52 protein-coding genes, 1 tRNA gene, 1 other RNA gene, 1 pseudogene and 2 riboswitches (1 of these 57 cut by a window edge) are annotated in these 55,741 nt (G+C 68.3%); of the genes and pseudogenes, 24 read left to right on the top strand and 31 right to left on the bottom strand.

Going from position 1 to position 55,741, the window contains the following annotated elements; genetic code table 11:
• Positions 1-1,694: the 5' portion of an acetate--CoA ligase gene (acs, locus tag AC1DBE_RS14110; protein ID WP_476903549.1), read on the bottom strand. It extends 352 nt beyond the left edge of the window; only the first 1,694 of its 2,046 coding nucleotides appear in the window; its start codon is at positions 1,692-1,694; its stop codon lies beyond the left edge, outside the window.
• Between the two features lie 7 nt (positions 1,695-1,701).
• A riboswitch (SAM riboswitch) is annotated at positions 1,702-1,791 on the bottom strand.
• 142 nt (positions 1,792-1,933) lie between these two features.
• Between acs and AC1DBE_RS14105 the strand changes: the two genes are divergently transcribed.
• The 9 genes from AC1DBE_RS14105 (at position 1,934) to AC1DBE_RS14065 (ending at position 9,154) form a co-directional block, all read left to right on the top strand.
• Positions 1,934-2,359, top strand: a complete 426-nt coding sequence (locus AC1DBE_RS14105) for a CoA-binding protein (protein ID WP_476880309.1) — start codon at positions 1,934-1,936, stop codon at positions 2,357-2,359.
• A 98-nt stretch (positions 2,360-2,457) separates the two neighbouring features.
• Positions 2,458-2,547: riboswitch (SAM riboswitch) on the top strand.
• An 86-nt stretch (positions 2,548-2,633) separates the two neighbouring features.
• On the top strand, positions 2,634-3,995 hold the full coding sequence (locus AC1DBE_RS14100; RefSeq protein WP_476903550.1) for an MFS transporter: 1,362 nt from the start codon (positions 2,634-2,636) through the stop codon (positions 3,993-3,995).
• A 55-nt stretch (positions 3,996-4,050) separates the two neighbouring features.
• Complete coding sequence (locus tag AC1DBE_RS14095) at positions 4,051-5,493, top strand: LLM class flavin-dependent oxidoreductase (RefSeq protein ID WP_476970916.1); 1,443 nt, start codon at positions 4,051-4,053, stop codon at positions 5,491-5,493.
• Entirely contained in the window at positions 5,490-6,749 is a 1,260-nt protein-coding gene (locus tag AC1DBE_RS14090; protein ID WP_476970915.1) for an acyl-CoA dehydrogenase family protein, read from the top strand. The genes AC1DBE_RS14095 and AC1DBE_RS14090 overlap by 4 nt, the downstream gene beginning before the upstream one ends.
• 29 nt (positions 6,750-6,778) lie before the next feature.
• Positions 6,779-7,189, top strand: a complete 411-nt coding sequence (locus tag AC1DBE_RS14085; protein WP_476970914.1) for an MmcQ/YjbR family DNA-binding protein — start codon at positions 6,779-6,781, stop codon at positions 7,187-7,189.
• On the top strand, positions 7,186-7,743 hold the full coding sequence (locus AC1DBE_RS14080; RefSeq protein WP_476970913.1) for a DUF1990 family protein: 558 nt from the start codon (positions 7,186-7,188) through the stop codon (positions 7,741-7,743). The genes AC1DBE_RS14085 and AC1DBE_RS14080 overlap by 4 nt, the downstream gene beginning before the upstream one ends.
• Before the next feature lie 14 nt (positions 7,744-7,757).
• Complete coding sequence (locus AC1DBE_RS14075) at positions 7,758-8,360, top strand: hypothetical protein (protein WP_476970912.1); 603 nt, start codon at positions 7,758-7,760, stop codon at positions 8,358-8,360.
• Positions 8,361-8,413: 53 nt separating this feature from the next.
• Positions 8,414-8,731 carry a putative quinol monooxygenase gene (locus tag AC1DBE_RS14070; RefSeq protein ID WP_476970911.1) on the top strand — a complete coding sequence of 106 codons (318 nt, stop codon included), beginning with the start codon at positions 8,414-8,416 and terminating at the stop codon, positions 8,729-8,731.
• A gap of 129 nt (positions 8,732-8,860) precedes the next feature.
• Positions 8,861-9,154 (top strand): DUF503 domain-containing protein, encoded by a 294-nt coding sequence (locus AC1DBE_RS14065; RefSeq protein ID WP_476970910.1) that lies wholly within the window; start codon positions 8,861-8,863, stop codon positions 9,152-9,154.
• A gap of 80 nt (positions 9,155-9,234) precedes the next feature.
• On the opposite strand, the gene purL is transcribed toward AC1DBE_RS14065, so the two are convergent.
• The 3 genes from purL to purS are packed head-to-tail and all read right to left on the bottom strand — an operon-like array spanning position 9,235 to position 12,585.
• Positions 9,235-11,565 carry a phosphoribosylformylglycinamidine synthase subunit PurL gene (gene purL / locus AC1DBE_RS14060; RefSeq protein WP_476970909.1) on the bottom strand — a complete coding sequence of 777 codons (2,331 nt, stop codon included), beginning with the start codon at positions 11,563-11,565 and terminating at the stop codon, positions 9,235-9,237.
• Positions 11,562-12,332: a phosphoribosylformylglycinamidine synthase subunit PurQ gene (purQ, locus tag AC1DBE_RS14055; RefSeq protein ID WP_476879779.1), complete on the bottom strand. Its 771-nt coding sequence runs from the start codon at positions 12,330-12,332 to the stop codon at positions 11,562-11,564. The genes purL and purQ overlap by 4 nt, the downstream gene beginning before the upstream one ends.
• Before the next feature lies 1 nt (position 12,333).
• A complete protein-coding gene (purS, locus tag AC1DBE_RS14050) occupies positions 12,334-12,585 on the bottom strand; it encodes a phosphoribosylformylglycinamidine synthase subunit PurS (RefSeq protein WP_011690410.1) in 252 nt (83 codons plus the stop codon).
• 212 nt (positions 12,586-12,797) lie between these two features.
• On the opposite strand from purS, the gene AC1DBE_RS14045 reads away from it, so the two are divergent.
• Both AC1DBE_RS14045 and AC1DBE_RS14040 read left to right on the top strand, forming a co-directional pair.
• Positions 12,798-12,983, top strand: coding sequence for a hypothetical protein (locus AC1DBE_RS14045; protein WP_476970908.1), 186 nt, complete (start codon positions 12,798-12,800; stop codon positions 12,981-12,983).
• A gap of 295 nt (positions 12,984-13,278) precedes the next feature.
• A complete protein-coding gene (locus AC1DBE_RS14040; protein ID WP_476970907.1) occupies positions 13,279-16,536 on the top strand; it encodes a S8 family peptidase in 3,258 nt (1,085 codons plus the stop codon).
• A 70-nt stretch (positions 16,537-16,606) separates the two neighbouring features.
• Here AC1DBE_RS14040 and AC1DBE_RS14035 read toward each other — a convergent pair whose 3' ends face one another.
• From AC1DBE_RS14035 to AC1DBE_RS14020, 4 genes are all read right to left on the bottom strand, one after another.
• The gene (locus tag AC1DBE_RS14035; RefSeq protein ID WP_476970906.1) at positions 16,607-16,987 is read right to left on the bottom strand and encodes a serine protease inhibitor; all 381 of its coding nucleotides are present in this window, start codon (positions 16,985-16,987) and stop codon (positions 16,607-16,609) included.
• Entirely contained in the window at positions 16,984-17,979 is a 996-nt protein-coding gene (locus AC1DBE_RS14030) for a 3-methyladenine DNA glycosylase (RefSeq protein ID WP_476970905.1), read from the bottom strand. The genes AC1DBE_RS14035 and AC1DBE_RS14030 overlap by 4 nt, the downstream gene beginning before the upstream one ends.
• Positions 17,936-18,493, bottom strand: a complete 558-nt coding sequence (locus tag AC1DBE_RS14025) for an SSI family serine proteinase inhibitor (protein ID WP_476970904.1) — start codon at positions 18,491-18,493, stop codon at positions 17,936-17,938. Before AC1DBE_RS14025 ends, AC1DBE_RS14030 begins: the two co-directional genes overlap by 44 nt.
• A gap of 71 nt (positions 18,494-18,564) precedes the next feature.
• Positions 18,565-19,053 (bottom strand): MarR family winged helix-turn-helix transcriptional regulator, encoded by a 489-nt coding sequence (locus tag AC1DBE_RS14020; protein WP_476970903.1) that lies wholly within the window; start codon positions 19,051-19,053, stop codon positions 18,565-18,567.
• A gap of 80 nt (positions 19,054-19,133) precedes the next feature.
• Between AC1DBE_RS14020 and AC1DBE_RS14015 the strand changes: the two genes are divergently transcribed.
• On the top strand, positions 19,134-19,358 hold the full coding sequence (locus AC1DBE_RS14015; RefSeq protein ID WP_476970902.1) for a hypothetical protein: 225 nt from the start codon (positions 19,134-19,136) through the stop codon (positions 19,356-19,358).
• Positions 19,359-19,576: 218 nt separating this feature from the next.
• A complete protein-coding gene (locus tag AC1DBE_RS14010; protein ID WP_476903569.1) occupies positions 19,577-19,792 on the top strand; it encodes a hypothetical protein in 216 nt (71 codons plus the stop codon).
• Between the two features lie 94 nt (positions 19,793-19,886).
• Here AC1DBE_RS14010 and AC1DBE_RS14005 read toward each other — a convergent pair whose 3' ends face one another.
• The 5 genes from AC1DBE_RS14005 to ffs all read right to left on the bottom strand — a co-directional run bounded on the left by AC1DBE_RS14005 (position 19,887) and on the right by ffs (position 26,197).
• Entirely contained in the window at positions 19,887-21,245 is a 1,359-nt protein-coding gene (locus tag AC1DBE_RS14005; protein WP_476970901.1) for an aspartate kinase, read from the bottom strand.
• Between the two features lie 471 nt (positions 21,246-21,716).
• The gene (locus AC1DBE_RS14000; RefSeq protein WP_476879076.1) at positions 21,717-22,295 is read right to left on the bottom strand and encodes a GNAT family N-acetyltransferase; all 579 of its coding nucleotides are present in this window, start codon (positions 22,293-22,295) and stop codon (positions 21,717-21,719) included.
• A 7-nt stretch (positions 22,296-22,302) separates the two neighbouring features.
• Complete coding sequence (gene recR, locus AC1DBE_RS13995) at positions 22,303-22,902, bottom strand: recombination mediator RecR (protein ID WP_309975336.1); 600 nt, start codon at positions 22,900-22,902, stop codon at positions 22,303-22,305.
• A gap of 51 nt (positions 22,903-22,953) precedes the next feature.
• Positions 22,954-26,073: a DNA polymerase III subunit gamma and tau gene (locus AC1DBE_RS13990; protein ID WP_476879077.1), complete on the bottom strand. Its 3,120-nt coding sequence runs from the start codon at positions 26,071-26,073 to the stop codon at positions 22,954-22,956.
• A gap of 27 nt (positions 26,074-26,100) precedes the next feature.
• Positions 26,101-26,197: signal recognition particle sRNA small type (gene ffs / locus AC1DBE_RS13985), an RNA gene on the bottom strand.
• Positions 26,198-26,692: 495 nt separating this feature from the next.
• Between ffs and AC1DBE_RS13980 the strand changes: the two genes are divergently transcribed.
• A tRNA-Ser gene (locus AC1DBE_RS13980) sits at positions 26,693-26,777 on the top strand.
• Between the two features lie 66 nt (positions 26,778-26,843).
• Here the strand turns inward: AC1DBE_RS13980 and AC1DBE_RS13975 are convergent.
• Positions 26,844-27,755: an oxygenase MpaB family protein gene (locus tag AC1DBE_RS13975; RefSeq protein WP_476970900.1), complete on the bottom strand. Its 912-nt coding sequence runs from the start codon at positions 27,753-27,755 to the stop codon at positions 26,844-26,846.
• 269 nt (positions 27,756-28,024) lie between these two features.
• On the opposite strand from AC1DBE_RS13975, the gene AC1DBE_RS13970 reads away from it, so the two are divergent.
• The 4 genes from AC1DBE_RS13970 (at position 28,025) to AC1DBE_RS13955 (ending at position 32,503) form a co-directional block, all read left to right on the top strand.
• Positions 28,025-29,287: a M23 family metallopeptidase gene (locus AC1DBE_RS13970; protein ID WP_476970899.1), complete on the top strand. Its 1,263-nt coding sequence runs from the start codon at positions 28,025-28,027 to the stop codon at positions 29,285-29,287.
• Positions 29,288-29,401: 114 nt separating this feature from the next.
• Positions 29,402-29,887 (top strand): glutathione peroxidase, encoded by a 486-nt coding sequence (locus tag AC1DBE_RS13965; protein WP_476879080.1) that lies wholly within the window; start codon positions 29,402-29,404, stop codon positions 29,885-29,887.
• 258 nt (positions 29,888-30,145) lie between these two features.
• Entirely contained in the window at positions 30,146-31,357 is a 1,212-nt protein-coding gene (fdhA, locus tag AC1DBE_RS13960; RefSeq protein WP_476879081.1) for a formaldehyde dehydrogenase, glutathione-independent, read from the top strand.
• A 201-nt stretch (positions 31,358-31,558) separates the two neighbouring features.
• Positions 31,559-32,503 (top strand): phosphodiesterase, encoded by a 945-nt coding sequence (locus AC1DBE_RS13955; RefSeq protein ID WP_476879082.1) that lies wholly within the window; start codon positions 31,559-31,561, stop codon positions 32,501-32,503.
• A gap of 19 nt (positions 32,504-32,522) precedes the next feature.
• Here the strand turns inward: AC1DBE_RS13955 and AC1DBE_RS13950 are convergent, their stop codons facing one another.
• Together AC1DBE_RS13950 and AC1DBE_RS13945 are read right to left on the bottom strand one after the other, a co-directional pair.
• On the bottom strand, positions 32,523-34,175 hold the full coding sequence (locus AC1DBE_RS13950; protein ID WP_476903556.1) for a stealth family protein: 1,653 nt from the start codon (positions 34,173-34,175) through the stop codon (positions 32,523-32,525).
• Positions 34,176-34,212: 37 nt separating this feature from the next.
• A complete protein-coding gene (locus AC1DBE_RS13945; RefSeq protein ID WP_476880391.1) occupies positions 34,213-35,124 on the bottom strand; it encodes a Cof-type HAD-IIB family hydrolase in 912 nt (303 codons plus the stop codon).
• Between the two features lie 146 nt (positions 35,125-35,270).
• Between AC1DBE_RS13945 and AC1DBE_RS13940 the strand changes: the two genes are divergently transcribed.
• Complete coding sequence (locus tag AC1DBE_RS13940) at positions 35,271-35,570, top strand: type II toxin-antitoxin system VapB family antitoxin (protein ID WP_232084840.1); 300 nt, start codon at positions 35,271-35,273, stop codon at positions 35,568-35,570.
• Positions 35,563-36,243, top strand: a complete 681-nt coding sequence (locus AC1DBE_RS13935; protein WP_476880392.1) for a LytR C-terminal domain-containing protein — start codon at positions 35,563-35,565, stop codon at positions 36,241-36,243. Before AC1DBE_RS13940 ends, AC1DBE_RS13935 begins: the two co-directional genes overlap by 8 nt.
• A gap of 70 nt (positions 36,244-36,313) precedes the next feature.
• Here AC1DBE_RS13935 and AC1DBE_RS13930 read toward each other — a convergent pair whose 3' ends face one another.
• Positions 36,314-36,952: a TetR/AcrR family transcriptional regulator gene (locus AC1DBE_RS13930; protein WP_476880393.1), complete on the bottom strand. Its 639-nt coding sequence runs from the start codon at positions 36,950-36,952 to the stop codon at positions 36,314-36,316.
• A 177-nt stretch (positions 36,953-37,129) separates the two neighbouring features.
• Here AC1DBE_RS13930 and AC1DBE_RS13925 point away from each other — a divergent pair, with 177 nt between their 5' ends.
• Both AC1DBE_RS13925 and AC1DBE_RS13920 read left to right on the top strand, forming a co-directional pair.
• The gene (locus AC1DBE_RS13925; protein WP_476903557.1) at positions 37,130-38,755 is read left to right on the top strand and encodes an MDR family MFS transporter; all 1,626 of its coding nucleotides are present in this window, start codon (positions 37,130-37,132) and stop codon (positions 38,753-38,755) included.
• A 130-nt stretch (positions 38,756-38,885) separates the two neighbouring features.
• On the top strand, positions 38,886-39,149 hold the full coding sequence (locus AC1DBE_RS13920; RefSeq protein ID WP_476970898.1) for a hypothetical protein: 264 nt from the start codon (positions 38,886-38,888) through the stop codon (positions 39,147-39,149).
• Positions 39,150-39,188: 39 nt separating this feature from the next.
• On the opposite strand, the gene AC1DBE_RS13915 is transcribed toward AC1DBE_RS13920, so the two are convergent.
• The 12 genes from AC1DBE_RS13915 to AC1DBE_RS13860 all read right to left on the bottom strand — a co-directional run bounded on the left by AC1DBE_RS13915 (position 39,189) and on the right by AC1DBE_RS13860 (position 50,806).
• On the bottom strand, positions 39,189-39,899 hold the full coding sequence (locus AC1DBE_RS13915; protein WP_476970897.1) for a DsbA family oxidoreductase: 711 nt from the start codon (positions 39,897-39,899) through the stop codon (positions 39,189-39,191).
• A 57-nt stretch (positions 39,900-39,956) separates the two neighbouring features.
• Positions 39,957-40,493 (bottom strand): N-acetyltransferase family protein, encoded by a 537-nt coding sequence (locus AC1DBE_RS13910; protein ID WP_476970896.1) that lies wholly within the window; start codon positions 40,491-40,493, stop codon positions 39,957-39,959.
• A 55-nt stretch (positions 40,494-40,548) separates the two neighbouring features.
• The gene (locus tag AC1DBE_RS13905; RefSeq protein WP_476970895.1) at positions 40,549-41,424 is read right to left on the bottom strand and encodes a TolB family protein; all 876 of its coding nucleotides are present in this window, start codon (positions 41,422-41,424) and stop codon (positions 40,549-40,551) included.
• A 13-nt stretch (positions 41,425-41,437) separates the two neighbouring features.
• Positions 41,438-42,433 (bottom strand): sugar phosphate isomerase/epimerase family protein, encoded by a 996-nt coding sequence (locus tag AC1DBE_RS13900; RefSeq protein ID WP_476970894.1) that lies wholly within the window; start codon positions 42,431-42,433, stop codon positions 41,438-41,440.
• 1 nt (position 42,434) lies between these two features.
• Positions 42,435-43,658, bottom strand: coding sequence for a Gfo/Idh/MocA family protein (locus AC1DBE_RS13895; RefSeq protein WP_476970893.1), 1,224 nt, complete (start codon positions 43,656-43,658; stop codon positions 42,435-42,437).
• Between the two features lie 8 nt (positions 43,659-43,666).
• Complete coding sequence (locus AC1DBE_RS13890) at positions 43,667-44,788, bottom strand: Gfo/Idh/MocA family protein (RefSeq protein WP_476878355.1); 1,122 nt, start codon at positions 44,786-44,788, stop codon at positions 43,667-43,669.
• Positions 44,785-45,540, bottom strand: a complete 756-nt coding sequence (locus tag AC1DBE_RS13885) for a sugar phosphate isomerase/epimerase family protein (RefSeq protein ID WP_476903559.1) — start codon at positions 45,538-45,540, stop codon at positions 44,785-44,787. Before AC1DBE_RS13885 ends, AC1DBE_RS13890 begins: the two co-directional genes overlap by 4 nt.
• Before the next feature lie 40 nt (positions 45,541-45,580).
• Complete coding sequence (locus AC1DBE_RS13880) at positions 45,581-46,474, bottom strand: carbohydrate ABC transporter permease (RefSeq protein WP_476970892.1); 894 nt, start codon at positions 46,472-46,474, stop codon at positions 45,581-45,583.
• A complete protein-coding gene (locus AC1DBE_RS13875) occupies positions 46,474-47,439 on the bottom strand; it encodes a carbohydrate ABC transporter permease (RefSeq protein WP_476970891.1) in 966 nt (321 codons plus the stop codon). Before AC1DBE_RS13875 ends, AC1DBE_RS13880 begins: the two co-directional genes overlap by 1 nt.
• Positions 47,440-47,450: 11 nt before the next feature.
• The gene (locus tag AC1DBE_RS13870; protein WP_476878351.1) at positions 47,451-48,770 is read right to left on the bottom strand and encodes an ABC transporter substrate-binding protein; all 1,320 of its coding nucleotides are present in this window, start codon (positions 48,768-48,770) and stop codon (positions 47,451-47,453) included.
• Between the two features lie 102 nt (positions 48,771-48,872).
• Positions 48,873-49,676, bottom strand: a complete 804-nt coding sequence (locus AC1DBE_RS13865; RefSeq protein ID WP_476970890.1) for a hypothetical protein — start codon at positions 49,674-49,676, stop codon at positions 48,873-48,875.
• Positions 49,673-50,806, bottom strand: a complete 1,134-nt coding sequence (locus AC1DBE_RS13860; RefSeq protein WP_476970889.1) for a Gfo/Idh/MocA family protein — start codon at positions 50,804-50,806, stop codon at positions 49,673-49,675. Before AC1DBE_RS13860 ends, AC1DBE_RS13865 begins: the two co-directional genes overlap by 4 nt.
• A 175-nt stretch (positions 50,807-50,981) precedes the next feature.
• Between AC1DBE_RS13860 and AC1DBE_RS13855 the strand changes: the two genes are divergently transcribed.
• Together AC1DBE_RS13855 and AC1DBE_RS13850 are read left to right on the top strand one after the other, a co-directional pair.
• On the top strand, positions 50,982-52,193 hold the full coding sequence (locus tag AC1DBE_RS13855) for an ROK family protein (protein ID WP_476970888.1): 1,212 nt from the start codon (positions 50,982-50,984) through the stop codon (positions 52,191-52,193).
• Positions 52,194-52,392: 199 nt separating this feature from the next.
• A complete protein-coding gene (locus AC1DBE_RS13850) occupies positions 52,393-53,541 on the top strand; it encodes an MFS transporter (RefSeq protein ID WP_476970937.1) in 1,149 nt (382 codons plus the stop codon).
• 226 nt (positions 53,542-53,767) lie between these two features.
• On the opposite strand, the gene aceB is transcribed toward AC1DBE_RS13850, so the two are convergent.
• Both aceB and AC1DBE_RS13840 read right to left on the bottom strand, forming a co-directional pair.
• Complete coding sequence (gene aceB, locus AC1DBE_RS13845; RefSeq protein WP_476970887.1) at positions 53,768-55,432, bottom strand: malate synthase A; 1,665 nt, start codon at positions 55,430-55,432, stop codon at positions 53,768-53,770.
• Between the two features lie 111 nt (positions 55,433-55,543).
• A pseudogene (locus tag AC1DBE_RS13840) lies at positions 55,544-55,741 on the bottom strand (isocitrate lyase); the annotation flags it as partial.

Here is a 55,741-nt window from a genome sequence, read left to right as displayed (position 1 = left end):
ACCGGGCAGACGCCGGCTTCCACCACGTCCGGGTGGGACACGAGGGCCGATTCGATTTCGATGGTGGAGAGCAGATGGCCGGAAACGTTCAGGGTGTCGTCCACCCGCCCGAGGATCCAGATGTCGCCGTCGTCGTCGTACTTGGCACCGTCTCCGGCGAGGAACCAGCCCTGCTGCGCGTACTGGCGCCAGTACGAGTCGTAGTAGCGGGCCGGATTGCCCCACACGGTCCGGGCGATCGCCGGGCCGGGGGAGTCCACCACAATAAAGCCCTGCACGCCCGGCGGAACCGTGGCGCCGGCGTCGTCGACGATCCGGGTGCTCACGCCGGGCAGCGGGCGGGCCGCGCAGCCGGGTTTGAACGAGGAGTCGGTCGGGGCGGGCGAGAGGATGGTGGCGCCGGTCTCGGACTGCCACCAGGTGTCCACCACGGGGGCGGTTCCGGCGCCGATGTTGGCCCGGAACCAGCGCCAAGCCTCGGGGTTTATCGCCTCGCCCACCGTGCCGAGGAGGCGGATCGAGGAGAGGTCGTACGTGTCCGGGACACCCTCGGGGAACCAGCCCATCAGGGACCGGACCAGGGTGGGCGCGGTGTAGTACTGCGTCACCCCGTAGCGTTCGATGATTTCAAAGTGCCGGCCCGGGTGCGGGGTGTTGGGGGTGCCCTCGAAGATCACCTGCGTGGCGCCGTTGGAGAGCGGGCCGTAGAGCTCGTAGGTATGCGCCGTAACCCAGGCCAGGTCCGCCGTGCACCAGTGGACATCCCGGTCGCGGAGGGCAGGGTCCGGGTTGCTGAAGAGGTGCTCGAAACTCCAGGACGCCTGGGTGAGGTAGCCCCCGGAGGTGTGGACCAGGCCCTTCGGCTTCCCGGTGGTCCCCGAGGTGTACATGATGAACAGCGGCGTCTCGGCGTCGAAGGCCTCGGCGGTGTGGGCATCCGACGCGGCGCCGACGGCGTCGTGCCACCAGACGTCGCGGCCCGCGGTCATCGGGACCGTGTCCAGCTCACCGGCCGGGGTGGTCCGGTTGACCACCAGGACGTGTTCGATCGCGTTCGTGCCGGCGACGGCGGCGTCCGCGTTGGCCTTAACCGGGACGGCAGCTCCCCGCCGGAACTGGCCGTCGGTGGTGACCAGCAGCTTGGCGCCGGTGTCCTCCACCCGGAACCTCAGGGCCTCCGCGGAGAACCCGCCGAAGACCAGGGAATGGATGGCACCGATGCGGGCCACTGCCAGGGTGATGATCACGGTCTCGGGGATCACGGGCAGGTAGATGACCACCCGGTCGCCCTTGGCGATGCCGAGGTCCAGCAGGGCATTGGCAGCCTTGGCCACCTCACGCTGCAACTCGGCGTACGTGACAGTGCGGCGGTCGCCGGGCTCGCCCTCAAAGAACAGGGCCACCTTGTCCCCGCGTCCCGCCGCTACATGGCGGTCGACGCAGTTGTAGGCGACGTTGAGCTTGCCGCCGTCGAACCAGCTGATCTCCGGGCCGTGGCCGGCCGCGGGATCGGCCGGGACCCGGCGGTAGGCGGTGTGCCAGGGTTTGGTTTCGCCGGCGGCCGGCTGAGCCCAGTCGAGACGGAGCGCCTGGGTTTCCCAGAACGCCACAGAATCCGGCTCGGGCGTGGCCGCCGCGCCCGCGCCCGGGACCCGGACGGGAGCGGGCAGGGTGGACGTGGTTTCAGGGGTCATGTGCAGCACTCCATCGGTCCTGGCAGTAGCACCCTCGCCGTGGCGGGGGTTGCTGCGGCTTCATAGGTCCAGGTCCCTCAGCCGCTCGGGATGGTCACTACCTACTAGAACCGAGATGCACGATTCTGCAAAATCCAGCCACACGTTGCTGTAATATTCACTGGCGCTCCTGATGTGGTATCAAAATCAGTCATTTATTCGACAATCGTGCGCGCCGGGCGCAGGAGTAGGGTTAATGCATGGTCCACGTTAACGATCCGGCAGTCATTGAGCGCCTTATGCGAACCAAGGGCACGTGGGCGGTGGTGGGCCTGACCACCAATGAATGGCGGTCGGCCTTTGAGGTCTCCTTGTACGTCCGCGACCGTATGGGCATGGACATCATCCCCGTCAACCTCCCGGGCGACGACGTCCACGGGGAAACTGGGTACCGGTCCCTGGCGGAGATCCCCGCCGCGAAACACCCGATCGACGTCGTGGACTGCTTCGTCAACTCCGGGAAGGTGGGCGCCGTCATTGATGAGGCCATCGCCATCGGCGCCAAGGCCGTCTGGCTGCAGCTGGGCGTCTTCGATGACGCCGCGGTTTCACGCGCCACGGCCGCCGGACTGGACGTCGTGGTCAACGAGTGCCCCGCCCGGCTGGGGTGGCGGATAGGCCTCTAGCGGCGCACCCAGCACCTGCCGCACGGCGCAACGGGAGTCGGTTACAAAATGTGACCGACTTTTTCCGTATTCGCCGCCTGCCGTGTGAGATGGACTCGTAACCATCCCGAGCGGCTGAGAGATCTGGCTCTGTGACGCCGCAGCAACCCCCTCATTGAGGACGGTGCTACCGCCAGGACCGATGGAGAAGGCGCCGTCTTCCGCTCGGATTTGCGGCCCACGCGGCTTGAATCCCGGAAGCAGCGCTTTCCCGGCATACGCCAGGAGACCGCATATGAGTACTGAAACCCGCCCGCAGAAAATGACCGGGAAGGTGGCCGTTGCCAGCTTCATCGGCACCACCATCGAGGGGTACGACTTCGTCCTGTACGGCCTGGCCGCAGCGACCGTCTTCGGCCCGCTGTTCTTCGCCCCGGCCGCCCCGCTCGTGGGCACCATCGCAGCCTTCGCCACCTACGCCGTCGGCTTCGTCGCGCGGCCGATCGGCGGCGTGCTGGGCGGGCACTACGGCGACAGGATCGGCCGGAAGAGCGTGCTCGTGGCGTCCCTGCTCCTGACCGGGCTCGCGACCACGGCCATCGGGCTCCTGCCCACCTACGCCCAGCTCGGCTGGGTGGCGCCGGCGCTCCTGCTCCTGCTGCGCGTGGTCCAGGGCATCGGCTACGGGGCCGAATGGGCCGGCGCGGCCCTTATGACCGTCGAGCACGCGGCGCCGAAGAAGCGCGGACTGACCTCCAGCGCCACCCAGCTGGGCCCCACCTCCGGGATGCTCCTGGCCACCGGCGTCCTGCTGGTCCTGGAAAACTCCCTGAGCGACGAGCAGTTCCTGGCGTGGGGCTGGCGCGTCCCGTTCGTCGCGAGCCTCCTGCTGGTGGCCGTGGGCCTGGTCATCCGGCTCTCGGTCGAGGACAGCCCGGAGTTCAAGCACGTCCAGACGGTCCAGACCGTCGCGGCCCGCCCCGTGGTGGAGAGCTTCAAAACCCACCCCCGCCAGATCCTGCTGACCACCGGCCTCCGCATCGCCCAGAACGCGTTCTACTACGTGTACACCGTGTTCATCCTGACGTACCTGACCCAGGTGCCCGGCACGGACCGGAACACCGGCCTGACCGCCGTCCTGGTCGCCTCCGCGCTGGGCCTTGTCACCGTGCCGCTATGGGGCGCCCTGTCCGACCGGTTCGGCCGCCGCTCGGTCTATCTCTTCGGCGCCGTGGCCAGTGCTGCGGCGATCATCCCGTTCTTCTGGCTCCTGGACACCGGCAACATCCTGCTGATCATCCTCGGCGTCGTCGTCGGCCTCAACATCGGCCACGACGCCATGTACGGCCCGCAGGCGGCGTTCTTCTCCGAGCTGTTCAGCACCCGCGTCCGGTTCAGCGGCGTCTCCATCGGCTACCAGATCGGTTCCGTGCTCGGCGGCGGCCTGGCGCCGCTGGTGGCGACGGCCCTGCTGGCGGCCGGCGGCGGAAACCCGGTCTGGGTAGTCGTTTACTTCCTGGCGGTCTCCGCGATCACCATCGTCGCGACCCTGAAATCCCCGGAAACGAAGGACCGCGCCCTCGGAGCGACCGAACTGCCGGCCGAGGCACCCGCCGCCGCCGTACCCGCAGACCGGGAACCCGCCGTCGTGCGCTGACGACAGCCGCCGCGAACCCACATTGCCTGATTCACTTTGCACGGAAAGGGGCCCTATGGCCACCGTCGATACCGCACACTCCGAGGGACGTCCAAGGCTGCTGCTGAGCGCCTTCGTTATGAACACCACCAGCCACATTATGGGCGGCCAATGGCGGCACCCGGCGGCGCAGCAGCACCGCTTCAACGAACTGGAGCTGTGGACCGGCCTGGCCCGGCAGCTGGAGGACGCCAAATTCGACGTGATGTTCTTCGCGGACGTGGTGGGGCTCTACGGCAACGACGACGGCGGCTGGGCCGGGCATTTGCGCCGCGGCATGCAGGTCCCGGCGAACGATCCCCTGATCCTCCTCGGCGCCCTCGCCGCGACCACACGCCACCTCGGCCTGGCCGCGACGTCGTCGGTGGTCCAGAGCCACCCGTTCCAGTTCGCCCGGCAGATCTCCACCCTGGACCACCTTTCCCAGGGCCGTGCGGCGTGGAACATCGTGACCAGCGCGGCCGAAAACGCCCACCGGAACTTCGGCGACGGCCTCGTCGCGCACGATGACCGCTACGCCTGGGCCGACGAATACGTGTCCGCCGCGTACAAACTGTGGGAAGGGTCCTGGGACGACGGCGCGCTGGTGCAGGACAAGGAAAACGGCATCCACGCCGATCCGGACAAGGTCCACAAGATCTACCACCGCGGCGACCGGTACTCGATCGACGGGCCGCACCTGTCCGCGCCGTCGCCGCAGCGCACGCCCGTGCTGTTCCAGGCCGGGAGCTCCGGCCGCGGGCAGCAGTTCTGCGCCGCCCACGCCGAAGCCACGTTTATGCTCTCCCCGAACCCGGCCGCCGCGGCCGAGTACACGGCCTCGGTCCGGCAGCAGGCCGTGGCCGCCGGCCGGCTCGCCGGGGACGTAAAGTTCTTCCAAGGGCTGCACTTCATCGTCGGCAGCACCGAGGCCGAAGCCGCGCGCAAGGCAGCGGACCTGGACGAGTACCTGGATTCCGGCGCGCTGATCGCCCACATCGGTGGCGGGGCCGGCGTGGACCTCGGCGGCCTGGACCTCGACACCCCGCTGGGTGAATTCCACACGGAAGGCACCCAGGGGCACCTGGACAGCCTGCGCAGGTCCGTTCCGGGCGGCAACCCGACGCTGCGGGACGTCGCGAATTTCCGCAGCCGGGCGCACCGGGTCCTCGGCACCCCGGAACAGATCGTGGACCGCCTCGAGGAGTGGCAGGACGCCGGGGTGGACGGGATCAACATCATCAACCAGCTGATTCCTGACTCCTACACCGACTTCATCGAACAGGTCCTGCCGGAGCTGCGCCGCCGCGGCCTCGCCCAGGAGGAGTACGCCGAGGGCACGCTCCGCGAAAAACTGTTCGGTACCGGGGGGAACGGCGCCGCCCTCAACGACCGGCACCCGGCCCGCAGCTACCGCGGTGCCTTCACGGCCAGCTCGGCAACGGCCGAGCAGGCCCAGACCCTGGAGGCCGCACGATGAGCGAGGCACTGACAACCCCCGGCACCTCGGCGGATACCTTTGCAGGCGCTTCTGCCGAGGCCGCATACGAGAAGCTGGCGCAGCGTTTCCGGCCCGTCTTCGCCCGCATCGCAGAGGGCGCCCTGGCCCGGGAGCAGGACCGTGTCCTGCCGTTTGAGCAGGTCCGCTGGCTGAACGCCGAGGGCTTCGGGCGGCTGCGGGTGCCGGTTGAACACGGCGGCGACGGGATCGGCTTTGAGCCGTTCTTCCGGTTGCTCATCGAATTGGCGGAAGCGGATTCCTCCGTGGCCCACCTGTACCGCTCCCACTTCGCGTTCGTCGAGACGGTCGGCCTGGAGTCGGCCGCGTTCCGGGAGCGCTGGTACCCGAAAGTGGTGGCCGGCCAGATCTTCGGGAACGCGGCCACGGAAAAGTCCGGAAACGCCCTGGGGACGACCGGGACCACACTGACGCCGCACGGCGGGGACTGGCTGCTCAACGGCCGGAAGTTCTACACCACGGGGACCATTTTTGCCGAGTGGATTGCCGTTATGGCCAGCACCGAAGGAGTGGAGGGCCGGCAGTACGCCGTAGTCAGCACCACCCAGCCGGGCGTCGAAATCCTGGACGACTGGGACGGGTTCGGCCAACAGCTCACCGGAACCGGCACCACCATCTTCCGGGACGCGCTCGTTCCTGACGCCAACATCATCCGGCGCTCCGAATCCACCACCCACGAGCCCGCCTTCTTCCAACTTGTCCTGCTCGCCGTCATGGCCGGCATCGGCCGGGCGGCGCTGGCGGACGCCCGGGCGCTGGTCCGGGACCGCAAACGCACGTTCAATACCGGCTCCGGAGAGCTCTTCCGCAGCGACCCGCTGATCCTGCAGCTCGTGGGACAGCTCTCCGCCAAGGTCTTCGCCGCCGAATCAGTGGTGCTGGCCGCAGCCCGGGAACTCGACGCCGGCGCCGATCCGGAGCTTGAGCTGACCCCGGACCAGCGCTACGTCCGCGGCGAAATCGCCGTCGAGAAAGCCCAGCTGCTGGTGCCCGAACTGGTCCAGTCCGCGGCCCAGCAGCTCTTCGACGTGACCGGAGCCTCCGCCACGTCGAGGTCGAAGTCGCTGGACCGGCACTGGCGCAACGCCCGGACGGTCGCCACCCACAACCCGGCCGTGTTCAAGGCCCGCACGGTGGGCGACTACGAGGTCAACGGCACCACTCCGGAGGGGCTGCACAGCATCGGCGATGCCCGCACGGCAGGGTCCGGCGGGTAAGGGCCGTACCCGGCGGATAGGCTCGGTGTATGGACGTAGCCACCCTCCGCGGGATCTGTCTGGGGTTTCCCGGCGCCTTTGAGGATTTCCCCTTCGGCCCCGAGACCTCGGTATTCAAGGTGCGGGCCGCGGTGTCCGGCGGCGCCCGGCATGAGGCAAAGATGTTCGCGGCCTCCACCATGGACCCGGACGAGTTCTCCGTGAGCCTCAAATGCGAGCCTGCCCTGGCCGAACAGCTGAGGGCCGCGCACCCGGAGATCACCGGCGCCTGGCACATGAACAAGACACACTGGAACGGGGTCCGGCTCGACGGATCGCTGCCGGATTCGATGGTCCGGGACATGGTGGAGGACTCCTACGACCTCGTGGTGGCCACCCTGAGCCGGCGCCAGCAGGAGCAGCTTGGCTGGGCCCGCCTCTCCCGCGGGGGCGGCGCGTGAGAGGCGAGTCCGCCGGCCGGATCGCGCGGGGAGCGCTGAACTATCCGGGCATAGGCCTCACCGAGCACGGCCAGGCTCCGGACGGGTTCCCGTGCCTGGTCTCCCGGGCCCACCTCGGCGACGGGCCGGACACCTTCCAGCGGGTGGCGCGGGGAATCCTCGCCTGGGAGCTGCAAAAACGGTCCGGGCTGCGCGTCCGTACCGAGACCGACGCCGTCGTGCCCGGAGCGCGGGTGGTGAGCGGATTCGGCGTCGGGCCCTTCCGGATCAACGCGCCATGCGAGGTCGTGTGGGTGCACCCGCCGCAACGCGGCGGCGGCCCGCAAAGCGCGGGGTTCGGGTACGGCACCCTGCCCGGCCATCCGGAGCGCGGCGAGGAAGCATTCGAGGTCGAAATCGATGCCGCCGGGCGGGTATCGCTGAGCATCACGGCCTTCAGCAGGCACGCCAACTGGTTCTACGCCGCCGGCGGCCTCCTGGCCCGGGCGGCGCAGCGGCACGTCACTTCCCGATACATTGAAGGGGCACGTCAACTCGCCGCAGGTGAAAGCTGATCAGGAGAACGTACATGCTGGACCAGACAACCCTTGACCAATTGTGGAACTTCGATGACCCCGCCGGCTCCGAATCCCGCTTCCGGGCCGCCGCAGCCGATGACCGCTACGACACCGACGAACGGGCCGAACTCGCCACCCAGCTGGGCCGGGCCATCGGCCTGCAGGGCCGGTTCGAGGAGGCCGATGCGCTCCTGGACGCCGTCGACGGGGACGAACCCACCGTCGCCGTGCGGGTCCTGCTGGAACGCGGCCGGGTGCTCAACTCCAGCGGCCACCCCCAGATGGCCGTCCCGCTGTTCGAGCAGGCTGCGGAACTCGCGGACCACCTGGGCGAGGAGTTCCTGGCCGTGGACGGGCTGCACATGCTCGCCATCGCGGACTCCGCCCACGCCGAGACGTGGACAAGAAGCGCCCTGGAGTACGCGTCCACGGTCCACGATGCCCGGACCAAACGCTGGATGGTGGCCCTGCACAACAACCTCGGCTGGACCCTGCACGACGCCGGCCGGTGCACGGAGGCGATGGTCGAATTCCAGCTCGCCGAGCAGTGGGCCGAACGGGTCGGCACGCCGCGGCAGCAGGAACTGGCCCGCGAAGCCATCGACGCCTGCTGACCCTTCCCCCGCAAGAACAAACCCCCGATGTACCCACACCGAAAGGCACAGCCGTGATCTTCATTGTCGTCAAATTCAAGGTCAAGCCCGACTGGTCTGAGCGCTGGCTCGGCCTCGTGGACGAGTTCACCCAGGCCACCCGGCAGGAACCCGGCAACCTGTGGTTCGACTGGTCCCGCAGCGTGGAGGACCCGAACGAATTCGTCCTGGTGGAGGCCTTCAAGGACGACGCCGCCGGCGACCACGTCAACAGCGCCCACTTCAAGCAGGCCATGGCCGACATGCCGCAGGCGCTGCAGGAAACGCCCCGGATCATCAGCCGGCAGTTCGACGGCGAGGGCTGGGACCGGATGGGCGAACTCACCATCTAACCTCCATCGACTGCTCCGTAACCGCCCTTTTAAGGGGTCAAAAGGGCAGTGGGCCCACGCCGTCCCGCGTTCCCTGGCCGAGCTTGCGAGGCGAGGGGGTCGGTGGGGAACAATCGATAGGCTGGCGGCATGTGGATCGGATGGATTGAATTCGACATCCTGCTGGGCGATGTCCACAGCCTCAAAGAGAAGCGCGCCGTCATCCGTCCGCTGCTGGCTGAGCTCAAGCGGCGCTTTGATGTTTCCGCGGCCGAGGTCGGCGACCACGACCAGTACCGGCGCACGCAGCTCGGCGCCGGCCTGGTCTCGGCTGACCGGGCGCACGCGGTCGAGGTGCTGGACGCCGTCGAACGCTTCGTCGCCGCCCGGCCCGAGCTCGACCTGCTCAGTGCCCGGCAGCGTGAACTCCGCAGCGACGACTAACCCCCATCGGTTGCTCCGTAACGGCCGTCTTGAGGGTCAAGAGGGCAGTTACGGGGGAACCGATGGTGGTGAGGCGGTGGCTAGCCGAAGTACTTCGGCAGGGTCGCCTCGTGGGCCTCGCGGAGGGCGTCCAGGCCCAGGGTGTCGACGCCGTTGATCTGCAGCTCGCGGCTCTCGGCATCCACAACGCCGATCCGGACGTGCGCGAACCCGCGGGCGGTGCACATGTCCTTGAACCGGATCTCCTCCGACCGCGGGACCGCGACAACAGCGCGGGCCTGCGACTCGGAGAACAGCGCGGTGAAGAGGTCCACGCCGTCGCGGTCCATCACGTCCTGGAGGGAGATGCGGGCGCCGACGCCGTAGCGCAACGAGGACTCCACGAGGGCCGCCGCGAGACCACCTTCGGAGAGGTCGTGGGCGGAGTCCACCATGCCGTCGCGGGAGGCGTTGATCAGGATTTCCCCGAGTTCACGCTCCGCGGCGAGGTCCACCTTGGGCGGCAGTCCGCCGAGGTGTCCGCGCAGGTTGGACCATTCGGAGCCGTCCAGTTCCGCCGCCGTCGTGCCCAGCAGGTAGATCGCCTGGCCGTCCTCGCGCCAGCCCGAGGGGGTGCGGCGCTCGACGTCGTCCAGCTTGCCCAGCACCGCAACCACGGGGGAGGGGTGGATCGGGACGGTGCCGGTCTGGTTGTAGAGCGAGACGTTGCCGCCGGTGACCGGGATGCCCAGCTCCATGCAGGCGTCGGAGAGGCCGCGGATGGCCTCGGCCAGCTGCCACATAACGTCCGGGTCCTCGGGCGAACCGAAGTTCAGGCAGTCGCTGACCGCCATCGGAATGGCGCCAGCGGTGGCCACGTTGCGGTACGCCTCGGCCAGGGCCAGCTGCGCGCCGTGGTACGGATCGAGGTAGGTGTAGCGGCCGTTGGCATCGGTGGCCAGGGCGACGCCGAGGCCGGTCTCCTCATCCACGCGGACCACACCGGCGTCGTCCGGGAACGACATGGCGGTGTTGCCGCCCACGTACCGGTCGTACTGGTTGGTGATCCAGGACTTCGAGCACATGTTGGGTGAGGCCACGAGTTCGGTGACCGCGGCAGCCAGCTCAGCCGGTGCTGCCGGCCGGCCGGAGTCCTGCACGGAGCCGCTGAACGAATCCTTCTGGACGGCGTCCTGCCAGTCGGGGCGGGCGAACGGGCGGTCGTACACCGGGCCGTCGTGGGCCACGGTGCGCGGATCGACGTCGACGATCACTTCGCCGTCCCAGGTGATGATGAGGCGGCCGGTGTCGGTCACCTCGCCCAGCCAGGAGTACTCCACGGCCCACTTGTCCATGACAGCCTCGAACGCGGCGATGTTCTCCGGGGTGACAACGGCCATCATGCGTTCCTGCGACTCGGACATCAGGATCTCGCCCGGGGTCAGCGTGGGGTCGCGGAGCAGCACCGAGGTCAACTCCACCTCCATGCCGCCGTCGCCGTTGGAGGCGAGCTCGGACGTCGCGCAGGAGATGCCCGCCGCGCCGAGGTCCTGGATGCCCTCCACGAGGGAACCCTTGAACAGCTCGAGGCAGCACTCGATGAGGACCTTCTCGGCGAACGGGTCACCCACCTGCACGGCGGGCCGCTTGGAGGGCTTGGTGTCGTCGAAGGACTCCGAGGCCAGCACCGACGCGCCGCCGATCCCGTCGCCGCCCGTGCGGGCACCGAACAGGACGACCTTGTTGCCCTTGCCGGAGGCGTTGGCGAGGCGGATGTCTTCGTGCCGCATGACGCCGACGGCGAGGGCGTTGACCAGCGGGTTGCCCTGGTAGACGGAGTCAAAGACCATTTCGCCGCCGATGTTCGGCAGGCCCAGGGAGTTGCCGTAGCCGCCGATGCCAGCCACGGCGCCGTGCATAACGCGGGCGGTGTCGGGGTGGTCGATCGCGCCGAAACGCAGCGGATCCATGACGGCCACGGGACGGGCGCCCATGGAGATGATGTCGCGGACGATGCCGCCGATGCCGGTCGCCGCGCCCTGGTAGGGCTCGACGAACGACGGCGAGTTGTGCGACTCGATCTTGAAGGTCACGGCCCAGCCGTCGCCGAGGTTGGTCACACCGGCGTTTTCACCGATGCCCACGAGCATGTCCTTTTTCATCTCCTCGGTCACCTTTTCGCCGAACTGGCGCAGGTGGTTTTTGGAGGACTTGTAGGAGCAGTGCTCGCTCCACATCACGGAGTACATGGCGAGCTCGGCGCCGGTCGGGCGGCGGCCCAGGACCTTGACGACCTCGTCGAACTCGTTCTGCTTCAGGCCGAGCTCGGCCCAGGGCAGTTCGGTGTCCGGCGTCCGGGCGGCGTGCTCCACGGTGTCGATGTTGAACTTCTTGGTGTTCTCCGCGGGGGCCATTGCGGGTGTCTCCGTCATTTGTTGTCTCCCACGATCTTGTTCAGGACAGAGGTGAAGAAGCCGAGTCCCTCGGTGCCGGTGCCGGTTTCCGGGCCGAACCCGGTTTCGACGGCGTGCTCGGGGTGCGGCATAAGTCCGACGACGTTCCCGGCGGCGTTGGAGATGCCGGCGATGTCGCGGCGGGAGCCGTTCGGGTTCCAGCCGACGTAGCGGAACACCACGCGGCCCTCGGCCTCCAGCGCGTCCAGGGTCTTCTCGTCGGCGATGTACTGACCGTCCTGGTTTTTCAGCGGGACCGTAATTTCCTGGCCCGGCGCGTAGTCGCGGGTCCAGTCGGTGGTGTTGTTCTCGACCCGCAGGACCTGGTCACGGCAGAGGAACTTCAAGTGGTCGTTCTTGATCATCGAGCCGGGCAGCAGGTGCGACTCGGTGAGGATCTGGAAGCCGTTGCAGATACCGAGGACCGGCAGCTTCGCGTCGGAGTTGGCGGCGTCGATGACCTTGGCCATCAGCGGCGCGAACCGGGAGATGGCCCCGGCGCGCAGGTAGTCGCCGTAGGAGAAGCCGCCGGGAATCACAACGGCGTCGACGTCGCCGAGGGTGGTGTCGGCGTGCCACAGCGCCACCGGGGTGGCGCCGGCCAGGCGTACGGCCCGGGCGGCGTCGCGGTCATCGAGGGTGCCGGGGAAGGTGACGACGCCGATCTTCGCGCCGGCGAGCTTGCGAACATCAGAGCCGTGGGCTGCTATGGCGACAGCCTCACCGATCAGGGGAAGTTCAGTCATCTCAGGCCTCGACGACCTCGACGTTGACGACGTCCTCGATGACCGGGTTGGAGAGGAGCGTCTCCGCGGCGTTCCGGGCCTGGGCGAGGATCTCCTCGGTCACCTCGCCGTCGACGGTCAGTTCGAAGCGCTTGCCCTGGCGGACAGAGCTGAAAGCGGTGAAGCCCAGGCGCGGCAGGGCGCCAACAATGGCCTTCCCCTGTGGGTCCAGAATCTCGGGCTTGGGCATGACGTCGACAACGATCCGGGGCATCCGGCAACTCCTGTGCGTGAGCTTGGGTAAGGGCGCAGCGGAGTGGTGCCGTCTCACGCCGATCCGACGTGGTGGGGACAACGTGGTACGGGCGCTCCGCGAGCTTGCACGCCCATTCTACCGGGCGCACCGCGTGCGGGCGCATTCGTGACCGGCAGGCCCCGGCCCAGGCGGCTATGGTCTCCGGAGGTTGCGCTCAGTAGGATGTGCGCATGGCTGAGAAATCCAAGTCCGTGCTCCTTCCCGTTATGGCCGCCGCCGTCTTCGCGGGCCTCGGCCGGATGGTGCTGCAGAAGATCAAGGCCGACCGCGCGGCCCGGGCCAGCAACGTTGCCGGGCCCCTGGATGAGAAGACCAAGGCGTGGATCAGCGAGGTGGTCCGGACGCCCCGGCGGTAGCCCGCACGGCCGCCTTCCAGTCGGCCGCCCGTAGCAGAGATCACCCGTAAAAAGCCGGGGCGGCCCCGCCGCCCCGGCTTTTCGCGCCCTCGGGGAGGAGCCGGTTGTCGTGCGGCATGACAAATTCTTAATGCACTGTTGTGTTCTATGTCATATTGGGCTCTCAGTCTGTACTGTATGAATCGGCTGGTGTCCGCCGGGGTCGAGAGTCAACTCCTGTTCCCGTTACCCGTACCAGACCGTCGTACCCGGCCATGGCGCCGGGATCGTTCCTTCTGAAAGGTTCAAATCACTCGTGAAATCACCAGGAAAGAGCTTCCTTCGAAGCGGGGGACTCCGGAGGGTCGCGGCACTGACCCTGGGCTTGCCGGTTCTCCTTTCAACAGTTGCCATTGCGCCCGCCACCGCGGCGCCGGCGCAAGGTTCCACCATCGCAGGGATCGCGCAGAAGAATCTCGACCCCGCCAGCTACCGCGACGGCCGCTACATCGTGGTCCTCGCCGAAAAGCCGGCAGCTACGTACGACGGCGGAACGCCCGGACTGGCGGCCACTAAGCCGCAGGCGGGCAAGAAGCTGGACACCAAGAAGCCCGCGGTCCGGCAGTACGAGGCCCACCTGGAGAAGAAGCAGGCCGAGGTCGCTGGCCAGCAGAACGTCTCGATGAAGCGGCAGTTCACCTCGGCGGTCAACGGCTTCAGCGCCAACCTGACCTCCGACCAGGCCATCAAGCTCGCGAAGAGCCCGGACGTCCTGGTGGTTGCGCCGGACACGGAAAACGCCCCGGACTACTCCAGCACCGACTTCCTTAAGCTCAGCGGCGCGAACGGCACCTGGAACACCAAGTTCGGCGGCCAGAGCGCAGCCGGCAAGGGCGTCGTCGTCGGTGTTATCGACACCGGCTACACCCCGGGCAGTGCCTTCTTCGCCGGCGACCAGGTCAAGCCGCTCGTCGGCGACCCCGTGGTCGGCGTCCCCTACCGGACCGATGACGGCAAGATCGCCATGCTCAAGTCCGACGGCGACACCTTCGTCGGCGAGTGCCAGAAGGGCGTCGGAACCGGCGCGGACTTCGACGGCTCCGCCTGCAACTCCAAGGTGCTCTCCGCGCACTACTTCGCCGATGACTTCCTGAACTACGTCACGCCGGAGAACAGGTCACCGCTCGAGAAGATCTCCCCGGTCGACGTCGCCAGCCACGGCACGCACACGGCCAGCACGGCCGCCGGTAACGCCAACGTCGAGACGTTCGTTGACGGCCGCAGCTTCGGCCTGACCAGCGGCATGGCCCCTGCCGCCAAGCTCTCCATCTACAAGGTGTGTTGGGAAGACACCAACCCCAACACCGGCGGTTGCTACTCCTCGGCATCCGTCGCCGCCATCGACCAGGCCATTCAGGACGGCGTTGACGTCCTGAACTACTCGATCTCCGGCTCGACGACCACCACCACCGACCCGGTGTCCATGGCCTTCCTGTCCGCCGCATCCGCCGGCATTTTCGTTGCTGCATCGGCCGGCAACTCCGGTCCGACCGCCAGCACCGTCAACCACGGCGCCCCGTGGCTGACGACGGTTGCCGCCAGCAGCTTCTCCCAGGAACTGCAGGGCACCATCGAGTTCGCCGACGGCGCCAAGTACCGCGGCGCCAGCATCATGAACCGTGAAGTGAAGGGGGCCGGCGTCGTGCTGGCTGCCAACGCTGCCGCGACTGCCGGGGACGCCAACGCGGCTCTTTGCGGTCCGGACACCCTGGATCCGGCGAAGGTCTCCGGCAAGGTTGTTGTGTGTGACCGCGGTGTCTTTGACCGTGTTGCCAAGAGTGCAGAGGTCAAGCGCGGCGGCGGCGTCGGCATGATCCTGGTCAACCTGAGCAACTCCTCCCTCGACACGGACAAGCACGCCGTCCCGACCGTGCACGTGAACCCGCCCGCCACCGAGGCCATCAAGGCCAAGGTGACGGCCAACCCGGCCATCACCGTGTCCCTGGTCAACAAGGACACCACCGGCCTGCCGCTGGAAGCCCAGCCGCAGATCGCCGGCTTCTCCTCCCGCGGCCCGCTCCTGGCCACCGGATCCGACCTGCTCAAGCCCGACGTTGCCGCTCCCGGGGTTGCCGTGCTGGCAGGCGTCTCCCCGATCGGCACCGGCGGTGACAACTTCGGCTTCATGTCCGGAACCTCCATGGCCTCCCCGCACGTTGCCGGTTTCGGCGCGCTGATCCTGGGCAAGAACCCGAAGTGGTCCCCGGCCATGGTGAAGTCCGCAATGATGACCACCGCCAGCGACGTTATGCTCGCCGACGGCCGGAAGGACATGGACGTCTTCGCTACCGGCGCCGGCCAGGTCGATCCGGCCCGTGTGCTGGATCCGGGCCTGGTGTACGACGCCAACGAAGAGGACTACCTGAAGTTCATCCAGGGCACCGGTACGGATCTCGGCATGCCGGGCCTCGGCACCACCAAGCCCCGTGACATGAACGTTCCTTCCTTCGCGCTGGGCAACCTCACCGGCAAGATCGAGGTCACCCGCACGCTGACCGCCCTGACCCCGGGAACCTACCGGGTCAAGGTCGACGTTCCCGGCGTGAAGGTCACCGTCACGCCGTCCATCCTGACGTTCGGCTCGGCCGGCACGAAGAAGACCTTCAAGGTCTCCTTCGAGAACCAGAGTGCCGCCCTCGGCAAGTTCGCCATGGGCACGCTCACCTGGCAGGGTGCCAACAAGAACGTTGCCTCCCCGGTTGCGGTCCGCCCGCAGGCGGTTGTGGCCAACAGCGACGTCGCCTTCACCGGCGGCGCGACCGGCTCCGGTGCAATCAACGTCGTCTCGGGCAGCAACAACGCGATCAACATGACCCTTGACGGGCTCTCCAAGGCCGACTCCACCGCAACCGAACTGGTGCCGGGCGATGCCATCCTGGGCGCGAACGATGCGTCCAACTTCGGCAAGTCCGTCCGGGTTCCGGCCGGCAGTCCGCTGGCCAAGTTCTCGGTCCTCTCCTCGGATCCGAACGCGGACTTCGACATGTACGTGGTGAACCCGGCGAACCAGCTGATCCAGGTTGCGACGTCGTCGGCCAGTGAGTCCCTGTCCATCCCCAACCCGGCCGCGGGAACGTACCGGATCTTCGTGAACCTCTACGCCAGCCCGAACGGCCAGGCAACGAAGGCCAGCGTGGATGCGGCCGTCCTGGGCGCCAACGTGGGCAACGCTACGCTGACGCCCAACCCGCTGCGCCTCCCCAACGGAAAGTCCGGCCAGGTCATGCTGAACTGGAAGGGCCTGGCAGTTGGCTCCTACATCGGCCGCGTGACGTTCGCCGGCGCCAGCGACCCGACGTTTGTCAGCGTGCTGGTTACCGCTGACGGCGCCGTGGTAGTTCCGCCGACGTCCGAGGACCAGGACAGCAATGACCTTCCGGGCGACAACGGCGACCAGGGCAACCACAACGGCAAGGACAAGAAGGACAAGAAGGAAAAGGGCAAGAAGGTGAAGAAGGAGAATGGCAAGATCCAGAACGCGGATCTGCTGCAGGCTCCGAACAACGCCATCTAGCCAAATAAGTACCTAGTAACAGCGATGGCCGGCGGTTCACACCGCCGGCCATCGCTGTTTAAGGTGACGGTCAAATGGCCCCGGTTGATCCCGCGGTGCCGCCGAGGAGCGGCGCCATCATGCGCCAGCGGCCGATTTCGCAGCCGTCGGTCCGGCTGAAGGTCGTGTGGACCTCGCGGCCAAGATAGCGCCCGGTCACTTGGGCCACCTGGGGGCCGCCGTATTGCTGGGTGCACATTTTGGGCGGCCCCGGCTGGGGAAAGAAGACCTCCTCGCCGTGCGCCCGCAGGGCTTCCAGGGCCGCAGCGGGATCCGGAAGGGACGACTCCACGGTGCCTCCGCCGCCGTCGGCCATCAGCCGGAAGCTGTATTCCGGCCCGCCGGGGGCTTCCGTCAGGGTGATGTTGAGGTCGACGTCGTGCCTGCTGTCGGGTCCGGTCTGATCGGTCATGGGCGTCCTTCCTGGGTTGCGGGCAGCGGACCCGCCTCCGATGCGGCCGTCAGCAGCGGGGCCAGCTCGGCAAGAAGCCGCCGGCGAAGCTCCTGGGAGGCATCGGCGAAGGTCCGTTGGTGCTCGACGTATTCAGCCTTGCCCTCCGGGACTTCGATGCGGATAGGCGGGTAGCCCCACTCGCTCAGATCATAGGGTGAGGCCTGCATGTCCATGGCGCGGATCCGCCACGAGAGCTCGAAGCAATCCATCACCAGCTCGCTGGGCAGCGCCGGCGCCAGTTTGTAGGCCCATTTGTACAGGTCCATGTTCGCGTGCAGGCAGCCGGGCTGCTCGAGGGTCCGCTGGTTCTCGCGGCTCGGTGCCAGGGTGTTCAGCGGGACCGCGTCCGGGGTATAGAAGCGGAACGCGTCAAAGTGCGAGCAGCGGATGCGGTTCTCTTCGACCACCCGGTCCGTCTGCTCCGACCCCAGCCGCAGCTGCAGGTACTCGTGCCGCAGCTCGAACTTGTCCTGCCGGTAGACCATCGCCCACTCGTGCAGCCCGAAACAGCCGAACTGGGCGGGCCGCGCGGAGGTGCCCGCGAGGATGATGCCGGCGAACTGCAGGGCGTCGCGGCGTTCGCTGAGGAACCGGCCGACGTCGACCGTCACCGCGGCCGTCCCCGGTGCCAGCCCGGCGGCTGCCAGTTCGCCGTCGTCGGGAGCGCGGTAGTACTTCCAGTCAGCGCGCTGCCTGGCCGCCGGCCCGGAGAGCACGACGCCGGCGCCCGGGTGCCAGCGCATCAGCTGTCCGGGCTTTTGCGTGTAGTAGGTGAAGAGGAAGTCCTCCACCGGGTGTTTCCGTCCGGCGGAGCGCCGGGCCAGGTAGGGCTCGGCGTAGGTCCGGACGCGCTGGTGATGGGCTGCTTCCCGCTCCAGCCACTGGTCCTGCGGAAGGTGCAGCAGTTTAGACAGCCCCTCCGGTTGACCCGAGGATCTCCTTGGCGGCATTCCAGGCCGCGATCTCGCAGCCGTCCTTGCGGCTGAAGTTCGATTCGACGGCTTTGCCGTCAACTGAACCAGTCACTGTGGCCTGCTGCGGGCCGCCGTACTGCTGGGTGCAGGCCCGGTCCGTGGGCCGGGGGGCGGTGTTCAGGAGCGCCGCGTTCTTCTTCAGCGCCGCACAGGCTGCGGCGGCGGTGGGGTGCTTGCTCTCGGCGGCGGGGACGCCGTCCTGGCAGACCAGGGTGTAATTGACGGCATTGGCGTTTGCGGAGGCCTTGATCATGATGGCCAGCTCGGCATTGCCCTGCCCGGGACCAGCGGAGGGTGCTTCGGCCGACGGGGACGGCGCGGGGACGGTGGTCTCCGTATCGGCCGAGGGTGTGCTGCCGGGGGACGTGGCGGAGGCGGAGGCCGTGCCGGTGGATGACGGGCTCGGCGCGGGCCCGCCGCCGGGGGAGCAGGCGGCCAGGGTGAGGGCGGTCATCACAACGAGCGCTGTAGGAATCAGGTTCTTGCGCATTGGCTCTTCTCCTCGGTCTCAGCCCCATTCTAGCGCCGGAGCGTGGGCCCGCATCCGGGCCGGAAGTACCCTTAGCCCCCGCCCGGGGCCCCGGCAGACCGGGTGGCCTCGATGAGCCGCATCATGGCTGCGTGCAGTTCACCGACCTGCTCCCGGTTCAGACCCAGCCGGGCCATCATGGTCCCGGGGACCGCCGTGGCCTGCTGCCGGAGCGCTGCGCCGCTGGGGGTCAGGCGGACGGCGAGGCTGCGTTCGTCGCCCTCGGCCCGCTGCCTGGTGAGGTAGCCCGCAGCTTCCAGCCGGCGCAGCAGCGGCGAGATCGTGGCGGGTTCCTGCGCGAGGGCGTCACTGATGTCCCGGACTGAGCGCGGGCTGGATTCCCAGAGGCAGAGCATTACCAAGTACTGGGGATGGGTGAGGCCCAGCTTGTCGAGCACCGGCTTATAAGCGCCCACCACACTGCGGGAGGCAACCGTCAGGGCAAAGCAGAGCTGGTGTTCCAGCAGCAGGTCTTCGTCTTCGGGTGTGGCGGTGGCGACGGTGATCGTGTCGTCAGTCATGCAGGCCTCCTTCAAATGGTTAGTGCACTAATCATTAGCGTACACTGGATGGAACATCCGGTTCGAGGAAGTAGGTAGCGATGGCCAAGGAAAACCGCGCCGAGCGGTTCATGCGGGCAACGGGCAAACTGCGGGCAATTTTCGGTCCCGCCAGCCGAACCTCGCTCGGCCACGAAATGACGGAGCAGAACCGGCTGCTGCTGGCCCAGCGCGAGGCCGAAACCCGGCAGTGGGAAACCGTCCACCGGCCCGACGGCAGCACCTACGTGGTGCCCCGCAACCCGGGCGACAAGTCCTTGCGCTGAGGCCGCACCGGGGCCGGCCACCTGAGCCCGCGCCGGAGCTGGCCTGCGCGGCCGACTGCGCGCGGTTTGCCGCCGCCACCCACGCTGCCATTTGCCGCCGTCGGGCGTAAAATAGGGGCACTGGCGCCGCCCGCGCCACCTTTGTTCCGGAAGGCCTGTCAGCAGGAATTGGCCTGACAGCAGGAAAGGGGGTGGGAAATATGGCACGTGCACTGAGGATGGCTGCACTGAGCCGGCACCTGCACCCTTCGTCCTGGGCGCGGTTCCTGTTTGGCCCCGCCTCGCGGGGGGACTACACCGCACCGATCGTGCACCGGCACGACGACTTCGAGCACGCCTCCGAAACGGACCTCGCGGGTTTTGAGGTCGAGACCGATACGCAGGGGCACCACTACGCCGTCCGCAGGGAGGACCTCCCCAAGGAGCAGGTCTGAGCCGTTGCGGGGCGAAGATACAAGAAGGGAACGGCGTTCGCCGCTCCCTTCTTGTATTGGCTCCGATGCTTTACGGCCCGGCCGGCTGCGAGTGCTAGCGGCCGGTGCCGCCGTAAACGGTGGCCTCGTCGTCGCTGTCCAGGTCGAAGGCCTTGTGGATGGCGCGCACGGCGTCGTCCAGCAGGTCGGCGTGGGTCACCACCGAGATCCGGATCTCCGACGTCGAAATCATGTTGATATTGATCCCGGCTTCGGACAGTGCCGCGAAGAACCGTGCCGAGACGCCGGGGTGGGAACGCATGCCGGCGCCGATGAGGGACAGCTTGCCGATCTTCTCGTTGTATTCGATGTTCTCGAAGCCGATCTCGGCCTGCGCGGCGCGGAGCGCGGCGAGGGCATCGGCGCCCTCGACGATCGGCAGCGTGAAGGAGATGTCCGTCCGGCCGGTGCCGTGGGTGGAGACGTTCTGGACGATCATGTCGATGTTGGAGTGCGCGTCTGCGATGACCTGGAAGATCGCCGCAGCCTTGCCGGGGATATCCGGAACACCCACCACCGTGACCTTGGCTTCGGAACGGTCGTGCGCAACACCGGAGATGATTGGCTGCTCCAAGGCAACTCCCTCTTGAATCGTGATCTTGTCATCGGCGCTGGGCAGGACCCAGGTGCCTTCGTGCTGGCTGAATGAGGAGCGGACGTGCAGCGGTACACCGAAGCGGCGCGCGTATTCCACGCAGCGCAGGTGCAGGATCTTGGCGCCGGACGCCGCCAGTTCCAGCATTTCCTCGCTGGAGATGCTGTCCACTTTCCGGGCCGTCGGAACCACCCGAGGATCGGCGGTGTAGATCCCGTCCACATCGGTGAAGATCTCACACACATCGGCGCTGAGGGCCGCCGCGAGGGCCACCGCCGTCGTGTCCGAACCGCCCCGGCCCAGGGTGGTGATCTCGTTCGTGGTGCGGCTCATGCCCTGGAATCCGGCCACAATGGCGATGTGCCCCTTGTCCAGGGCCGTGCGGATCCGGTGCGGGTCGACGTCGATGATCCGGGCCTTGCCGTGAATGCCGTCGGTGATCATGCCGGCCTGGGAACCGGTGAACGACTGGGCGGAGGCGCCGTACTTGTTGATCGCCATCGCGAGCAGGGCCATGGAAATGCGCTCCCCGGCCGAGAGGAGCATGTCCATTTCSCGGGCSGGSGCSGAGTCKGTCACCTGGSCGGCCAGGTCGAGCAGTTCGTCGGTGGTGTCGCCCATCGCGGAAACCACGACGACGACCTCGTCACCGGCGTTGTGGGCGTCCACCACCCGGCGGGCGACCCGCTTGATGCCTTCCGCGTCCGCGACCGAGGAGCCGCCGAACTTCTTCACAACGAGATGCTTGGTGACGGCAGGAACCGCGGGCAGCTCCTGCGGCTGCGGTCCGGGGTGGACTTCGGTAGTGGGCAAACTCATGCGCGCACCCTCACTGGATCATCGGGGTCTGGGCGAAGCACCACTCCGCGCGGCCAAACGGCGCGACGGCAACTTCTCAGCCCAAGTTTATCGCCGCTCGCGTCCGGGCGTGGAATTGTGACCGAAACCGCACCCGCCCCCGACGGACATGCCCATCGTTGGGTGGCGGGAGTGGGCATGTGCATCGGACCGACGGACATGCCCATCGTTCAGCGTGAGGAGTGGATATGCGCATCGGACCGACGGGCATGCTCGTCGTTCAGCGTCAGGGGTGGACATGCTCAGCGGACCGACGGACATGCCCATCCTTGAGCGTCAGGAGTGGACATATCGCCATTATGTCCATTCCTGATCCGTGCTGATGGGCATGTCCAACCGCGTCCCGGCGGGGCCGCGCCTGTCCCCGCGGGGAGTCAGCAGCGAGCGCTAGTCCAAGCGCCGGCCGGCGGTCGGGCGACCCGGGGCAACAGGTCAGTCGGGGCGGTCGAGCCGGTAGCGCCAGGAGGGGAGGCTCTTTCCGGCAGTATCCTCGGCCGCGGTGAAATGGCGGTCGGGCAGGAAACCGAGGCTTTCCAGCAGCCGCCGCGAGGGCTGGTTGGGTTCGTACACCCCGGCGAACACGGTCCGGCTGCCGCGGGAGGCGAACAGCCACTGCACCAGTGCGGCCGCGGCTTCCCGGCCCAGTCCCTGCCCGTGGTGATCCCGATGCAGGATGTAGCCCAGGCTCGCCGTGTGGGACGGAATCCGGCCGGGCAGGGGAGGGGTCTCGGAGTTCCACGTCCGGCCGTCGCCAATGATGTCGCCGGTCGCCCGGAGTTGGATAACCCAGCCGACGTTGAACCATTCGGTGGTGGACGCGTCAGTTGCCGCGACTATCTTGCGCACCCGGGCCGTGTTCTCCGCCGGGGTGAGGGCCGCGTGGGAGAGGTACCGCACGGCCTCCGGGTCGCCGCGGAAGGTCAGGACGGCGCCGTCGTCGGCCGCAGCGAGGGGCCGCAGCACCAGCCGTTCCGTGTGAAGAGGGGCCGGAATGCCGTCGGCGGTGGTCACTGGACGGTCAGCTCAGCGCGTTGCGGCGGCCTTCGAAGGCGCGGCCCAGCGTGACTTCGTCAGCGTATTCGAGGTCTCCACCCACAGGGAGCCCCGAGGCGAGCCGCGTGACCGCGATGCCGATCGACTTGAGCATCCGGGCGAGGTACGTGGCAGTGGCTTCGCCCTCGAGGTTGGGGTCGGTCGCAATGATGATTTCCTGGATGGCGCCGTCGTTAAGCCGGGTGAGCAGTTCACGGATCCGAAGCTGCTCCGGCCCGACGCCCGCAATCGGATTGATGGCCCCGCCGAGCACGTGATAGCGGCCGCGGAAGGACCGGGTGCGCTCCACGGCCAGCACGTCCTTGGATTCCTCCACGACGCAGATCACTGACGGGTCCCGGCGCGGATCCCGGCAGATGTTGCACAGTTCCTGCTCGGTGACGTTGCCGCACACAGTGCAGAACTTGACCCGTTCCTTGACCGTGGTGATGGCCTCGACCAGGCGTTTCATGTCCTGCGGGTCGGCTTCGAGGATGTGGAAGGCCAGGCGCTGCGCGGATTTGGGCCCAACGCCGGGGAGGCGGCCGAGCTCGTCGATCAGCTCCTGTACTGCACCTTCGTACACAATGTCCTCGTTCGTTGGGGGGAGTAGCGCGCCGCTCGGCCGCCGTGAAAACTAGAAACGCGGCGCCAGTGGGCTTCCGTCGAGGGACCGCTCCTCGAGCAGTTTCCCGCCCAGAATACGCTCGACGGCGGCGCGGCCGAAGACGCCGGACTCCTCGATCGTTTCGTCGTCGGCGCTGGGAATGTCCTGGACGTAGGTGGGGGCGTCGACGGCGGTTCTGGCCGGTGCCTTGGCCCGTCCGGCCTCCGCTTCCGGGCTGTTGGACAACCGCTGGTACAGACTCTGCCGGGCAGCCGCCGGAGGCGCGGCCGCCGGAGCCGTGGCCGCCACCGGGGAGGCCGCTGCCGCGATGACAGCCGGGGCGCCGCCTGCCGGCACAAGCACGGCTTCGGGTGCCGGGGCGTGCTCCGCGACCGGGTGGCCGTAGCCGGACGCGCCTTCCGGAGCCCTGGCGGGCTCAGGAATCTGGGCGGCGGCGGGTTCGTAGCGCGGCGGTTCCGGCTCGGGGTCTGGTTGCGCCGGTACGGCCACGGCGTCGGGTCCCGTGTGGCGTCCGACGTTCAGTTCCGTGCCGACGGTCCAAACGCCCGGTGACTGTTCGACGGCGTGGGCCCACGGGTCCGCCGCAGGATCCTTGGAGGGCGTCTGGTACGGCGCTGAGGCCGGCCCGCCGGTGGGGGCGCTCGCGGGCGAGGCGGAGGCGCTGCCGCCCGAGCGCCGCTGTGTAGGCGGCGGCGTCGGGGCGGACCCTGCAGGGAAAGGCCGGGTGGTTGCCGGGGCAGACGGGCTCCAGTCCAGGGGCGGTTCCTCGTCCAGGGGCGGTGCGTCCTCGTCCCGAGGGGGACCCCAGTCGTCGTCCGAGTAAGCGTAGGAACCTTCCGATTCCGCCGCCGGACCGGCGGGCTGGACGGCTTCGCGGCCAGGCTGGGCGGCAGCTGCGGGAGCCTGCGTGGCGGACTCGGCAGGGGCCTGCGGGGCTTCGTCGCGCTCCGGTGCTGCCTCGGCCGGTGCGGCGGGCGCCGGTGCGGACGCGGTGGCGCGGCTAGTTTCAACGGGGGTCGCCGGCGCAGGTCCTGCGGCGACTGTGGCGCTGGTGCCTGTAGTGGAGGGCGACCCGGACGCGGGTGCTGCAGCGGGTGCGGCGGGTGCGGCGGGTGCCAGACCCCAGGCGACATCCGCTTCCGTCGCTTCCGTGGCCGGGGTGTCCCGGCTAGCGGGTGCTTTTGGGTTTGGCTCAGAGCTCGCTGAGCTGTTGCCGCTGCCTGCCACGGCCGTGATCTGGCAGTCGATCCCGATGGTCTTGTGGATTGCCTGGCGCAGGTTCTCCGCGTGGTCCGCCCGGCCAAAGGCTCCGGCGAGCCCCGACGTCGTGAACGACAGGGTGAGGACCTGGCCCTCGAAGTGCCCTACCTGTGCGTTGGGTTCCACGAGCGCCCAGGTGCTGCGCTTGATCTTGGTCAGGGTCTGCAGGATTTCGGGCCAGGCGCGGCGGAGGACCTCGACGTCGGGCCCGGATCCGGAGCCGGCGGCCGGGGCCGGGACGCCCGCAGCCGGTCGCTCCGGCGCATCCGACCGCGCCGTCTGGGACGGACTGGCCGGTTGGGACGGAGCATCCGGTTGGGGCTGGGCTGCCGGGGCGGCCAGGGCCGGTATGGCAGTTTCAGGTGCCTGGGTACGGACGGCCGGCGCCGGCTCCCGCTCCTGGGCAGGCGCCGGGGCGGTGGCCGGGCGGCCGGCGCCGTTTGCGGCAGCAGGTTCGTCCACGGGCCAGTCGCTGGTGCTGACCCGGGGGGCCGTGAGGGGCGGCCGGTCGGGCTGAGTTTCTGGCTGTGCCTGCGGCGAGGCTGCAGGCGGGGTGGCCGGGGGTGTTGCCGCCGTCCCCGGGCCGGCGGCGGGCGCCGTCTCAGCCGGGCGGTTCGACGCGGGAGCGGCCGGAGCGGCAGCGGGCGCGCGGCCGACGGCCGGCGCGGGAGTGGCGGCGGGAGCTCCGACGTCGTTCCCGGCGTAATTCAGGCGGCGCTCCACACGGTCGATGCGGGCCGCGATGCCGCGCTCGGTCTGCTCGGAGCTGGGCAGCAGGATGCGGGCGCACAGCAGCTCAAGGTGCAGCCTGGGGGAGGTGGCACCGGTCATCTCCGTCAGCGCCGTGTTGGTCACGTCCGCGGCCCGGGAGAGCTCGGCAGCGCCAAGGTTGTGGGCTTGGTTCTGCATCCGGGCGATTTGGTCGGCGGGCATGCCGCGGAGGATCGACTGGGCGCTCTCCGGCATGGCCTGGACAATGATGAGGTCGCGGAAGCGCTCCAGCAGGTCCTCGACGAAGCGGCGGGGATCGTGCCCGGTCTGGATAACGCGGTCGACGGCGCGGAAGACGGTGGCGGCGTCGGAGGCGGCGACGGCCTCGACGACGTCGTCGAGCAGGGATGCGTGGGTGTACCCGAGCAGGGCCACAGCGAGCTCGTAGTCCAGGCCGTTGGGGCCGGCGCCGGCCATCAGCTGGTCGAGCACTGACAGGGAGTCGCGCACCGAGCCGCCGCCGGCGCGGATTACCAGCGAGAGGACGCCCGGGGCCACGGCGACGTTTTCCTGTGTGCAGAGCAGCTCCAGGTACGCCATCAGGGGCTCAGGCGGAACCAGCCGGAACGGGTAGTGGTGGGTGCGGGAGCGGATGGTGCCGATGACCTTGTCCGGCTCCGTGGTGGCGAAGATGAACTTGATGTGTTCCGGCGGCTCTTCAACGATTTTCAGGAGCGCGTTGAAGCCGGCCGAGGTGACCATGTGGGCCTCGTCGATGATGAAGATTTTGTAGCGGTCGCGGACCGGGGCGTAGGTGGCCCGTTCGCGAAGATCGCGAGCGTCATCGACACCGCCGTGGCTCGCGGCGTCAATCTCAATGACGTCGAGCGAACCGGCGCCGCCACGGGCGAGCTCAATGCAGCTGGGGCAGACGCCGCAGGGGGTGTCAGTGGGGCCTTCCGCGCAGTTCAGGCAGCGGGCCAGGATGCGGGCGGAGGTGGTTTTGCCGCAGCCTCGGGGGCCGGAAAAGAGGTAGGCGTGGTTGACGCGGTTCTTCCGCAGCGCCGTCATCAGCGGCTCGGTGACGTGTTCCTGCCCGATAACGTCCGCGAACGAATCGGGCCGGTATCTGCGGTAAAGGGCGGTAGTAACAGTCACAGCTAAACCCTACCAATCGGCTCAGACATAAAAGACCCCCCATGCACCCGCCAGAGCCCATTTACCCTTGCTACCTTCCGGTCCTGGGGGAGTTCAACAGGATGACGCCACATGAGGGGCCGTCAAGTAGTTTACCCGACGATCGGGCGTGCCCCGAATCGGGGTGGGCGGGGTGATTCTTCTCGATGGACATGCCCATTTTTCGGGGCGTGGAGTGGGCAAGCGTGGCACCGGGGGTCGGAGATGGACATGCCCAGTCGTGTGGCCGCCGGGTGGAGATGCCCGTTGCCTCCGGAGCCCAGGGATGAACATGCCCATTTTTCGGGCCGGCGGGTGGGCATATGCCAACTATGTCCATCCGCCGACTCGAGTGATGAATATGTCCATCCGTGGAGTCGGATGATGAACATGTCCGGTGCCCCGGGAGCTATGGGATGGACATGCCCATTTTTAGGGTCACCGGGTGGGCATATACCGACTATGTCCATTGGTGGAGTCGGGCGATGGGCATGTCCGTCGCGGCGGGGCCGGGGGTGGGTTGCGGAGGGGGTGCGGACTCAATTGGGCGAAGCCGCGAAGTTCAGGTAGTCTAGTATCTGCTTTTGATTCAGAAGCAACTGGAGAATTCGCCTAGCGGCCTATGGCGCACGCCTGGAACGCGTGTTGGGTTAACGCCCTCGGGGGTTCAAATCCCCCATTCTCCGCGGTTGGCCCCGGTTCATTGAACCGGGGCCTTTTTGCATCCTGGATCGGTCGGCACTCCGCCCCAACTACTCCGCGTACCCCAGCCGGCGCAGCCGCGTCCGTGCTGCCTGTTCGCTCGGCCCCATCCGGCCCAGGGCGAGATGGACGATCCTGAGCGTGGCTCGCGTTGCCAACTTCACCGGCAGCGGGAAAGGCCCCAGCCTCGCGGTCCGCAGCCCCAGCATGTCCCGGTACTTGGGCTCGAGGCTGGCCACCGCGGCCGCGAACAGCACCCGGTAGCCGGGCCGAAGGACGGGGTGCAGCGGGGGATCGCGGATGAACGCGACCGTCTCGGCGACTTTCGCCCCCGAGGTGAGATCGCCGTCGTCGTACCAGCGGTCCAGCTGCCGGCGCATCCCGGCCTCATCCAGCGGCGGCGATTCGACCCCCATGAGCGTTCCGGCCTGGGCCCACTCGCGGACGTACGCGTCCGGGCCGCCGGGAATGGGCCGGCCCCACAGCTTATGCGCGGACAGGAACGCGTCGGTGAACGCGATGTGGACCCAGCGGAGGAGCTCGGGGTCGTTGGCCGCGTAGGGCCGCTCCACGCCGTGGCCGTCAGTGTAGGTTCCGCGCACAGATTCGTGCAGCCGCAGCACCCAGCCCGAGGCGGCACGGGCGGCCTCCGTCGACCCGTAGGTGACCGTAAAGATCCAGCGGATGGTCCCGGCCAGCCGGCCAAGGGGGTCTTCGCGGAAGCGGGAGTGGTCGTGCACCCCGGCCAGTGCGCCCGGGTGCAGCGCCTGCATCAGCAGCGCGCGGATGCCGGCCACAATGGTCGGCATGTCCCCGTGCACGGCCCAGACAGCGGAACCGGGGCGGTGGAAGCCGGGGTCGCCGCCCTCCTCGAGCCGTCCCACCCAATCGGGCACGGCGTCCCGCGTCCCGGTGAACGTCTGCTTGAGTTCGGCCTGCCATTCCCTGAGGACATTGCGCATACTCCTATTCTTACCCGGCCGGCGCGGGCGGGTACGTGTTTCCTTGGCGGGCACTACTGGGGCGCCACCCCTCTTCCGCGCGGTGGTGCGGATTGGTCCCGGAAGCCCGAAAAACCGGGGTCGTGCGGAGGTTCACAGACCGGATCGATTGTGGTCACATAGGGGAGTGAGTCCGCCGAGATCGGGGTCCGGCGGAAAAACTTCGCAGGAGTCACAACGTGGGAAAACACTGGGGAAACCAAACGCGTGGACAGGCCAGGGCTTCGGGGGTGGCTGCCCGCACTCTTGCGGGAGCCGCCGGCGTCGCCTTTGTCCTGCTCCTCGTTGGGTCCCCGGCTCCCAATAACTCTTCGATGCCGGCGCCCGCCTCCTCATCGGCCGAGGCTATATCCGACGCCGCCTCTGGCACCGTGGGCCCCGGTCTCCTTGACCCCGTCGCTCCCGTGACGGGGGACCCGGGCGGCGCCGGACGGGGCACCGCCGCCCTGACCGCCGACCGGCATGCCCTGGTGTCCTTCGACCGGACCACGGTCCAGACCCGGTCCAAGGACGGCAAGGTGGAACTTCGCGTCGCGTCGGCGGGCTTGGAGCGGCCGCCCAAAGGTTTCCTGATGGCCCCCCTCGAATCCTTGACCGAATCCTCGCCCTTTGGCCTGCGCATCAGTCCGCTCACCGGAACGGCCGGGGAATTCCACTGGGGCCAGGATTTCGCGGCCGCGTGCGGAACCCGGGTGTATTCGGCCGACGCCGGTGTGGTGCGGGCCGTGGGATGGCATCCCTGGGGCGGCGGGAACCGGGTGGAAATCGACCACGGCAACGGCCTGATCACCACCTACAACCACCTTCAGGGGATCGCCGTAAAGAAGGGCGAGTCCGTGGGCGTGGATGAGGTCATCGCCAAGGTGGGGACCACGGGGTCATCCACCGGGTGCCACCTCCATTTCGAGACCATCCTCAACGGCGCGCACGTCAACCCGCTGGACTGGAAATTCCTTCCCACCCGGCAGGTTGATCCGCTCGATGACATCCAGATGACCAGTTACGCCCCGGACGCCGGCAAGCCGGCTGCCGGAAGTTCGAGCACTGACTGGGCCATCCCGGTGGCCGCTGAGCATCCCCGGGAAGTCACCGGCGGAGTCCAGGAGAAACACGTTCCCGCAGTTGAGACCACGACGACGGCGAAGCCCTCACCTACCGCTACGCCGTCCCCGGCCGCGACGACGCCGGCCGCCACCCCGAGCGCGCCGGCCACGCCCTCGGCCCCCGCGGTGACGCCGACGCCGACGCCGACAGCCGCCCCCACCCCGCCGGTCGTGACGCCCACGCCGACGCCGTCGCCGACCCTCCCGGTGGTGACACCCACGCTGCCTTCCGTCACGCCTTCCCCGACACCGGCGGCGACTACCCCGGCCACCCCGGTGGCGCCGGTTCCGACGCCCGCCCCCGGGACGCTCCTGCAGCAGACGCCGTCCACGGAGCCGCCGGCCGGGTTGGCCCCCGCCACGTCCGCCCCCGCGACGCCGGCGCCGTAGCCCAAGCCCGCACCCACCCCACCCCACCCCGTCACGGACCCATACCGGCGTAGCGTGGTGTCGAAGCACAGTTGTGACTTGTTTCTGCCCCCAACCCCGCGAGGACACCACACCATGACCACCCTGCACTCCATCCCGCTGACCCTTAACGACGGCACGGAAACCGACTTCGACCGCTTCCGGGGCCAGGTGGTGCTGGTGGTGAACGTTGCCTCCCAGTGCGGGTTCACGCCCCAGTACACCGGCCTGCAGGCCCTCCATAACAAGTTCGAGGCGGAAGGCTTCACCGTCCTCGGCATCCCCTGCAACCAGTTCGCCGGACAGGAGCCAGCCGGTGACGCGGAAATTGCCGAGTTCTGCGAACGCAACTTCGGCGTGACGTTTCCGCTGACCACCAAGGCCGACGTTCGCGGCAAGAACCAGCACCCGCTTTACGAGCAGCTGACCAAATTCAAGAAGGGCCTGCTGCCCGGGCTCGTGAAATGGAACTTCGAGAAGTTCCTGGTGAACCGCGACGGCGAAGTCGTGGCCCGTTTCGCGCCGACCGTAGAGCCGGATGCTCCGGAGATCATTGAGGCCGTGCGCCGGGCGCTCGACTGAGCCGGCGCGAGGGCGCGACGGCGAGGGCGCGACGGCGGGGACGCTCCGGGGCGCGCAAGGGCACAAGGGGCCCTACCCCTGCGCAGGCCCACGTCCTAGACTGGCCAAACCCTCCGACGTTCCGGGCATACCTGCGGTGTAAACACCCCTGCCCGCCGGCAGAGCAGCCGGCCACGGCCTGCGGAGGGTGCATCAGGAAGCTTCGTGAATCACAACTGGGCACTCAACATTGGGGTCCGTGAAACCAGGAGGAAAGTGATGACAGGAAACAAAGCCGTTGCCTACAAGGGTCCAGGAAAAGTCGAGCTGATCGACATTGACTACCCGACTTTCGAGCTCAAGGACGGCCCGGGGGTTAACCCCGCCAACGTGGGCCGCTCCGTACGCCACGGCGTAATCCTCAAAACCGTTGCCACGAACATCTGCGGCTCGGACCAGCACATGGTCCGCGGGCGCACCACGGCCCCCGCGGACCTGGTCCTCGGCCACGAAATCACCGGTGAAGTGGTGGAAGTCGGCCCGGACGTCGAATTCATCAAGGTGGGGGACATCTGCTCGGTGCCCTTCAACATCGCCTGTGGACGGTGCCGGAACTGCAAGGAGCGGAAGACCGGCATCTGCCTGAACGTCAACCCCGACCGCCCGGGCAGCGCCTACGGGTATGTGGACATGGGCGGCTGGGTGGGCGGCCAGGCCAACTACGTCCTGGTCCCGTACGCGGACTGGAACCTGCTGAAGTTCCCGGACAAGGACCAGGCCCTGGAGAAGATCATGGACCTGACCATGCTCTCGGACATCTTCCCGACGGGCTTCCACGGTGCCGTCACGGCCGGCGTCGGTGTGGGTTCCACGGTGTACGTTGCCGGCGCCGGACCCGTCGGGCTCGCGGCGGCCACCAGCGCCCAGCTGCTGGGTGCCGCCGTCGTCATTGTCGGCGACATGAATGAGGACCGGCTCAAGCAGGCCCGCAGCTTCGGCTGCGAGACCGTTGACCTCTCCAAGGGCGGCCCGGCCGAACAGATCGAGCAGATCCTGGGGGTACCCGAGGTTGACTGCGCCGTCGACGCCGTGGGCTTCGAGGCCAAGGGGCACGGCCACGATGCCAAGGAGGCGCCGGCGACGGTCCTGAACTCCCTGATGGAGCTCACGGCGGCCGGCGGCGCGCTCGGCATTCCGGGGCTCTACGTCACGGGCGATCCGGGCGGAGTGGACGAGGCCGCCAAGAAGGGTGCCCTGTCGCTGAGCCTGGGCACCGGCTGGGCGAAGTCGCTGAGCTTCACCACCGGACAGTGCCCGGTGATGAAGTACAACCGCGGCCTGATGATGGCGATCCTGCACGATAAGGTCCACATCGCGAAGAACGTCAACGCCAAGGCGATCTCCCTGGAGGACGCCCCGAAGGGCTACGCCGAGTTCGACGCCGGAGCCGCCACGAAGTACGTGCTCAACCCGAACGGCTACCTGAACTGACGGCCGGGAACGCCGGGTAATTACCTCCGGCGGGCGCACCCGGCACATGCCGGGGCAGGTATGCGTCCGCCGGAGTACCCGAATATCGGCCAGCCGGAAACATGCCTACTGGGGTTTGCGCATCGCGGACCGAATCTCTGGTTGGATAGATGTGAGAGGGACGCTGGAGGCAACCGCTTCCACCCAACCAAGAAGGTAGCGATGGAACTCATCGAGGCCGAACACCCCCGGCCGCGTCATTTCCTACTCCACTTCAGTGACGCCCATCTGCTGGGCGGCACGGACCCGCTGCACGGCGTCGTCGATAGCGACGCCCGGCTGCGGGAACTGTTTGACGAAGTCCGTGCCTCCGGCGCGCGCCCCGAGGCTGTGGTCTTCACCGGCGACCTGGCCGACCGCGGCGAGGCGGAGGCCTACGCGAAAATCCGCAGCATCGTGGAGCCCGCGTGCGAGGCCATGGGCGCGAAAATCATCTGGGCGATGGGGAACCATGACAACCGGGCCAACTTCCGGACCGGGCTGCTGGACCAGCCGGCCGACGACGCCCCGGTGGACCGCGTTGATTTCATCAACGGGCTGCGGATCATCACCCTGGACACCTCGGTACCGGGCTTCCACCACGGCGAGCTGAGCGCCGCGCAGCTGGAATGGCTTGCCGAAGAACTGTCGACGCCGGCGCCGGACGGCACCATCCTGGCGCTGCACCACCCGCCGGTCCCCTCGGTGCTGGACCTGGCGGTGCTGGTTGAACTGCGCGGCCAGGCCGCGCTCGCGGGTGTCCTGCGGAACTCCGATGTCCGCGCCGTCCTCGGCGGCCACTTGCATTATTCGACGACGGCGACGTTCGCCGGCATCCCGGTTTCGGTCGCGTCGGCCACCTGCTACACCCAGGACCTGAACGTCCCCATGGGTGGAACGAGGGGCCGTGACAGCGGGCAGTCGTTCAACCTGGTCCACGTCTACGAGCACACAATCGTTCATTCCGTGGTCCAGTTGGGCGACACCGTGCCTCCGGTGGGCGAGTTCGTCACCGGCGAGGAGGCCCGGCGGCGGATTGCGGCCGCCGGGATCCGCATTCCGGGCCAGGCGCGGCTGGAAGAACTTTCAAGGTCCGCCGGCAGCCGCGGGGTTGGCTCCCGCAGCTAGCCCGCGCCCGGCGCCGGGGTCAGAGCTCCCAGGGCGCCTTGATCGGGAAGTACTTCTCCAGGAAATCCGTGACCAGCTCGGCGCGTTCCTCGGCCTGCACCTCGGGGAAACTGCCGTCGTTGAGGCAGAAGAAGTCCATGTTCCGCTTGGACAGCAGTTTGGGCAGGTAGTTCAGGCCCGCCCGCGCCGTGGTGTCCACATACCGCACCTTGGCCGCCGTCTGGGTGACGGCCCGGCCCGTGAGCAGCGCGTAGTAATGGTAGAACGAGTTGGTCACCGAGATGTTGTCCGCGGCCCGGAACCGGCTGGCGGCCGTTTTCGCGAACTCCGCCGGAAATTCCTGTTCCATTTTCGCGGTCACACTGCGCCGGAGCGGTGCGGCGGTGTGTTCCAGGTGCCGGGTGGTGATCCGGCCGAACCGGTCCCACAGCAGTTTCCGGTTCACCCGCGCCGCGTTCTCGAAGCCGCTGCGCTCGGCGTCGTTGTCGCCCAGGCCGATGCGCGTCTCCGCCTCAATGAACTTGGTGATCCCGCCGGGGGTGAAGAACATGTCCGGCCGGACGGCCCGGCCAAAGAACATGTCGTCATTGGAATACAGGTAGTGCTCCGACAGTCCCTCGATGTGGTGCAGCTGGCTCTCGACGGCCTGCGAATTGTGCGTCGGCAGCACGGACGGGTCGGCGAAGAACTCCTCACTGCGCACAATGGTCACGCTGGGATGGTCCGCGAGCCAGGACGGGGCGGGGGAGTCCGTGGCGATGAAGATCCGGCGGATCCACGGCGCGAACATGTAAACCGAGCGCAGGGCGTATTTGAGCTCGTCGATCTGGCGGAAGCGGGCCTCGTGGTCGTCCCCCTCGCCCACCACAACGCCGGCCATCCGTGCCCGGCGGGCCGCGATGTACTCCGGGGAGCTGCCGTCAACCCAGGAAAAGACAATGTCGACGTCGAAGCTGATGTCGCTGGCGTGGTCGGCGAACATGTTCTCGATGGTGGGCCAGGTGTGCCCGTAGCGCTCGACAGTGCCGCGGACGGCGTCCTGGGCCAGCAGGGTCCGCCGGGTCAGGGAGTTTTCGATCGGCAGGATCAGCTGGTCGCCCTCGAAGCTCCAGAGTTCGAGCTGGACGCCGGCCGACGCGCCGAACTCGAGCCCGCCTTCGGGTTCCACGTGCGGCCGGTAGAGCCGGAAAATCCGGGCCTGGCGGTTGGGGGAAAGTTCCCCGTCGGCCACGAGGACGGAGGACTTCTTCTTGGCGTCCACGGTCATGGAGTAGAAGGGCTCGTCCCGGCAGGCCTCAACCAGGGCGGCGCGCAGTTCCCGGCGGTTCTTCCAGTCCACCGCGATCACCGGACGGTCGTTGTTGCCGCGGACCAGCAGGTAGTCCAGGTTCGCTCCGGCCAGCACGGACCGGACGAACAGCAGGTCCTCCACCATGGCCTGGTAGGGGGTGCGGTTTTCATTGATCAGCGCGTACCGGCCGCGCCGGCGGACCACGTCGGGGCGCGAGCGGAACCTGGCGACGGCGGCCGGTGACGTGACCTCGGCGTGGGCGTGGTTGTCCTCGCTCGCCTGGCTGCCGTAGTAAATCTCGTCCTGGATCAATGCGTCTGTAATGTCGTGTCTCCGAGCTGTTTTGAGTGCCGTTAAAAGTGGATGAATCCCTACTTGCATGATATCGCGGGCCGCAAAACGGCCCGGGGGGAGGACCTCAGCCGGCCGCGGCATCCCGCCAGTGACGCAGGAAGGCCGCACCGGCGTCGTCGTGGATGACCCCGGCCCCAAGCCCGAGGTCGGCGGCTGTCAGGACCTCGTACGGCTTCACCGGGACGCCGTCGGCGGGCCGGACGTCCACATGCTTCACAGGGTGGTCGTTGTGGTGCAGCCAGTCCGCCATCGCGTAGTCGGTGCGGGAATCGCCCACCGTCCGCCAGGCGGCCGGGGTGATGCCCGCGGCGGCGAGCAGTTCCACCGCCCGGCTGGCGCCGAGGTCCTTGCCCAGCCGGACCGATTCGATGTCGGTGGAGATGATGGTGGGATCGACGCGGTAGTCGATCCGGTCATCGCTGTTTGGCGCATGGTGGTCCAGCCGGACCACCCCCAAACCGTGCCGGCCCATCAGCTCCATGGCCTCGGCGTCGAACAGTTCCTGTTCCGCGCGGTAGTCGTCATTGGCGACGGCGATGTGCTGCTCCACGGAAACCATGGCGCGTTTGGTCTCGTCAAAGAACATGTGGGTGGAGTAGTCCTCGGCCACCAGTCGCCGCACGTCGTTCCCGAACGCCTCCGGAATGGCGAGGTCCCGGTCCACGTGGACCGGGCCGGGGCCGGCAGCCGTGTAGCTGAACCAGACGGCGCCCTTTTCGCAGATGGCGTGGATAACGACGCCGGCCGGCATCCCGGCGGCGATCATCGGCTCCATGACCTGCTCGCGGATGAAGGCGTCCGACCGGCCGGTATTGAAGATGACCGGAATGCCGGCGGCCGCGAGGGCCACGAGGTCCGCGATGATGCCCGGCTGGACGGTGCGGGTCACCGGGCTCGCCACCGGTCCGTCCACGTCAAGCAGCAGGGCCAGCGGCGGGGCCGACGGCGGCAGGGCGGAAGTCGAGGGTGCTGTCATGCCCTCATTGTCTCAGCCGGGGCAGGACTTCACCCCAGGGCGGCCGCTTCGTGACGCCCGTGACAGATGATCACTGTTTGGCCACAACCTCGGGCGCCGTGGCCGCAGTGATTCCCCTGGCCCAGGATCTTCCCTAGGCTTGCATGGTGATCTTCAAAGCTGTGGGCGAGGGACGCCCGTACCCCGACCATGGTTTCAACACGCCCAAGGACTGGGCCGCCCTGCCGCCGCGCCCGGTCCGGCTGGACGAACTGGTGACCACCAAACGTACCCTTGACCTCGAGGCCTTGCTGGCCGAGGACTCCACCTTCTTCGGTGACCTGTTCCCGCACGTTGTGGAGTTCCGCGGCGTGCTGTACCTGGAGGACGGTCTGCACCGGGCTGTCCGCACGGCCCTGCACCAGCGCACCGCGATCCACGCCCGCGTTCTGGTCATCAGTGGCTAGGAAGCCGCAGGACCCCTCGGTCCTGCACGGGCACCACGTCATCACCGGTTCCGACCTCCGCGCCACGTTTGCGGAGCGCGACGAGCTGGAGAACCCGGTGCGGATGCGGCGGCGAATCCTGCACGGCGTGGTGCTGGTGCTCCTGCTCGGCCTGGTGGCTGGCGCCATTGTGGTGGCGTTGGCCATCATGAGCGGCCAGATCAAGATCCCTACGGCGGAGCGCAGCCAGGCTGCCGCGTCCCTGTGCCCCGATGCGACGTACAACTACACGCCGCCCGGGAAGATCAAACTGAACGTCTACAACTCCACGAGCCGGCCGGGACTGGCCCGCACGGTGGCGGACCAGTTCGCGGCCCGCAAGTTTGTGGTGGGTGCGGTGGGCAACACCGAGTCCGGCTACCGCGGCGTGGCGCTGGTGGTTTCCGGGGCGGCCGGCCAGTCCGCGGCGTTCAGCGTCCAGCGCAACCTCCCCGGCTCCGACTACGTCCAGGACGGCCGGAGCGACCCGAGCGTGGACGTGATCCTGACCGGGGACTTCAAGGACCTGGCCAAGCCCTCGCTCGTGGACCAGACGCCGGGCAAGCTCAGCTGCCCGCGCGAAACCCGCCGCGTGGTCGAGGACCCGTCCCTGCCCGTGGTGCCCTCGATTGTCCCGGCCAGCCCCAAACCCTGACCAGCCCAAGCCCTGATCGGCTGCCCCCCCGGGCTGGAATGCCGCTGAGCCACCGGCCCCGGCGTGCCGCTTAACCGCTGACGCGGAGCGGGCGGCCGTCGCCGTCGAACCTGGCACCGGCACCCAACTGGACGAACCGCACGGTCCGGGCCAGCCGGGCCTCGGCGTCGGGTTCCGCTCCGGCACCGTCACCCCGGGCGGCGCTGGAGGACAGGGTCCCGTGGATGAGCTGCGCCAGTTGGGTGATGTCCGTCTGCGGCAGGTACCCCTGGGCCATACCCTCCCGCAGGATGTCCTGCAGCAGGAGGCTGAGCTCGCCCACGTGGTCCGCGAGCTTGGCGAAGGAGGCCGGCGACAGGACGGCGCCCATGGCCGGTCCCGGCGGCAGGTGGCGCCGGCTCAGGTCCTCCACCTGGGCCCGCACGTAGAGGGCCAGCCGTTCCACCGGATTCTCCAGCGATGCCAGCGAATCGCGCAGCTCGACCAGGAAACGCTCGGTCTCGTCGAGGGCGTAGGCAATCAGGAGCTCTTCGATGTCCGCGTAGTAGTTGTAGACAGCCGTGCGGCCGATCCGGGCGTGCCGGGCGACGTCGGTCATGGTCAGCCCCGGCAGCCCGTGGGTGAAGAGCAGTTCGCCGAACGCAGTCAGGATGCGGCGCTGGGTCTCGGCTCGTTGGGCGGCGTTGCTCGCGGCCGAAATCCTGGGCATACGGACACTTTAGCGCGATGTGTCAGTAAAAGGCGTGTGTCGACCGACACCACCCGGTGCATCGATGCAATTTTGCATCGATGCAAGGAATGTGCAATTATTCTTCCCATACCGGGACCCCTGACCTGCCCCAGCGCTCCCGCTCTTGCCTTCCACCGCTCAAAAAGGAATGACGACATGACCACTCCAGCAACCCCCGCGCCGGGGCGGCCCGGGGAAAAGCAGCACATTGTCTTGCTTTTCGTCGGCCTGATGCTCTCGATGCTCCTGGCGTCGCTGAACCAGACCGTGCTCAGCACGGCGCTGCCCACCATCGTCGGCGAGCTCCACGGCGTCAACGACATGCTCTGGGTCATCACCGCCTTCATCCTCGCCTCCACGGTGACCATGCCGATCTACGGCAAGCTGGGCGACCTTATGGGCCGCAAGTCCCTGCTGATGGCCGCAATCCTGCTGTTTATGGCCGGGTCCGTCGTCGGCGGCCTGGCCAATGACATGGGCATGCTCATTGTTGCCCGCGTCATTCAGGGGCTGGGCGGCGGCGGACTGATGATCCTGTCCCAGGCGGTGATCGCGGACGTCATTCCGGCCCGCGAACGCGGCAAGTACATGGGCATGATGGGCGGCGTCTTTGCCATCGCCTCGGTCGCCGGCCCGCTGCTGGGCGGCTGGTTCACCGAAGGCCCGGGCTGGCGCTGGGTGTTCTGGATCAACATTCCGCTGGGCCTCCTTGCCCTGGCCGGAGCCGTCTTCTTCCTCAAGCTGCCCAAGCACAGCGGCCGGCCGCGGTTGGACCTCGGGGGCATGGTCCTGCTCGCCATTGCCACCACCTGCCTGGTGCTGTTCGCGACCTGGGGCGGCAGCAAGTACGACTGGACCGACCCCATCATCCTGGGCCTGATCGCCGGCGCCGTTGTCAGCGCCGCCGCGTTCGTGCTGGTCGAGAGCCGGACCGCCGAGCCGATCATCCCGCTGCATCTGTTCAAGGACCTCAACTTCAACCTCGCCACAGTGTCCGGCCTGCTGATCGGTGTGGCCATGTTCGGTGCGATCGGCTACCTACCGACCTACCTGCAGATGGCTTTCGGCGTCAACGCCACGGAGTCCGGGCTGCTGATGATTCCGATGATGGGCGCCCTGCTGGTGGCCTCCGTGGTTTCCGGCCAGCTGGTCAGCCGCACCGGCCGTTACAAGTGGATGCCGATCACCGGCGGCGTGCTGGTTGCCGGCGCCCTGGTGCTGCTCTCCACCCTGACGCCGGAGGCGCCGCTCTGGGAAATCTGCGCCTACCTCGCCGTGATGGGCCTGGGGCTGGGCCTGAGCATGCAGATCATGGTGCTGATCGTGCAGAACTCTTTCCCGCTGCGCGAAGTGGGCACCGCTACCGCGTCGAACAACTTCTTCCGCCAGATCGGCGCCACCCTGGGCTCCGCCGTCGTCGGCAGCCTGTTTGCCAGCCGGCTGGCCGGGCTGCTGGTCGAACGGCTTCCCGCCGCGGCCCGCGGTGCCACGCCGGGCGGGTCGAACTCGCTGACCCCCGCCGTCGTCGCCCATCTCCCGGCACCGCTCAAGGAGGCCATCATTTCCTCCTACAACGACGCCCTGACCCCGATCTTCATCTGGATGGTTCCGCTCGCCCTCGCCGCGGCCGTGCTGATGTGCTTCATCAAGGAGAAGCCGCTGGCCACCGCCGTCGAACACGACGTACTCGCCGAATCGATTGCCGAAGGCAGCATCCTGATCACCGCGGACGACGCCGACCCGTCGCCGGCCGCCGTGCCCGCCGGTGGCGCCCGGGGATAGTTCCAGGGGAAGCCCGGCCACGTCGCAGGAACAACATGTTCCGGAAACGCTCCCGAAACCTCGTTCGGGCATGCTGGGTCCAACGGGGCCCCGACGGCGGGGCCCGCTGGGGAGGGAACAGGATATGGACGTGAGCGAGACGCCGATCCGAACATGCGCGGAGCTGGCCGCCGGGGACGAGATCGAGGCGTGGCACAACGGCAAGCTGTTCCACAGGGGCAAGGTCACCCAGACCATCCCGCTGATGGAGCTCTTCTGGATCCTGGATGCCCGGACCGGCGCCCGGAAGCTGCTGGACCTCGAGGCACTGGAAATCCTCCGGTGCCCGTCCGGTGCGCTGCCCGGTAAATACACGACTACCGGCTCGACGGCGGCCCTGCCTCAAACTGCCTAGGGGTCCGGGGCCCGGAGGCCCCGGACTTCCGGGCGCTTATTAGACGGCGCAGCCGTCCGGGCCGCAGGCTCCGTTGTCAGCATCGGCGGCGCCGGCGTCGACCATAACCAGCGGGTGGCTTTCCTGCCACGCCTGGTCGAGGGCGGCGCTGAAGGTTTCGGCGGGCTGGGCGCCGGAGAGCCCGAATTTCCGGTCGATGACGAAGAACGGCACGCCGCTGACGCCCAGGGCGCGGGCCTCGGCGATGTCCTCCCGGACGTCGTCCGAGTACTTGTCGGACGTGAACAGTTCCTCGAGGGCCCCGGCGTCGATCCCCAGGTCGGTCCCGAGTGAGGTGAGGTACTCGCGGCTGCCGATGTCGCGGCCGTGTTCGAAGTGGTCGCTGAGCAGGCGCTCCTTGGCCGCGTCCTGCTTTCCGTGGGCCGCCGCCAGGTGGATCAGCCGGTGGGCGGTGAAACTGTTGGCCACCACGACGGTGTCGAAACGGTAGTTGAGGCCCTCGGCCCTGGCCTGGGCCGCCACGTGGTCGAACATCCCCGCGACCTGGTCCGGAGCCATCCCCTTGCGGGTGCTCAGGTAATCGAGCTCGGTGCCCTCGAAGTGTTCCGGGAGGGACGGATCCAGCTGGAAACTGCGCCACTGCACCTCCACGGATTCGCGGTGCGGGAACGCCGCGAGGGCGGTTTCAAAACGGCGCTTACCGATGTAGCACCAGGGGCAGGCCACATCGGACCAGATCTCAATCTTCATGCTGGTGACAACCGCGCCGGCGCCGCGCCCATTCCCGGCTGCCCGGGAAGCCGCGCCTCAGGGGGACAAAGCAGGCGGGCGTTCCATCACGAAGTCATGCTCCACGGTGGTCCCCAGCCTGAAGGACTTGGTGCCGACCTTCCGGAAGCCGGACTTCTCGTAGAACCTGATGGCGCGGGCGTTCTGGCTGTTCACCCCCAGCCAGAGTCCGCGGCCGTCCGGCACCGCGGCGATGCTGGCCAGCATCAGCTCCGCGGCGGCGCCCAGGCCGTGGTGGTCCGGGTGGACGTAGCACTTGCTTAGCTCTACGGCGGAACCGGTGCTGAGGGCGGTCGCTACATCGGCGTCCCGGGTGGGGCGGTCGATCAGCAGGCTGTACCCGCGGAGCTCCCCGTCCTCGTCGAGGACCAGCACCGTGACATCCGGGTCGCCGAGGTAGCCGCGGAAGCTGGTTTCGCTCAGCGTGTTGGCCAGGTGCGCGGCGATGTCTTCGGGCCGGGATTCGGGCGGGCAGGCGAGCGGGAAGGTGACGGCGGCCAGCTCGGCCAGCCGGCCGGCGTCGTCGGCGGTGGCTTGCCGGATAAGGTGCGTCATGCCCAAAACCCTAGTCCTGCCCGCCTCCGGGATGCCGTTCGTGAAGTGCAGTTCGTCATGTTCGGGACGGGTAGGCGACATACGCGAAGTGTGCCGAATCGGGCGCCCAGCTGTTGACGTTGAGGGTTCCCTGCCCGCCGAAAAGGGGCCACGTGTGCAGCGGCGCTGTCCAGTCCGCCACCGCCACCGCGACCACATCGACGGGAAGATTTTCGGGGTGGCCGAGGGTGCCGGGCGGGAACCGCACGTAGCTGGCCAGCAGGCCGTCCGGGGAAAGGTGCGGGAACCAGTCGACGCTGGGACTTGGCAGCAGGTGCTCGAGCGCCGACCCGTCGGGGCGTACCCGGGCAAGCTGGGCGTGACCGGGCCGGTCCGTGAAGGCCTCCGTGTTCAGGTAGATCCACTCGCCGTCCGGCGAATACTCCGGACCGTCGCAGTGTCCCGGGCCGGTGGGCACAGCGGTGGCGGGCCCGCCCGCCGCCGGCATGGTCATCAGCCGCCCGGGCCGGGAAAAGTCTCCGGCCTCCACCGCCACAAAAGCCAGCTTGGATCCGTCGGGGCTCACGCCGTGCAGGTAGTGCGCGAACCCGTCCTCGGCGGAGATCCGCACGGCCTCCCCACCCCGGATGCCGGCGCGGTACAGGTGGCCGTCCTCAGCGGAGAGGTAGAGGTGGGTGCCGTCCGGGGCGAGCACGTGGTCGTTGTTGACGGCAGGGACCCCCGTGACCGGGATGGCCTCGAGCGAGCGGACGGACAGCTCCAGCCGCCACAGCCTGCCGGCGCCGTTAAGGATGAGCGCCGAGCCGTCCGGAGTCCAGTTGGGGGCCTCCAGCAGCAGGCCGTCACTGGTAAAGACGAGCTCGCTGCCACCGGTGAGGGCGGAGGCGATCCAGACCTCGCAGCGTTGGCCCGGGACCAGCTCGCGGGGCACGGCCGTGCCCGGGCTACTGCTTGAAGGCGGCGTCGAAGGAGGTGCTCGACGCCGGGAAGTCGAACTTCTTGAGTGCGGCGAGAGCCTCCGGTGCGCCATGCAGGCGGTCCATGCCGGCGTCCTCCCACTCGATCGAGATGGGGCCGGTGTAGCCGATCGCGGCCAGGGCGCGGAACGAGGATTCCCAGGGCACGTCGCCCCGGCCCGCGGAGACGAAATCCCAGCCGCGGCGGGGGTCGCCCCAGGGCAGGTGCGAGCCCAGGACGGTGTTCCGGCCGGTGGGGCGCAGCTTCGTGTCCTTGCAGTCCACGTGGTAGATCCGGTCCTTGAAATCCCAGATGAAGGAGACGGGGTCGATGCCCTGCCACATAAAGTGCGAGGGATCCCAGTTGAGGCCAAATGCTTCGCGGTGTCCGATGGCCTCGAGGGTGCGGACGGTGGTCCAGTAGTCATAGGCGATTTCGCTGGGGTGCACCTCGTGGGCGAAGCGGACCCCGCAGTCGTCGAAGACGTCCAGGATGGGGTTCCACCGGTCGGCGAAGTCCTGGTAGCCGGCGTCGATCATCTTCTCCGGGACCGGCGGGAACATCGCGACATATTGCCAGATGGAGGAGCCGGTGAAACCCACCACGGTGTCCACGCCGAGCGCTTTGGCGAGCCGGGCGGTGTGTTTCATCTCCTCGGCGGCGCGCTGCCTGACGCCCTCGGGGTCACCGTCGCCCCACACTTTGGCCCCCACGATGGCCTCGTGCCGGAAATCGATCGGGTCATCGCAGACCGCCTGGCCCTTGAGATGGTTGGAGATGGCCCAGACTTTGAGGTTGTACTTCTCCAGGACCGCGAGTTTGGAGTCCACATAGCCCGGTTCGTCCCAGCGCCAGGCGTCCAGGTGGTCCCCGGAGACGGCGATTTCCAAACCGTCGTAGCCCCAGCCGGAGGCCAGACGGGCGACTTCCTCGAACGGAAGGTCGGCCCACTGGCCGGTGAACAGGGTGTACGGGCGGGGCATATCAGGCTCCTTCGGTGGAGGGGTCGGGGGAGGGGACGGCGGGCGGGGTGGTGAGTTGGATGGTGGAGCTTTTGGCGGCTGCGCTTTCCTCGACGGCGGCCAGGACGCGCTGGACGCTGAGTCCGTCCTCGAACGACGGCGACGGCGGGGTGCCGCCGTCGACGGCCACGAGGAAGTCGCGGATTTCGTTGGTGAAGGCGTGTTCCCAGCCGATCGTGTGTCCCTGCGGCCACCATGCCCTAATGTAGGGGTGCTCGGGCTCGCTGACCAGGATGCGGCGGAAACCCTGCTCCCGGACGGGAAGGGTTGCGTCCAGGAATCCGAGCTCGTTCAGGGCTTCCAGGTCGAACAGGATGGAGCCTTTACTGCCGTAAATCTCCAGCTTGAGGGCGTTCTTTTGGCCCGAGGCCACCCGGGAGACCTCCACCGAGGCGATGGCCCCGGAGGCCAGGGCCAGGGTGGCCCAGGCTGCGTCGTCGACGGTGACTTCCTCCGGGCCGTCCGGGCCCGGCCGGGAGGTGGTGAAGGTGTGCAGCCGGCCAGAGACCTCGGTGACCTGGTCGCCCAGCAGGAACAGGACCTGGTCGATGGCGTGGGAGGCGATGTCCCCGAGGGCGCCCGACCCGGCGGTCTCCTTGTTCAGCCGCCACGTCATGGGCGACTCCGGGTCCACCAGCCAGTCCTGAAGGTAGGCTGCCCGGACGTGCCGGACGGTACCGAGGCGGCCCTCGGCGATCAGCTCGCGGGCGAGGGCCAGCGCCGGGACCCGGCGGTAGTTGAAGCCGATCATGGACTGCACCCCGCGGCCGCGGGCGCTCCGGGCCGCCTCCGCCATCGCTTCGGCCTCGGCGAGGGTGTTGGCCAGCGGTTTCTCCACCAGGACGTGCTTGCCGGCCGCCAGCGCTGCGATCGCGATTTCGGCGTGCATCCAGCCCGGAGCGCAGATGTCCACGATCTGGATGTCGTCCCGCGCGATCACCTCGCGCCAGTCCGTGGCGGACTCGGCCCACCCGTACTGGGCGGCCGCGGCAGCCACCCCGGCCGGGTCCCGGCCCACCAGGACCCGGCGTTCGAAGGCCGGCACGTCGAAGTAGCTGGCAACATTCCGCCAGGCGTTCGAATGTGCTTTCCCCATAAAGGCGTAGCCGATCATCGCCACCCCGAGGGGTGTGGGGTGGCCCGGGTCCTCGGCCCCGTGGCCGGCCGGGTTTTCCTGGAAGGTCATAGCGTGTCCTAGAGGGTGGAGGCGGTGGGGTCCCAGTCCTCGGGGAGGGCTGCGGAGACGGGGGCGGTGCTGTCCACGTCGACGAAGGCCCCGGAGCCGATCGACTCGGAGATCGAGACCATCGTGTCCAGGACGTGGTAGGCGAGGTCTCCGGTGGCGCGGTGCGGGACCCCGGCGCGGATCGAGCGGGCCATGTCCAGCACGCCCATGCCGCGGCCGTTGGCGGGGCCAGTGGCGGGCACAACGGTCCAGTCCTCATCCCCGGCGCGCCAGAGCCGCACATCGCCGTCGAAGTAGTTCGGGTCCGGCAGGGAGAGGGTGGCCTCGGTGCCGGTGATCTCCACGAAGCCCATGCGCTGCCGCGGGGACTCGAAGGAAAAGACGCTGTGCGAGGAGGCTCCGCTTTCGAACTGGGCCATGGCCGACACGTGGGTGGGAACCTCGACCGTGAACTCTTCCCCGGCTTTGGCCCCGGATCCGATCACCCGGACGTCCTTGGCTTTGGAGCCAATCGCCGCAACCCGCCGGACAGAGCCGAACGTCTGAACCAGCGCGGTGAGGTAGTAGGGGCCCATGTCGAACAGGGGACCTGCGCCGTGCTGGAACAGGAAGGCCGGATTCGGGTGCCAGGATTCGGGACCGGGGGTCTGGAAGGTGGTCATGGCGGTCAGCGGGGTGCCGATGTCGCCCCGTTCGATGAGCCGGCGTGCGGTCTGCAGGCCGGCGCCGAGGAACGTGTCCGGCGCGGTGCCGAGACGGAGGCCGGCGGCGTCGGCCGCCTTCAGCAGCCCGAGCCCGGATTCGCGGTCCAGCGAGAACGGCTTCTCCGTCCAGACATGCTTGCCGGCGTTGACCGCGGCAGTGGCGACCTCCACGTGGGCGGCGGGGATGGTCAGGTTCACGATGATCTCGACGTCGGGATGGTTCAGGGCCGCATCGACGCCGCCGGACTGGGCAATGCCGTATTCCTGGGCGCGGGCGGCGGCAGCGTCCTCGAAGAGGTCCGCAATGACGTGGACCTTGAGGTCGGGGAAGACCGTCAGGTTGTCCAGATACTGCTTGCTGATGTTGCCGGCGCCGATGACGGCGACGCCGACCGGTCCGCGGCCGGTCCCGGACGCCGCGCTCATGCGTTCACGCCCTGCGCGCTCGCCGAGCCGGCCTTGAGGTAGGCCAGGGACTGGGCTATTCCGTCGAAGATGTCCCCCGAGTAGTCGTCGAATTCGACGACGCCGACCTCCAGTGACTGCGCGGCGCCGATGACGTCCCAGACGGCGATCTTGCCCTGGCCGGCCGGCAGCTGAGCCTTGGTGTCCGTGGTCAGCGGGCCGTCCTTGATGTGGATGAACTTGACCCGGTCGCCGAGCCGTTCGAGCAGCCCGGCGGGGTCCTGGCCGCCGACGGCCGCCCAGTAGGTGTCCACTTCCAGGACAACCTCGGGATCCAGCAGCCCGGCGAAGTATTCAAGTGCGGTCTGGCCCTCCACGCTGGATTCAAGTTCCCAGGCGTGGTTGTGGTAGCCCACCCGGATGCCGTACTTGGCGCCTTTTTTGGCCGCGGCGTTGAGCTTGGCTGCGGTGGACTGGATGTCCCCGGCGGTCTGCCAGTGCTCGGCGGGCAGGTACGGGTCGATGACGGTGGCGATGCCCAGGTCCTTGGCGGCGGTGAAGATCTGGTCCTGGTCCTGGCTCAGCAGCGGCGCGTGGCCGGTCGGGGCCGTCAGGCCGTTCTCGGCCAGGGCGGCGCCGAGTTCGGCCGCCGTGGCCACGAAGTTGTAGGGCTCGACCTGGGTGAAGCCGACCTCCTTGACCTTCCTGATGGTGCCGGGCAGGTCCTCGGCGACGGCGTTGCGGAGCGTGTACAGCTGGAGGGAGTACGACATGGGATTCCTTTGCGGGGTGGTGGGTGGTCTGGAGGGGCGGCTAGCGGCCTGCGAGGGAACCGCCAATGCCGCCCACACTGAAGTATTTGTTCAGGGTGGCGAAGACGATGATCGGCGGGAGCATCATGATCACGGCCAGCGCCATCACGGAGGTCCAGTCGGTGGCATTCTGCTGGAAGAACGACTGCACGCCCATGGGCAGGGTGAAGATCTCATTGGACCGCAGGAACACGATGGCCACAAGGTAGTCGTTCCAGGCCAGCAGGAAGGCGAAGATCGCGGTGGACAGGACGCCGGGCAGGCTGTTGCGGAGCACCACCTTGGTGAACGACCCGAAGACCGAGCAGCCGTCGATCCAGGAGGCTTCTTCGAGGCTGACGGGGATCGAGTCGAAGTAGGCCGCCATCATCCAGGTGGCCACGGTCATGGTGGACCCGACGTAGATGATGGTGATGCCCAGCAGGTTGTCCACCAGCCCCATCCCGGCGAAGAGGATGAAGAGCGGCACCACGGAGGTGATGATCGGCAGGGACTGCATCACGAACAACAGGAGTGAGTAGCCGGAGACGGCCCTGCTCCGGCCACGGGAGAGGACGTAGCCGGCGGGTGCTGCCACGGCCACGGAGACCACCACGGTGGACAGGGTGGTGATCAGGCTGTTCTGCAGCCAGGTTGCGGCCAGTGTTCCGGAGAAAACATTCGCGATGTTCTCGAAGGTGGGACCGGTGGCGGTGCTGTGCGCTCCCGGGGTGAAGGCCAGGATCACGGTGACCATGATGGGGACCAGCACTATGGCCGTGATGATCAGGATCAGGACGAAGCGCCACCACCGGCCGCGCTGCCCCGCCTCGGAGAGGGCCTGGCGTGGTTTGCCTGCTTCGCTGGACCCGCTGATGGCGCCGGTCTGGGGATGGGCGTGGAGAACTGCGCTCATTATTCGACGCTCGACTTTCGGATCTGGCGGTATAGGAGGACGGAGATGACCACCAGGGTCATGGTCATCAGGAAGGCGATGGCCACACCGGGTCCGGTAGCGAAGTCCTGGAAGACGGTGCGGTAGGCCAGGACCACCAGCGACGTGGTGGCGCTAACCGGTCCGCCGCCGGTCAGCAGGTAGATCGTGGGGAAATCGTTGACACAGAAGATCGTCATGAGGATCCATGAGATGTACGTGGAGCGGGCGATCAGCGGCAGCGTGATCTGGGTGAACTGCTGCCGCCGCGAGGCGCCGTCCATGCTGGCGGCCTCGTAGACGGTCGTATCGACGGAGGCCAGCGCCGCGGAGGTCATCATCATCATGAACGGGAAGCTGACCCAGACCTTGAAGACCATCACCGTCCCGGCAGCGAGCGTGGGATCCGCCAGGAATAACGGGGTGCCCATGCCAAGGTTGCGGAACATGCTCGGAAGCAGGCTGTCCGGGGTGGCGACGAGCCAGTTCCAGGCTGTGGAGGAGACCACGATCGGGACCACCCACGGCAGCAGCAGCAGGACCTTGAAAGTACCGCCGGCCGGGATCCTGGTGCGCAGGAGCAGGGCCAGGCCCAGTCCCACCAGCCACGACCCGAACACTCCGACGATGGTGAACCACAGGGTGAACTGTGCGGCTTTCCAGAAGGCGGGCGAGGACAGCACGGTGGCGAAGTTGTCCGTGCCGACGAAGTTTCCGGCCTGGAGCAGGTCCCCGTCGTGGGTGGCCTGGATGGCCGCGTAGATCAGCGGATAGCCGTGGATCAGGACCAGCAGGACCACCGAGGGGATCAGCAGCCAGAAGAAGGTCCGGGTGGTCTGCGCCGTGAGCTTGCTCTTGCGCTTTCCGGGCGAGGCTCCCGAGCCGCTGGGGGCGAGTCCCCGGCGGGCCCGGGCCAGGCCCGAGGTGGCGGTGGTGGTGGTTGTCATGGCCGGCGCCGCTACTTCTTGAGGACCGATTCGAGGCCGGACTGGAAGGTCTGCAGCGCGGTCTTGGCGTCCGACTTGCCGGTCAGGATGGTCTGGCTGAACTGGTTCAGGGCCTGGCCGCCGTCCAGGGCCGCGAGGTTGGCGTTGAGGGTGGAGCCCTGGGACGCGAAGGTCTTGGCGATGGGCTGCCAGTCCTTGACGATCTTGACGTTGTTGGGGTCATTGGCAAACTCGGGGATCTGCGTGATCGACTTGAAGACCGGCAGCGCGGACATCAGCTTCTGGCTCCAGAGTTGCTTCAGCTGGCCCAGGTAGTAGACGAGGAACGCTTCGGAGGCCTCCTGGGACGGAGTGTTCTTGTACATCATGATGTTGTTCGGGAACACGATGGTGGCCTTGTCCCCGTGCGGGCCGGTGATGGGGTCGGCCACCAGCAGGTCGCCGGAGGTATCGCCGACGCGTTGCGGCACGTTGACCTGGAACAGGCCGTAGCCGGCCTTGCCGTCCTTCCACTGGGCGGACATGTTGTCTGTGGTGTAGCTGACGGCCGCGGGATCGACGATGCCGTTGGAGACGAGTTCCAGGACGAATTCGATGGCCTCGACGTTGCGGTCGTTCAGGAGGTCCAGCTGGCCCTCCTTGTTGAACACGCCGCCGCCGTTGTTCACCATCATCATGATCATCGAGTGGTTGCCGTAGTTGTTGCCCGCACCGGCACCGGTGGTGAACCCAAACGCGCCGAGCTTCTTGAGGGCCTTTCCGGCTTCCAGCAGGGAGGGCCAGTCCGTGGGCAGTGCGACGTTGGCCTTCTCGAACAGCGACTTGCGGTACCAGAAGACGCGCATGTCCAGCTGCCAGGGGACGGCGACGTAGCCCTTGTCGGTCTTGAACGGATCCAGCACCCCGGGCAGGAAATCATCGAAGGTGCCGTTGCTCTTGAGGGTGCTGATGACCTTGTCGGCGTACGCGATCTGTCCCTGCTGCTCGAACTGGAAGGCCTGGAAGCCGCCGCCGGTGGAGACGGCCGGTCCGGTCTTGGACGCGATGGCCGAGGAGAAGGTTTGGTAGAAGTTGTTCCACTGGATGATCTGGTAGCTGGCCTTGCTGTTGGCCCCGGAGAAGCCCTCCGCGAGTTTCTTGGCGGCATCGTTGTAGGCGGGGGTTGCCCACGGCATGTCCCAGAACTTGATGGCGCCGCCGCCACCCGCGCCTTGGGAGGCGGAGCCGCCGCCGCAGGCTGCCAGGAGCGGTGCGCTGGCCGCTGCTGCGGCGAAGCCCAGGAAGCCCCGGCGGGAGAAGGCGGAGGAGGTTAGGGAGGACTTGTTCGTCACGATAATTTCCTTTCGTGACCGGGCCGCGGGGCCCGGTCTTCTCGACGGTGAGTTGATACGGAAGTTGGTGCTGGTGGTGCGGGGTGCTGCGGGCAGAACGGGTCAGCCGTGAAGGTCCCTGACGAGCGCCGCCACGGGGGCGAAGCGCTCCAGGTCATCCAGCCCGGCGCCGGTCTGGACTGCGGCGTGGAGCCGGATCCAGCTGCGGCGGTGGGCCGATTCGAAGCCGGTGGGCAGGGTCGTGGCACCGTCCGGGGTGACCGTGCGGACCTCTGCGGGCCACGCGGCCGCCGCGTCCGGCAGGGTGACGTCGGTCCGGCCGGTCCGGGTGAGGACCGACACCGTGGCGGTGTGCGGCAGCGCCGACGTCGTGGTTCCTTGCAGCGCAGCCGGGGCGCCGTCCGGGAGCCGGGCCATCACCAGGTAGCCGCGGGAGTCCATCCGGACAATCCGGTGGGCGGACAGCTCCACGCCGCAGGCGGCCAGGGCGCACAAGTGGCGGGTCAGCAGGTTCTCCGGTGCTGTTCCGGGGGCGGCGTAGGCCACGGAGTCGCACAGCACGGCGTCGGCTACGGCCCCGGAAAGGGCGCCGACGGCGGTGGCGCCCGGGCCGGCAAGCACCGGATTCGACGCCCAGCCATGATCCAGGGCGACGGCGGCGCCCCTGTCGGCGGCGGCCGCGGCCAGCGCCGCGGGGTCTTCGGGGGCTGGTTCGACGACGACGACGCCGCGGGCTCCGCCGCGGACCGCGGCCGTGGCGCGGCTGGTCCACCCGGCGTCGCCGGAAACGGCAACGACGTCGGCCGGCCCGGCGGCGGGGCCGAAGGAGACGGGAAGGGAGGCGAGGGCGGCCGCCACGGTGTCCGCGACGCCGGACTCCTGCCCGACGCTGAGCCGGGCGCTCATGCCCGCGTCTCCGCGTAGGCGGCGGCTGCGGGGGAGGCCATGCCGGCGGCCGCATCCGCGATGGCGAGCGCGAAGTCGAGATCATCGCGCAGGCTGCCCGGCTCGGGCGCCGGGGCGGTGCCGCGGGCGATGGCGGCAAGCCGGCGCCACTCGCCCTCGTAACCGTTGTGGCTGTAGGGGCCGAGCACCGTGGTCCCTGCCCGGGTGTGGATCCGGGCCGTTGCCGATCCGGCATGGACGTAGGACGGGGTGAACGTAATGCTCAGGGCGGCGTCATCGCCGATGGCCTCGAAGGTCCAGTCCGGTTCCCAGGTCTGGTTCATGGCCGCCCGCAGTTCGATGACGGTGGTGCCGGCTTGCAGGGAGATGACGTAGCCGAAGGGCGCCAGGGTCTCGGCGTGGAGGACTTTGGCGTCCGCAAAGTGAGGGCTGAAGCGTCGGACCAGGGGGAGGTCGTGGATGGCGAGGCCCATAACCCCGCCGGAGAGCATCGCTTTCGCGGCCTCGAGCGCGGCCTCGAGCGCGGCCTCGGTTGCGGCCTCTGAGGCGGACGCCGTTTCGGCGGCCGGGCGTGTGGCCGGCGGGGGAGTGCGGCCCACCACCTCGGTTGCGAAGTCCTCGAAGCGGGTGTTGGGCGGCAGGACGATGGAGGACCGGATGGTGTGTACCTGTTCCGGGAGCGAACCCCAGGCGTCTTCCGCTGCCAGCCAGGCCGGATCGAAGGTGTGCATGGCGCCAACGATCACCGGAACTCCGGTTTCGGCCGACACCGTGAGAATCGCCGCCGCCTCTTGCCCGCTCATGGCGAAGGGCTTTTCGCAGAGGACGGCCTTCTTGCCGGCCCGGCAGGCGTCGATGACCTGCTGGGCGTGAAACTGGTGCGGGCTGCAGACGGCGACGACGTCCACGGCAGGATCGGCGAGGAGCTCCGCAGTGCTGGTGCTGAAGCGGGCGCCGACCCGGGCTGCGACGGATTCGGCCACCGCGGGATCGACGTCCATCACGTGCCGGACGGCGAGGATGTCCTCCAGCCGCGCCAAGGACGGCAGATGAATGGCCTGGGTCACGGGCCCGGCCCCGATGATCCCGACGCCCAGCGGCCCTGATGCCGCCTGTGCTTGGCTCGCCACGTTCATAACCCCTTTGTCATTCCAGGCCCGGCTGCGGCATCCCGCCGCAGCTCCGGTGACCTGGCTCACACTCAAGCTAGAGGGACTTATGTCGAACGTCAAGCAAAAGTTGAAAACTTCGTTGCAGTCTTATTTCGGTGTGACATGAAGAAGGCCTTCGTGCTATCACTTACTCATGAGTACGATTACCGGCACCGACTCCGCAGCCCCGGAGGCCGGCGGAAGCCTGTCCCGCGCCGGTGACCTTTTCCAGATCCTGCGCGACGGCAAGGCCAGGACCCGCGCCGAGCTGGCCCTCACCACGGGGCTGGCGCGGTCCACCATCGCCTCCCGGATCGAGGCACTGATGCTCTCCGGACTGGTCGGCCCCGCCGGGGAGGCCAGCTCCAGCGGCGGCAGGCCGCCGTCGCGCTTTGCCTTCAACCCTGCCGCCCGCTCCGTCCTTGCGGTCGACGTCGGCGCCACCCACGTGATCATTGCCGTGACGGACCTTAACGGGACGGTGCTGGCCGAACGCCGGCTCAAGCAGGACGTCGCAGACGGTCCTGCCGTAGTCCTCGACCGGGTCATCGACGAGGGCCTCAAGCTGCTCGGCCGGGCCGGCCGGAGCAAAAAAGACCTCGCCGGCGTCGGGATCGGGCTGCCCGGACCGGTGGAACACGCCACCGGCAAGCCCGTGAAACCGCCGATCATGCCCGGCTGGGACGGGCACGACGTCGTCAGCCACGTCCAGCGCTCCCTTCCCGTCCCCGTCCTTGTCGATAACGACGTGAACATCATGGCGCTGGGCGAGCAAACGGCCCACTGGCCCGGCGATGAGAACTTCCTGTTCGTCAAGGTCGCCACCGGCATCGGCGCCGGCATCATCAGCAGCGGGGAGCTGCAGCGCGGCGCCAACGGAACGGCCGGGGACCTCGGCCACGTGCGGGTACCGCGGGGTGACCAGGTGCAGTGCCGGTGCGGCAATTACGGCTGCCTCGAAGCGCTCGCCTCCGGCCCGGCGGTGGCCCGCGCGCTCGCGGAGCAGGGCCTTGAGGCGAGCGACGGCGGCGACGTCCTGCGGCTGGTGGCCGCCGGCAACCTGCAGGCCACCCAGGCGCTGCGGCAGGCCGGACGGGACCTGGGCGACGTCCTCGCGACGGTCGTGAACCTGCTGAACCCGTCAGTGATCGTCCTGGGCGGCAGCCTCGGCCAGGCCGGGGAGCACCTCATGGCCGGCGTCCGCGAGGTGGTGTACCGGCGCTCGCTGCCCCTGGCCACCACCCACCTGCGCATCGGCCTTTCCGTCGCCGGCGACCGGGCAGCCATCCTGGGGGCCAGCCAGATGGTCACCCAGCACGTGCTCTCGCCCGCCGTTATCGAAGCGACCCTGCAGGCAACCGGCTGATCCGGCCGGTGGTTAACGGTGGTTACCGGGGCGTCGGCCGGGGGATCTGCCGAGGGCGTCACATACAGCGGCCGCGGCAGGGGCCCGGGCCGGCCGTGATAGCAATGGGACTGATGAAAACATATTTCTGCCGGGCCGCCGGGGCCGCGGGGCTAGCCCGGTGAGCGCCCTGGCGCGGATCCCGCGCGGCGGGCTCCTGATGATCGCGATCGGCCTGATCGCCCTGAACATGCGCGGCCCGTTTGTGGCCGTGGCCCCCGTGGTGGGCGACATGCAGCGGGACCTGGGGTTCTCGCCGGTCGAAATCGGCTTCCTGACCGGCATCCCGGTGCTCTGCTTCGCGCTCGCGGCGCCGCTGGCCTCGCTGACGGGCCGGAAGCTGGGCCCGGAGTTCGCCATCACACTGACCCTGCTGGGTGTGCTGGCCGGCGTCATCGTGCGCTCCTCGGGCGGCGGGGCGCCAGTGATGCTCGGCACCGTGATCCTGGGCGTCGCCATCACCATCGGCAACATCGTGGTCCCGCTGATCATCCGGCGGGACTTCAGCCCGGCCAAACAGGGCGCGGCCATGGGCACCTACACGGCGACCCTGAACATTGGTTCCTTTGCCACGTCCATGATCACCGCACCGTTGGCGGAACTGCTGGGGTGGCGTCCTGCCATCGCGGCCTGCGCCGTGTTCGCGCTAGCGGCCGCGGCTGTGTGGATCCCGGCGGCAGGCGCCGACGCCTACCGGCCCCGCGCCGTCCCGGGCTCCGACCCGACCCGCGCGGCCCGGCCGCCGGCGTCGCGCTGGATCACGGTGGCCCTGACCGCGGGCTTCGCCGGCCAGGCCTTCTCCTACTACGGCGTCACCGCGTGGCTGCCCAGCCTGCTGGCCGACGAACTGGGCCTGGCGCCCTCGGCGGCCGGGGCCGGGTCCTCGCTGTTCCAGATCCTGGCGATCGCCGGCGGCCTGGGGGTCCCCCTGGCGGCGCGCTTTGCCAGCACGACGGCGGTCGGGCTCACCCTGGGGGCGCTCTGGCTGACAGTGCCGCTGGGCCTCCTGCTGGCCCCCGGGCTCTGGTGGTTGTGGTCCTCCTTCGGCGGGGTGGCCCAGGGCGGCGGCATCACCCTGATCTTCATCGCCATCATCCGGCTGGCCCGGGACCAGGTCTCCGCGGGGCGGATGTCCGCCGTCGTCCAGGGCGCTGGCTACTGCGTCGGCGCCGTGGCACCCACCCTGCTCGGTTACGTGCACGGCCTCTCGGACTCGTGGACCGGGCCCCTGCTGATGATCCTGGGCTCGGTGACGCTGTTCATTGTTGGCTGCGGGCTCTCGCTGCGCCACGTCCCGAAGCCGCACTGACAGCCCCCCGCCGCTCGGCACAACACCTGAGGCCCATGTTTCCTGGAAAACATGGGCCTCAGGTGTCCGTTCGACGCCGTTGTCGGGTGCTCGGGAAGGTATTCCGTTGCCGGGCCGCCGCCCCGGATCTCGGGGAGCCTGTTGCGAAGGGCATGGCGGCCCGGCGGACGGAAGCCGGGGTGGGCGGACCCGGATGCCGCAACGCGGTCTCCGGGCCCGTCCGGGGTTAGACGGCCACGAGGTCCGCGCCGCTGATGGCGGTGGCGGCGCCGTCGCGGGCCTCGTGCAGGAAGCGGTCGTAAGCCGGCAGGGTCAGGAAGGCGGGGAACTCGTTGCCGAGCGTGACCTCCTCAAAGATGTCCCTGGCATCGGCGAAACGGTCGCCTTCGAAACGTTCCAGCTTCACGAACTCCTCGTCCAGCATGTCCTCCACCCACTCGCGGGTAATGACATCGCCGGCGTCCGTGATGGCGCGGGAGAAGATCCACTGCCACAGCTGCGAACGGGAGATCTCCGCGGTGGCGGCGTCCTCCATCAGGTTGTGGATGGCGACCGCACCGTTGCCCCGCAGCCACGACTCGATGTACCGGATGCCCACCTCGATGTTGTTCCGCACGCCCTGCTCGGTGATCGTTCCGGTGGTGGAGGCGATGTCGATCAGCGCACGGTCATCGGGGGTAACCTCCTCGCGGAGGCGGTCCAGCTGGTTCGGGCGGCCGCCGAGGACGCCGTCGAACACTTCCCGGCACACGGGCACCAGGTCCGGGTGCGCCACCCAGGAGCCGTCGAAGCCGTCGGCCGCCTCACGGGTCTTGTCCGCACGCACCTTCTCGAACGCAATGGCGTTGGCTTCCTCGTCCTTGCGGTTGGGGACGGCCGCGGCCATCCCGCCGATCGCCATGGCGCCGCGCTTGTGGCAGGCCCGGACCAGTTGCTCGGTGTAGGCGCGCATAAACGGCTGCGTCATGGTGACCTGGCCGCGGTCCGGAAGGACGAACCGGGGTCCCCGGGTCCGGAAGTTCTTGATCAGCGAGAAGATGTAGTCCCAGCGGCCGGCGTTCAGGCCTGCGGCGTGCTCGCGCAGTTCGTAGAGGATCTCCTCCATCTCGAACGCCGCGGTGATGGTCTCGATGAGCACCGTGGCACGGATGGTGCCCTGCGGGATGCCCAGCAGGTCCTGGGCGAGGACGAAGATGTCGTTCCAGAGCCGGGCCTCGAGGTGGTTCTCGATCTTCGGCAGGTAGAAGTACGGGCCCTTGCCCTGGGCGATCAGGCGGCGGGCGTTGTGGAAGAAGTAGAGGCCGAAGTCCACGATGCCGCCGGCCACCGGGGTGCCATCGATGAGCATGTGCTTCTCCGGCAGGTGCCAGCCGCGGGGCCGGACCACAATGGTGGGCAGCTCCTCGGCGCTGCGCAGCTTGTACTCCTTGCCCTCGGGCGAGGTGAAGTCGATGCGGCGTTCCAGCGCGTCGGACAGGTTCAGCTGACCCTGGATGACGTTGCGCCACGACGGGGTGGAGGAGTCCTCCATGTCCGCGAGCCACACCTTGGCGCCGGAGTTCAGCGCGTTGATGGTCATCTTCTTATCCACCGGGCCGGTGATTTCCACGCGGCGGTCCGTCAGCCCGGGCGCCGGGGGAGCGACGCGCCACTGCGGGTCGTTGCGGATGGCCTCGGTCTCGGGCAGGAAATGCGGGTCCTGGCCCTTGCCGATCTGCTGGCGGCGTTCCTGCCGGGCCAGCAGCAGCTCCTGCCGGCGCTCCGCCGTCGCCTTGTGAAGCTTGGCAACAAAGGCCAGGGCGTCCGGGGTCAGGACCTCGTTCTGCCGGCAGATGGGCTGCGCGGTCAACGTAACCCCGTTGATGGTGAAGTTGTCAGTGAAGCTGTTCATGGGAGTTGCTCCTTGAAAGTCCGCCGTTGCCCTATCACTTTTGGTCCCCAAAGGCGGCCGATGAGGACCAAAAGTGATAGGGCAACTGGCGGGAAAGGCTGTGGGCGGGGATTAGTGAAACTGGCCCTCTTCGGTCGATCCGACCAAGGCGAGGGTGGAAGCGTTCGGGTTGAGCGCGGTGGCGATGTCGTCGAAGTAGCCGGTGCCGACTTCGCGCTGGTGCTTGGTGGCGGTGTAGCCGCGGGCTTCGGAGGCGAATTCCTTTTCCTGCAACTCAACATAGGCGCTCATGCCTTCCCGGGCGTAACC

Source organism: Arthrobacter sp. 10T416 (assembly GCF_056394165.1).
This window is presented reverse-complemented; position numbering and strand designations above follow the sequence as displayed.

What these genes read in the sequence shown, in the direction of transcription:
- AC1DBE_RS14105 (WP_476880309.1), top strand. Translation starts at nt 1,934, where the DNA reads ATGGTCCACGTTAACGATCCGGCAGTCATTGAGCGCCTTATGCGAACC.
- AC1DBE_RS14100 (WP_476903550.1), top strand. Translation starts at nt 2,634, where the DNA reads ATGAGTACTGAAACCCGCCCGCAGAAAATGACCGGGAAGGTGGCCGTT.
- AC1DBE_RS14095 (WP_476970916.1), top strand. Translation starts at nt 4,051, where the DNA reads ATGGCCACCGTCGATACCGCACACTCCGAGGGACGTCCAAGGCTGCTG.
- AC1DBE_RS14090 (WP_476970915.1), top strand. Translation starts at nt 5,490, where the DNA reads ATGAGCGAGGCACTGACAACCCCCGGCACCTCGGCGGATACCTTTGCA.
- AC1DBE_RS14085 (WP_476970914.1), top strand. Translation starts at nt 6,779, where the DNA reads ATGGACGTAGCCACCCTCCGCGGGATCTGTCTGGGGTTTCCCGGCGCC.
- AC1DBE_RS14075 (WP_476970912.1), top strand. Translation starts at nt 7,758, where the DNA reads ATGCTGGACCAGACAACCCTTGACCAATTGTGGAACTTCGATGACCCC.
- AC1DBE_RS14065 (WP_476970910.1), top strand. Translation starts at nt 8,861, where the DNA reads ATGTGGATCGGATGGATTGAATTCGACATCCTGCTGGGCGATGTCCAC.
- purL (WP_476970909.1), bottom strand. Translation starts at nt 11,565, where the DNA reads ATGACGGAGACACCCGCAATGGCCCCCGCGGAGAACACCAAGAAGTTC.
- purQ (WP_476879779.1), bottom strand. Translation starts at nt 12,332, where the DNA reads ATGACTGAACTTCCCCTGATCGGTGAGGCTGTCGCCATAGCAGCCCAC.
- purS (WP_011690410.1), bottom strand. Translation starts at nt 12,585, where the DNA reads ATGCCCCGGATCGTTGTCGACGTCATGCCCAAGCCCGAGATTCTGGAC.
- AC1DBE_RS14045 (WP_476970908.1), top strand. Translation starts at nt 12,798, where the DNA reads ATGGCTGAGAAATCCAAGTCCGTGCTCCTTCCCGTTATGGCCGCCGCC.
- AC1DBE_RS14035 (WP_476970906.1), bottom strand. Translation starts at nt 16,987, where the DNA reads ATGACCGATCAGACCGGACCCGACAGCAGGCACGACGTCGACCTCAAC.
- AC1DBE_RS14030 (WP_476970905.1), bottom strand. Translation starts at nt 17,979, where the DNA reads ATGCCGCCAAGGAGATCCTCGGGTCAACCGGAGGGGCTGTCTAAACTG.
- AC1DBE_RS14025 (WP_476970904.1), bottom strand. Translation starts at nt 18,493, where the DNA reads ATGCGCAAGAACCTGATTCCTACAGCGCTCGTTGTGATGACCGCCCTC.
- AC1DBE_RS14020 (WP_476970903.1), bottom strand. Translation starts at nt 19,053, where the DNA reads ATGACTGACGACACGATCACCGTCGCCACCGCCACACCCGAAGACGAA.
- AC1DBE_RS14015 (WP_476970902.1), top strand. Translation starts at nt 19,134, where the DNA reads ATGGCCAAGGAAAACCGCGCCGAGCGGTTCATGCGGGCAACGGGCAAA.
- AC1DBE_RS14010 (WP_476903569.1), top strand. Translation starts at nt 19,577, where the DNA reads ATGGCTGCACTGAGCCGGCACCTGCACCCTTCGTCCTGGGCGCGGTTC.
- AC1DBE_RS13975 (WP_476970900.1), bottom strand. Translation starts at nt 27,755, where the DNA reads ATGCGCAATGTCCTCAGGGAATGGCAGGCCGAACTCAAGCAGACGTTC.
- AC1DBE_RS13965 (WP_476879080.1), top strand. Translation starts at nt 29,402, where the DNA reads ATGACCACCCTGCACTCCATCCCGCTGACCCTTAACGACGGCACGGAA.
- fdhA (WP_476879081.1), top strand. Translation starts at nt 30,146, where the DNA reads ATGACAGGAAACAAAGCCGTTGCCTACAAGGGTCCAGGAAAAGTCGAG.
- AC1DBE_RS13955 (WP_476879082.1), top strand. Translation starts at nt 31,559, where the DNA reads ATGGAACTCATCGAGGCCGAACACCCCCGGCCGCGTCATTTCCTACTC.
- AC1DBE_RS13950 (WP_476903556.1), bottom strand. Translation starts at nt 34,175, where the DNA reads ATGCAAGTAGGGATTCATCCACTTTTAACGGCACTCAAAACAGCTCGG.
- AC1DBE_RS13945 (WP_476880391.1), bottom strand. Translation starts at nt 35,124, where the DNA reads ATGACAGCACCCTCGACTTCCGCCCTGCCGCCGTCGGCCCCGCCGCTG.
- AC1DBE_RS13930 (WP_476880393.1), bottom strand. Translation starts at nt 36,952, where the DNA reads ATGCCCAGGATTTCGGCCGCGAGCAACGCCGCCCAACGAGCCGAGACC.
- AC1DBE_RS13925 (WP_476903557.1), top strand. Translation starts at nt 37,130, where the DNA reads ATGACCACTCCAGCAACCCCCGCGCCGGGGCGGCCCGGGGAAAAGCAG.
- AC1DBE_RS13915 (WP_476970897.1), bottom strand. Translation starts at nt 39,899, where the DNA reads ATGAAGATTGAGATCTGGTCCGATGTGGCCTGCCCCTGGTGCTACATC.
- AC1DBE_RS13910 (WP_476970896.1), bottom strand. Translation starts at nt 40,493, where the DNA reads ATGACGCACCTTATCCGGCAAGCCACCGCCGACGACGCCGGCCGGCTG.
- AC1DBE_RS13900 (WP_476970894.1), bottom strand. Translation starts at nt 42,433, where the DNA reads ATGCCCCGCCCGTACACCCTGTTCACCGGCCAGTGGGCCGACCTTCCG.
- AC1DBE_RS13895 (WP_476970893.1), bottom strand. Translation starts at nt 43,658, where the DNA reads ATGACCTTCCAGGAAAACCCGGCCGGCCACGGGGCCGAGGACCCGGGC.
- AC1DBE_RS13890 (WP_476878355.1), bottom strand. Translation starts at nt 44,788, where the DNA reads ATGAGCGCGGCGTCCGGGACCGGCCGCGGACCGGTCGGCGTCGCCGTC.
- AC1DBE_RS13885 (WP_476903559.1), bottom strand. Translation starts at nt 45,540, where the DNA reads ATGTCGTACTCCCTCCAGCTGTACACGCTCCGCAACGCCGTCGCCGAG.
- AC1DBE_RS13880 (WP_476970892.1), bottom strand. Translation starts at nt 46,474, where the DNA reads ATGAGCGCAGTTCTCCACGCCCATCCCCAGACCGGCGCCATCAGCGGG.
- AC1DBE_RS13875 (WP_476970891.1), bottom strand. Translation starts at nt 47,439, where the DNA reads ATGACAACCACCACCACCGCCACCTCGGGCCTGGCCCGGGCCCGCCGG.
- AC1DBE_RS13865 (WP_476970890.1), bottom strand. Translation starts at nt 49,676, where the DNA reads ATGAGCGCCCGGCTCAGCGTCGGGCAGGAGTCCGGCGTCGCGGACACC.
- AC1DBE_RS13855 (WP_476970888.1), top strand. Translation starts at nt 50,982, where the DNA reads ATGAGTACGATTACCGGCACCGACTCCGCAGCCCCGGAGGCCGGCGGA.
- AC1DBE_RS13850 (WP_476970937.1), top strand. Translation starts at nt 52,393, where the DNA reads ATGATCGCGATCGGCCTGATCGCCCTGAACATGCGCGGCCCGTTTGTG.
- aceB (WP_476970887.1), bottom strand. Translation starts at nt 55,432, where the DNA reads ATGAACAGCTTCACTGACAACTTCACCATCAACGGGGTTACGTTGACC.